The sequence below is a fragment of the Ruegeria sp. AE4 genome (genome assembly GCF_056542185.1).
The window spans coordinates 224,038-280,007 of record NZ_JBQFZK010000003.1 but is presented as its reverse complement, the minus strand read 5'-3'; the positions used below and the strand labels follow the sequence as shown (position 1 = coordinate 280,007).

Below are 55,970 nucleotides of genomic sequence, written 5' to 3'. Positions count from 1 at the left end.
ATGAAGTTGCCCCATGACAACCTGCGCAATCTGGTCCGGTATCAGCTGGGGGCCGCAATCGGCATGGCCACCGCAGTTGGTACCAAGGTACGGCACCTGAAACTGCACGGGGCGCTGGCCAATATGTGTTCAGCCGATATCTATATGGCGCGCGCCTGTTATCAGGGCGCATTGGATGTTAATCCCGATATCATCGTCATGGTGCTGGCCGCGACAAAACAGGAAGCAGCCGTGCGTGAACTCGGGTGCAATTGGGTGGGCGAGATTTTCGCCGACCGTGCATATAACGACGACGGAACACTGGTTGATCGCAGCCTGCCCGGCGCCGTCATCCACGACGCCGACGTCGCCGGACCTCGCATCCTGAACATGGTCCGCGAAGGTGCGATCATCACCGAAAGCGGCAAGCGGCTGGAAACGTCCATCGACACAATCTGCCTGCACGGCGACGGCCCGAGCGCGGTTCAAATCGCCCGCTCGGTTCGCGACAACCTGATCGGAGGCGGTGTCGAGGTCACAAAATTCACCCGCTGACCATCATGCGTTAACGTCGGCAACCCAATTTCACGACTGTTGCCCGTACAGGTCTCAGCGCCTAGCATGACGGGCAAGCACATGTTCTGAAACCTACAATTTCAAACGATAGCTCGCCCCGGTTGGGGTGTCGCGCAAGGAGGTAGTCGAATGTCCTTTGATCTGATGTCCTATCAACCCCGGGGCGACAAGAAGAACTCGGACTTCTTCGCGGAATACCTGCCGAAAATCTACGAGCGCCGGACAAGCTCGGGCATCGCCGGGCAGGTCGGGCCAATGCGCGCAATCTGTATGCAGGTCGAAACCGACGCGCTGTTCGATACGCTGGTCGAACTTTACGTGATGACACCCTATCGCCACACAGCCAGCTATCTGGGGCAGACCCACAAATTTTCGGTCCTGCATTCGCATCCCGACTATCCCGCGCTGATCGTGATGGCCCCGCTCTGCCCAGGTTTCGAAGACTTCATTCCCCGCATCAATCGCATGTACCCGCTGGCCCGCAACACGCCGCAAACGCGGTATGTTGGCGAGATTTTCGGCGCCTGTGATCTGAAGGCGCTGACCGGGACGCTTGAGGATCAGAATATCCGCTTCGAATATGCGGGAGACACAGAAAACCCGTTCTACACATTGGACGGCTTCCGCTTTACGACCCCGTCGGATTTCACCTGCAACCGGGTCGGGTATTCGACACATGATTTCAACGACACAGACAGCCTGGGCCTTGGTGATCGCGTGTTATTGAGCGACGCGGAACAAGCCCGGCTGGATCAGGCAGCCGCGTTCGGATCTGACAGCAAAATCGCTCCTTTGATGCTGGGCATCGATCATCTGGCGACGCGCGTGCTGGCGGGTGAGCGCGAGGATGCGATCCTCGAATTCCTGACCATGGTGCCCTATTATTTCTGGGGGGCTTACAACATCTTCGACATGAACTCGTCCACCAATGTGAACCGCAACGCCAATGTGGACGATGACAAGAAATCTCCGGCCAAGGTTTTCACCGCCAACAACACGCCGTCCTTCGTCAACTCATTCGCCAAGCTGCCGATGCCGACCGAGGATTTTGTGCGCAATTTTGGCCGTCGCCTGCATCACATGGCCGTCGAGATCAAGGATGGCGACCATGGTGCCGGGGAAAAGAATGTCGACTTTGTCGTGAACACGCTTAAGGACAAGGGCGTGCCGTTCCTGGCCCATGTGGTGGGCGAATGCAAAGACGACCCGAACCTGAAACAGATCTTCTCGAAACACTCGAAGAACACGCTGCTGATCACTGAATATATCGAACGGTGTCACAAGTATGACGGGTTCTTCACCAAGGACAATGTCGCCGCCCTGACCGCCGCCGCGGGACAGGACGAACAATATCAGCACGGTCACGTCTTCGATTAAAAAAGGGCCGCGGATGACCGCAGCCCAGACCCAACAGGAGAGAATATGCCGGACCTTATGATGGCCCGATCATGAAACAGGTGACATTGCGGGCTTGCAGACGGCGACACGCAAGATCGGCCTGTTCCCGCGTCATGCCCTGGAATGTCGCATCAAAGCCGCGCGAGCTCTGACTGACCTTGCGCAGACTGCCATCCAGCGTGGTCATCTCCGACAGCGCCGTTTTCAGCAGAATCTTCTCGGCCTCGTATCGTGTGGTGTAGCGGCCCACATTGACCCCCCACAGATGCCCACCGGACGAGGACAGGCGGGTAATCACTTCCTGCTCGGGCTCTGGTGGGCTGGCGGGCTCGGTCGAGGCCAGCACCAGATTGTCCGGGCGCAATGCCGGGCGGGTGTCCGACGTTTCAACCGGCGGGGCGGTTGGGGCAACATCCGCTTCGGCAATCGCTGCGGCAATGCCGCTGCTGATACGGTCGCTGTTCTGGTCTGCCGATGCAGCAACCGCACTTGCAACCTGTGTCCCGGCACTCGGGCGCCCAAGCGGGCGCAGGCTGGATTTCGGTGCTCCGCTCAGCGCTGCGACCTGGGTATCGCCCCCCAACCCGACATTGCCCGCATAGACCGGGCGCTCAGGTTTGCGGATAGGTGCACGAGACGGGGCACGGCGAAACCCCAGATCCAGCAATTCCGCAACCTTGGCGTTCCGCGACGCCCCGGATTTACCGCCAAAGACAGTTGCGATGATACGCTCATCCTTGCGTTTAGCCGACGCCACCAGGTTGAACCCCGCCGCACGTGTGTATCCGGTCTTTATTCCGTCCGCACCCTTATAGGCCGCCAGCAGGCGGCGGTTGGTGTTGGGAACAGTCTTGATACCGGCATCCGTCGATTGGCGCGAGAACAGGTTATAATACTGCGGGTAATCATACAGCAGATGCCGTCCCAGCGTGGTCATGTCGCGCGCGCTGGACAGGTGCCCTGCCTCGGTCAGACCATGCGCATTCTTGAAGGTCGTGCGGCTCATCCCCATCGCTTTGGCGGTTCGGGTCATACGGCGGGCAAAGGCCGCTTCCGAGCCACTGATGGCAATGCCGATCGCCGTGGCCGCGTCGTTGGCCGATTTTACCGCAGCGGCGCGGATCAGATAGCGGAACGCAATCGTCTGGCCCGCGCGCAGGCCCAGCTTCGACGGGGGCTCTGCGGCTGCCTTCTGGGTAATCCGAACGGGTGTATCCAGTGTGATCTCGCCGTTTCGCACCGCCTCAAACGCGATATAGAGCGTCATCATCTTGGTCAGCGAGGCCGGGTGCAGCCGCGCATCCGCATTTCGTGAATGCAGCACCTCGCCAGTTCGGGCGTCAATCACCATAGCTGCATAAGGCGCCGCTATGGACCTGAGCGGCGCAAACGCCAGCACACATAGCAACGCTATAAGGAAAAAGCCCATTCGGGCCGGAACTGTCCGCCGAATCTGCACGATCTTTGCCTCTGTCTGCCTCGCGCTGCCGGGTTTTCCCGGTCAGCAAAAATTATTTTATTGTCCCCAAGGCTATCACAGCGACCCAATGAAATAAACCGAAAGCTGAGGTTTTCGCAGTTTCGTTTTGCCTCTGGGCTGAGGCTATATTTTGCGAATTTCCCCCTCAGAACCACCAGATGTGCGATAAAGGCAAAACTGCGCCCGGTTGCGGCAGGGTTTATGTGAAACTGAGGCGAAAAGGCAACATCACTTCAGGTCGCGCAACAGATCGGCCAGATCACCCAAATCTCTCAACTCGCGGAATCGGGTGCTTTCGACCGGGGCTTCTGCATGTTCCACCTCCCAGACCAGACCGTGGGGCACGTAGACACCCCAGCACCCGGCCTGAATCGGGGCTACGACATCTGACCGCATCGAATTGCCGATCATCATTGCGGCAGTCGGGCCATCACCATGACGGTCGAACACGAACCGATAGGTTTCGGGGGTCTTTTCGGAAACGATTTCCACCCCATCGAACAGATCACCCAGCCCGGACTGGGCCAGTTTGCGTTCCTGATCGATCAAGTCGCCCTTGGTGATCAGGATAACCCGATACGCATCGGCAACACCTTCGACGGCCTCGCGGGCATGGGGCAACAGCTCGATCGGATGGGCCAGCATCTCTTGCCCCGCTTCGATCAGCTGCCGGATGACCCAGGCCGGAACGCGGCTTTCGGTAACTTCGATCGCCGTCTCGATCATCGACAGAACAAATCCTTTGATGCCGTACCCATAGCGCTGAATGTTTCGTTTTTCTGCCGCAAGAAGACGGTCCAACAGGTGATCACGATCGGCATGATCGGCCAAGAGTTCAGCAAAACGAGCCTGCGTCATCTGAAAAAACCGTTCGTTATGCCAAAGGGTGTCGTCTGCATCAAACCCGATTGTCGTCAGCTTGGTCGTCATCCCGTTTACGTCCGCTTGCTCTTTTCACTGGCCATGCACACGTTATATAAGCGCCAAGATAAACCCCAAGCCTGAATCGGACAGTTGCACACGATGCTTGAAATGATCTGGATGATGTCTGACAAGCCGGACGACGACAGTGACGCGTCCGTCCTGGTACAGACACGCCCAAAAACCAAGCGTCCGCCTTTATACAAGGTCCTGTTGCTGAACGACGATTATACACCGATGGAATTTGTGGTGCATGTGCTTGAACGCTTCTTCGGCATGACCCATGCGCAGGCGTTCGAGATCATGCTGACCGTTCACAAGAAAGGCGTGGCCGTAGTCGGTGTTTTCAGCCACGAAATTGCCGAGACCAAAGTTGGTCAGGTGATGGATTTTGCCCGCAGGCACCAGCACCCTTTGCAATGCACAATGGAACGCGAAGAGTAAGGCCTTTGGCCTGACGCGCGCGCCTCTCTCAGCCGGAATTGCCCATGTCCCCTCGTCTGGAACTTGCCTTGCAAAACGGCCTGACGCTGTCCCCCCCTCTTAGCGTGATTTGCCCCACACCCGACCATGATCTGTCTGCGCTGGCGGGCGGCGCACAAGTTGTGCAGCCTTTCAAACCATTTCACGACCATTTCGCCGCGCAGGGTTTTGAAACGGTGCCCGACGCAGATGGCCCCTGTCAGGACGCCATTGTCTTTCTGCCCCGCGCCAAGGCACTGGCCCGGTCGCTCATTCATCAGGCCTGTGCGCGGGCGAGCGGCCTGGTTGTCGTCGACGGTGCCAAGACGGACGGTGTGGACAGCATATTGAAGGATGTGCGCAAGCGGGTTCCGGTCGAGGGACCGCTTTCCAAAGCACATGGCAAGGTTTTCTGGTTTCAGGCCGATGATCAGGCCTTTGCGGACTGGGCCGCGCCGAAACATCAGATGGTTGACGGATACCACACAGCGCCGGGTGTGTTTTCAGCGGACGGGATTGATCCTGCCTCAGCCCTGTTGCTGAAGACTCTGCCTGACCGGCTTGGTCCCTGCGTGGCCGATCTGGGTGCGGGATGGGGGTATCTGTCTGCGGAAATCCTGAAGCGCTGCGGGATAACCTCGCTGCATCTGGTCGAAGCTGACCATGCGGCCCTGACCTGCTCGCGGCTTAATGTCACTCAATCCCAGGCGCATTTCCACTGGAGCGATGCCGTATCCTGGACCGCCCCGGAACCTATCGACACCGTTGTGATGAACCCGCCATTCCACACGTCTCGCAGCGCGGATCCCGCCTTGGGGCAAGGGTTTATAACCTCCGCCGCCCGCAATCTGACACGCAACGGAACCCTTTGGATGGTCGCCAACCGGCACCTTCCTTACGAAGCTACACTGAACGAACATTTCGCTCAGGTCGGTGAAATTGCCGGCGACAACCGGTTCAAGGTATTCCAGGCCTCTCGCCCTCGGCGTTAAGGCCCGTTAACCTGCGCCCCAATTCAGGAGGATTCGGATGTCCTTTTCCATCGCTGGCAAGACAGCAATCGTAACGGGCGGGGCCAGTGGCATCGGCCTGGCCATCGGGCGGCATTTCGCGGATGCGGGCGCAAATGTCATGTTTGCCGACATAGATGAAAAACGCCTGATCGACGAGCTTGGAGAACAGGCCGAAGGCAGCAATATCCGGTACTTTGCGGGCGATCTGCGCGAAAAGCTGACCATAGCCAACCTGTTATCTGCGACGCTGGATGCGTTCGACCAGGTGGATATTCTGGTCAACGGCGCACGGCAAGTGATCCCGTCTGATCCGCTGGATCCGGATGACGATTCGATGCGCACCCTGCTGAACCAGAACCTGATGCCCGCCTTGCGGCTCAGCCAGTTGGTCGCAAATCGCATGATCAAACAGGCCGACGGCGATGTCGAAAACCCGGCGGGGACGATCATCAACCTGTCCTCGATCGCGGCCCGGCGGACCCACCCCGATCTGATGGCCTATTCCGTTTCGACCGCTGCACTGGATCAGCTGACCCGGTCCCTTGCGGTTGCGCTGGCTCCGAAACGGATCCGCGTCAACTCGATCGCGCTGGGTTCGGTCATGAGCGCATCGCTGCAATCGACCCTCAAGGACAATCGCGACTACCGCGTCGATATCGAAAAGCACACGCCCCTGGCCCGCATCGCCTCGGCCACGGAACTGACGGAAACCGCGCAATATCTTGCGTCTGATGCAGCTGGTTTCGTCACCGGACAGATCCTGACAATCGATGGTGGCCGTACCTTGCTTGACCCGGTCGCAGCCCCTGCACATTAAGACCCATGTTCGAAACAGAAAAATCTACCGCCTCCGCCTGGTTTCGCCAATTGCGCGATGACATCGTTGCAGCGTTCGTAGCCCTTGAAGTCAGCCACACCGACGGGCCGTTTGCCGATGCCGCACCCGGACGGTTCGAGGTCAAGGAAACCAAACGCCAGTCGGACGATGGGTCAGACACGGGCGGCGGGCTGATGTCGGTCATGCGCGGCGGGCGTGTGTTTGAAAAGGTCGGTGTCAATGTCTCGACTGTCTACGGCACGCTGGGCGAACGTGCGCAACAAGCGATGGCGGCGCGCAAAGGCATCCCCGGAATGACCGAAGACCCGCGCTTCTGGGCGTCGGGTATCAGCCTTGTGGCCCATATGCAGAACCCCCATGCCCCGGCGGTCCACATGAATACACGCATGTTCTGGACACCCCATGCCTGGTGGTTCGGTGGCGGCTCGGACCTCAACCCCTGCATCGAGTATGACGAGGACACCGCGCATTTCCATGCCACGCAAAAGGCGCATCTGGACCCGCACGGACCCGCCCATTACCCGCGCCTCAAGGAATGGGCTGACGAGTATTTCTATATCCCTCACCGCAAACGCGCGCGTGGCGTCGGCGGGATCTTCATGGACGACTATTGCACCGGTGACTGGCAGGCGGATTTTGCCCTGACACAGGATATTGGCAGGGCCTTTCTGCCCGCCTTCCTTCCCTTGGTTGAAAAGCGCCGCGTTCAGAACTTCTCAGAAGCGGACAAGACCACCCAACTGGTGCATCGCGGCCTTTATGCGGAATACAACCTAGTCTATGACCGGGGCACAAAATTCGGTCTGGAAACCGGGCATGACCCGGATGCCGTTCTGATGAGCCTGCCTCCGATGGCAAAATGGGTCTGACGATCAGAACGGGTCCGTGATGAAATTGTCGTAGCAATAGTTCTGCGCCGACACCGCCGACATGTTTGCTCCGACTTTCTTGACCGTGATCGAATAGCCGGGTTTCGTATCGGCCCCCGGCGGCGGGGTCATGGAAAACTGCACCGTTCGCACGCCGGGCTCATACGCCCGCCAGATATAGATCCTCTGCGAGTTCGGAACACCCAGTGTGCGAATGGCATAATCTCCGATCCCGCACCAATAATTGACCGGCGCGGATGAACCGACAGCCTTTACCTCGTAAACGCCGTTCGGCAAGGGCGTGATCTCGGTACGGAACTGCGGCCGGACTGACAGGCCGAACCCCACCGCCCCAGCCACCGCTGGCGCTAAAACAAGTGTGGCAGTGATGAATGGCTTGAGAAAACGCATGATCCAGATATCCCAAAACAATGGCACCAATATCGATAGCATAACCACGACACCCTGCGAGTAAAGTGGGGCACACCAGCTGCGCGGGCACAGTTATTTGGGGAATTTCCACTATTCATATCGCCGGAAACGAGTACACTACCCGAAAGCATTTATAACGCATCAAACTATCGGCAATTCCGTTGACCAAGAGCTTTCCAAAAGACTGGTTCGATTTCCCGCCCGAGAAATATGCGGATCTGGGTGCGATGTTTTATCTCGCGGGTCTGACGAAAACGCACCAGAAACGTAATCTGGCACAAGTTCTTTATGCGTTCGAAACCCCGTTTCGGCTGGGCCAATACCAGATCTTCAGGCAGAATGGCTTTCCCCGCGGATTTGTCACTTTTGCCGGCCTCAGCCCCGAGGCCGAGTATCGCTATGCGGTGAAAGAAAATCCGCTGATGGAAAAGGATTTTACCAGCGGGTCTTCCTTCTGGATCATCGACCTTGTCGCGCCGTTTGGACAGACCAGCCAGATTGTTGATATCCTCAAGCAAGAGATCCCGCATCCGCGCGTGCGCACCAACCGAATGGACAGCGACATGACACGCAACCGGATTGTCGAATGGACGCGGGACGCAACAGGCGAGGTTCATTTGCGCCTGTACCGAAAGAAGGAATTTGAACGGGTGTTGCAACAAGGCGAGGTCTAGTTGGTTTCAGTTCCGATCACAGGTGAATTGACCGGCGACGTGACCGGGTCCCCACCCAATGTGGCGATGGGGCAACCCACGCTGAACAACGGAAACTTTACACCGCTCACCCAAACCTGGACAATTGCGACACCCCCTGCCAACGGTACAGCCACGATCGACCCAAATACCGGTGAGTGGACCTATACGGTCGATCCGACGTTTTTCGACAGCCTCGACAATGGTCAAGTTGTCTTTGATTCCTTCTTCATAAGCGTCTCGGGAACAACGCAAGCCGGTCCGATTACACTTCCGTTTACCGGCTCTCCGGACCCGGTAGAGGTGGTCATCCGGATCGAAGGCGTGTGTTTCGTAGCCGGAACCCTGATCGAGGCCGAAAACGGCCCGCGCGCCATCGAGACCCTGAAGGTCGGGGACAAGGTGGCGACAGCCGATCACGGGTTGCAACCTGTTCGCTGGATCGAAAGCAGCACGATCCCACCCGACCGATTACGCGACGAACCCGCAATGTGGCCCGTTCGCATCTCGGCAGGCAGTCTGGGACCCAACACACCCTCGCGGGATCTTCTGGTGTCTCAGCAGCACCGTATTCTGGTGAAGGGCCCCCGGGTTGAGCTGCTTTTCGGAACCACCGAAGCACTGGTTGCCGCCAAGCACCTGTGCCGATGGCCCGGAATAGGGCTCGATACCTCGGTTGAGACGGTCGAGTATCTTCACATCCTGCTGGATCGGCACGAGATCCTTTCGGCGGATGGGGCACAGGCGGAAAGCCTGTTTCTGGGGGAAGAGGCGCTACATACCCTTTCATCCGACGCGCTCCAGGAACTGGCCGCAATATTTCCCGACCGTCCCTCCTCCGGCCATCAGGGGTTTGGACGCGCCGCGCGCCTTATCCTGCTGGAACACGAAGCCCGCGCACTTGCCTGAGGTCAGGTGCCGGTCCCGATGCGGCCACCGACATTCTGCGGGGCCAGCGCAACCGTCTTGATCACGGCATGGCATGTACTGCCCGGCTGCAAGTTCAACGCCGCCACCGACCGGCGCGTGACCCGCGCCAGAACATTGCCTGCCGGGGTCCTGACCGACACGATCGCGCCAGGACCTTCGCCCGACCGGATCGAGTCGACCGTCCCGCTGAGCACGTTCAATGCCGACAGACCTTCGGGTTTTTGGACGGACAGGATCACCTCCTGCGCTGGAATGCGAATTCGCAGATGCGCGCCGACCTCCTGCCTGATACGTGGCAGAAACAGACGCGCGCCATTTGCGTTCAGCTCGGTCAACCCGTCGGCGTGGTGCTTCAGCACCTGCACCTCCAGCACGGCACCAACCGCACGCACACCTGCGGGCGCCACGGACGGATCGGACAGAACCTCGGACGCGGGGCCATGGCGGACGACCCTGCCATCCTGCAAAGCGACAACCGATGTGGCCAGACGGGCCACCTCGTCGGCTGAGTGGGTCACATACAGGATCGGGACAGACACCTCATCCCTGAGGCGCTCGAAATAGGGCAGAATCTCCGCCTTGCGGGCCTCGTCCAGCGCCGCAAGCGGTTCATCTGCAAGGATCAGTCGCGGGCTGGCCAGCAACGCCCTGCCTATCGACACGCGCTGTTTCTCGCCCCCTGACAACCCGGCTGGACGGCGATTCAGAAGGTGGCCGATCCCCAGCATCTCGATGACCTTTTCCGGGTCTTCACGCTGCGCGCTTTTGGGGGCGAACCAGCGGCCATAGGCAAGGTTCTGGCGCACGGTCAGATGCGGGAACAACCGCCCTTCCTGAAAGATATAGCCCAGCCGCCGCCGGTGCGGCGGCAGCCAGTGCCCGCGTTCGGTGTCAATCAACACCCAGTCATCCACGGCCACCCTGCCCGCGCGCGGCCGCAGCAATCCGGCCACCGCGTTGACAATCGTGGTCTTGCCCGACCCGGAACGCCCGAACAGCACGGTCACACCGGGTGGCGCGTCAAAACTGACCTCCAGATCGATCCCCGGCAGCTGATGATGCAAGCGAACAGACAGGCTCATGATCCGGCCACCCGCGCGGCGGCGCGCCGTCCCACATATTCCGACAGCAGTAACGCGCCCATGGCGATGACGATCGAGATCAGGACCAGCCGCGTTGCAGCAGCTTCGCCCCCCGGCACCTGCAAAAAGGCGTAAACAGCCGATGGCAATGTCTGCGTCTGGCCCGGAATATTCGACACGAATGTAATCGTCGCCCCAAACTCACCCATGGCCTTTGCAAAGGCCAGAATGGCCCCGGCGATGACACCCGGCAGGATCATCGGCAAGGTCACGGTCAGAAACACCATAAGCCGCGACGCCCCCAGCGTCGCCCCCGCTTGTTCCAGCTTCGGGTCCACCGCCTCGATCGACAGACGTATCGCCCGGACCATCAGCGGAAAGGCCATGATACCAGCGGCCAGCGCGGCTCCAGTCCAGCGAAAGGCAACCACAATGCCGAACTCGGCCAAAAACCGCCCCAACGGTCCCTGAACGCCGAAGGTCAGCAACAGCAGATACCCCGTCACAACCGGCGGCAGGATCAAAGGCAAATGCACCAGACCATTCAGAACCTGCCGCCCGGGGAACCGCCAGCGGGCCAGAATGTAGGCCACGAAAATCCCGACCGGCAAGGTCGCCAGCGTCGCCCAGAATGACACGCGCAGCGACAGCTTCAGCGCTTCGACTTCAGCGGGGCCCAACCACTCCAACGCGATCACCCGCCCGGCAAGGAAAATCCCTGCTCCTGAAAAATAGCCAAAGCCGCATCGCTGTGCAGATGATCCAGAAAAGCCCGCGCCGCACCCGTGGCATTACCTGTCATCGCCGCCGGATAGATGATCGGAGGGTGCAGGTCGTTGGGAATACTGGCCACAACACTGACCCGCTGTTCCGCCTGCGCATCCGATCGATAGACGATCCCCAGAGGCGCAGCACCCGTTGCCACAAGGGCCAGCGCAGCGCGCACATTGTCGGTTTGTGCCACTCGGTCCTGCACCGCCCCCCACAGGTTCAGCCCCTGCAAAGCCGCCTTGCCGTAGATACCGGCGGGCACCGCATCGACCAGCGCCATGGCCAGAAAGCCTTCGCCCAGCTCGGCCCTGAGGTCATGAACCACCCGAATGTCGCCCAGAACAGGACGCCCCGCAGCGCCGATCAGAACCAGACTGTTGCCCAGCAAATCCGACCGTGTCCCTGGCCGCAGCAAGCCCTGCTGTTCCAGAAAATCCATCCATTCGACATTGGCCGAGATGAAAATGTCCGCAGGCGCACCCTGCTGAATCTGCCGCGCCAGCACCGAAGACGCTGCGTAAGACACGGTGACATCCTGCCCCGTCCGCTCTGTGTATTCCGTTGCGATTTCGTCCAAAGCGGTCTTGAGGCTGGCTGCGGCGAAAACCAAAACCCCTTCTGCCCCGGCCCGGACCGGAGCCAGCACAAATGCGCCAAGGACCAGTGCCACCATCCAGATACGGCAGGCGAAAGGTAGGATCATGTGTGCTCCCAACCGGAAAGTTGCAGTCTCTTCGGGCATATCGGAGGCCATAGGGCGCTTGCAAGCGCCTTTGATCTTTTCCAGACCACACGCCTGAAACCCACGCAGACCTGCCTCATTAGCCCATTCTCACCGAGGCTGGCGTCATTGAGGGCGGCATTTCCTATCCGCAACCCATCGCGGAATAAAAATCTCACAGACCCTCTTGCGCCCGCTCGCTGGCTTGGCTACATGCAGCGTCACGGGTGATTAGCTCAGTTGGTAGAGCGCTTCGTTTACACCGAAGATGTCGGGAGTTCGAGTCTCTCATCACCCACCATCCTTTCCCCACAATGTATCAAGGTCTTACGTGACTGGCACATTTTGCTGTGCTGCGCGTGAAACTGCGTCCGCTGCGCATTGATCGCCCGGCTGAATAAATAGCGTTTTCTTGATTAGTGACGCGTATCTCAGCATGATCCGGATATGTCGGTTGAAATGGACACGTGGCTGAACGACCTCGGATTGGGTCAGTACGCAAGTGCCTTTGCGGAAAACGACATTGATGCGCGGGTTTTGCCATTGCTGACAGGCGACGACCTGAAAGAGCTTGGGGTAAGCCTTGGTCACCGAAAGATCATCCTTGCGGCGGTTCAGGATTTGGTTGGCTCTGGGCGCCTGTCTTCATCAGCGCCAGCCGCAGGGGAGCCAACCAGCGAGAAAACTCAGCCATCCTCCGTTGATGATGTGCATGGCGAAGCTGCACCAGCGAAGAAGCCCATCGCACCTGCGGCTGAGCGGCGTCATCTGACAGTCTTGTTCGCTGATCTGGTCGGCTCGACGGAGTTGACCAACCGATTTGATCCCGAGGACATGCGGGATCTGCTACAGAACTATCAGGATACCGTCGCCGGGGCAGTGAGCAGGTATGGTGGCTATGTCGCGAAATATCTTGGCGACGGTCTTCTTGTGTTTTTCGGCTGGCCAACAGCCTACGAAGATCACGCCATTCGCGCGATAAAGGCGGGGCTTGAGTGCGTCCGTCGGGTTGAAGAGCTCAACGCCCCTGACGGTGAGCGTTTGTCAGCCAGACTGGGTATTGCCAGCGGCGATGTCGTGGTCGGTGACACGATCGGCGAAAACTCGTACGAAGAAGGTGCCATGACCGGGCCGGCGGTCAATCTGGCGGCGCGGATACAGGAACACGCCCTGCCAAACTCGGTGGTTTTGTCTGCAGAAGAAACCGAAGCCGCCTTGCACCGGATATTCGAGTTCGAGACCCTTGGATCAACTCAGTTGAAGGGTTTCAAAGACCCTCGGACCTTGTTGAAGGTCGTATCGGAACGCAGCGCGGAAAGCCGGTTTCGCGCGTCATACAAGGATGACGCTGGCAGCACCATGATTGGCCGGGACTACGAAAAGGGTATCCTGTTGCAATCGTGGCAACGTGCCCAAAACGGTCATGGTGAGGTCGTTCTGCTGTCGGGGGAGGCGGGGATTGGAAAGTCGCGCCTGACTGAGGGGTTTCTTGCGGACGTTACAGCGACCGGACAGGCCGATGTGATAAGGCTGAACTGCTCGCCCTATCTGACCAGCAGCCCCTTTCATCCGGTCACCCAGCGAATTTCACAGGATGCGGGCGTTGAACCGGATTTTGACGACAATCAAATTCTGGAACATGTCAGGAAGCTGCTGGAAGGCCGGGAAGGTCTGGACTGGGAACAGGTTCTGCCTGTCTTTGCAGCGCTGGTTGCGCCGCGCAGCGCGCTGGCTCGTGAAGTTCTCGAGATGTCGCCGCAGGAGCAACGCGACATAACGATCCAAACCCTGATCCATGCGGTGCAGGTCCGGGCAAGTGTACGCCCGGTTATTCTGTGTGTTGAAGATGCACATTGGATCGATCCCTCGACGCAAGCCCTGCTGGAGCGGTTCAAGGCGATTTGTACCGATCTTCCCCTGATGGTCCTGATGACCCACAGACCCGGGTGGGACCTGGCCCGCGATGACGGGGACACGCATGTTCAAACACTCCTGCTGCGCCGGTTCGGTTCTGCTGATGTCTCGGATCTGGTCCGCAATATCACTGGCAAGGACCCGGACGATGCCTTGATCGCGACAATCATCGAAAAAACGGACGGTGTGCCCCTGTTTGTCGAAGAATTGACCCAGGCGATCGTGAATGCTGATGAGCAGGCACAAGTCCGCATACCATCCTCGCTGAAGGGTGCCTTGATGGCGCGGCTTGATGCAGTTTCGCCCGAGGCCAAACAGGTCGCGTTGACGGGGTCAGTCATTGGGCGGGAATTTGAACCAGATTTGTTGAGGGCCGCGATGGGGCTGGAACGCGCGGATATCAATCTTCGTCTCGAAGAACTGTCGCGAACGGGACTGATCTTTGAAAGCGGAAACAACCGCGGGCATTTTGTGTTCCGCCATGCCCTTATCCGCGATACGGCATATCAATCCATGCTGAGCTCTACCCGCAGGCAGCAACATTCAAACGTTGCCCGTGCACTGATCGCAATGCGATCAGCTGAAATCGAACGCCGCCCCGAACTGGTGGCCCGCCATCTGTCAGAAGCAGAAGATTGGCGCGCCGCATTCGACAAATGGGAAGCTGCGGCTGAAATGGCATTGGCCCGGTCAGCCAGCCAGGAAGCGATGACCAATGCCCAGGAGACGCTCAAAGCGGCTAAGCGGCTGAACTCGGAAACCAGCCCGGAAATGGTCAGGGGCATGATCCTGGTTGGCCGCAGCCATGACAGCCAGGGTCAGTTGTCCGAGGCGATGGCGGTTCTGAAAACTGCATCTAACGCTGCACGGAAACTCCACGATGTGCAGTTGTCAGCCGATGCAGCCAATCATTTTGCTGACTCGTGCATGATGACAAGCAAGCGACATCACGAAGCCATTGACCTTTGTGAAAAGGCGCTGAAAGACCTGTCTGACAGTGACGAAGTCAGGCGGTGCCGGTTGATGAGCCAACTAGCACGGGCGTATATGTTTGTCGGCCAGTTTTCCGAAGGCACCCGCTTTGGTCAGCAATCCATGGAACTGGCAGCAAAGCTTGGGGATCATAAATCCCAGTTTTCGGTAATGATGATGCATTTTGGGGCGCCATTCATCGCGCGCAACGGGCGAGAGGCGCGCCATTGGCGTGAAAACCTGGATGCCATGCATCGGGTCGCAGAAAAGCTTGGCACCATTGATCAGGGCCGCGACCGGACGCTCAGCCTGTTTGTCGGTGCTGAAATGGCCGACCGCGACCTGATGGACAACTCACTCGAATTGCTGACTGCGATTTCCGAAAAGGACAATCATCTGCAACTCTATTGGGTTCAGAAACACGCACGCGCCATGGTTGCAATCATGGACGGCGACTTTGTTCAGGCTGAAAAGCACGCCACCGAAGCGGTCAAGATCGGCCGAAAAACGCACGGCGAACATGTCGAGGGCGTTTTCGGCGTTCAGATGTTCACCATCCGCCGCGAGCAGAACCGCCTGCACGAGGTCGCGCCTGTGATCAAGAAACTGATGACCGACAGCCCCGAAGACATATCGTGGAAGCCGGGTTTTGGCCTTATCGCAGCCGAACTGGGGTACACGGAACCCGCCGAAAAAATACTGAATGAAATGGCGGAAAACGGCTTCGACCTGCCGCCAGATGCCATGTATTCAACAACACTGTCCTATCTTGCCGACATCTGTGTGGCAGTCGGGCATCCGGATCATGCCCAGACGCTTTACGGTATGCTGCAACCCTACGAGGACCTGACGATCACCGCAGGGGCAACCACAGTCTGCACAGGTGCCGCAGCCCGACGCTTGGGGAACCTGGCAACGGTGCTGAAAGACTGGGAAATTGCCGGGAAGATGTTCCGGAAAGCCATCGAGATTGACACGAGGATGAATTGCCCGCCATGGATTGCGCATTGCAAGGCAGCGTATGCATCCGCACTCAGACAACAGGGCCGCCCCAGCGATTTGGAACTGGCGTTTCAACTGGAAGGGGAAGCGTTGGCAATATCACAGAAATTGAGTATGGTTTCCCTTAAGTCAAAGCTCGAAGGGGTAGCCAGTTAAGGCCCGGAAAATGCTTGGGGGGCATAATGCCACGATACATCATTGAACGGAATTTTGCCGAGCAGCTGAATATCAGCGACAACGACAAAATTCACATCAAAGAAATCAACGACGAAGTCGGCATTGAATGGATCTTTTCCTTCCTCAGCGCAGATAAGCGCAAAACATACTGCCTTTACGAAGCCCCGGATGAAGAAAGCCTGCGAAAAGCAGCCGAGCGTCTGAACATTCCTGCCGATGTCATCACGCCGGTAGATCGGATCGATCCGGGACTATTTGCCTGACGACCAGCTTTCTCCCACAACCAAGTATCCCCTTCTCAGGGCAATAACAAATTCACGAGGCAGCCGTGCGCGAAACCTTTCCTGAAACAAGGGAGGCCTACGCATGTTTGACCTGAAAGCACTCGACGGACGTATCGCGACTGTGGATCAAGGCGATTTGGACGCGCTTGATGCCTCACTGCGCGGCGGGGTCTACCTGCCGGGGACCCCGGAATATGAAGAAGCCAGGATTACCTGGAACAGCATGTTCGAGCGTTTCCCCGCCTTCGTGATCCGTGCGATGGGGGCGAGCGACGTCCAGAAGGCAATTAACTTCGTCCGACAAGCAGGCCTCATGATGACCGTTCGATCAGGTGGGCACCAGATTGCAGGGCACGCCGTCGCGGACAAGGCCGTCATGCTGGACCTGTCCCAGATGCGTTCGGTTCACGTGGACCCTGCCCGCAAAACTGTCCGCGTTGCACCCGGTGCGTTGCTTGGAGACGTTGATCGCGAAACACAGGCCCATGGTCTTGTCGTCCCCACAGGCATCAATTCGACCACCGGCATCGCCGGGCTGACCCTGGGCGGCGGTTTCGGCTGGACGACCCGGAAATTCGGCATGACAATCGACAACCTTCTGTCGGCAGAAGTCGTCACAGCGGATGGCGCGATTGTCACCGCATCATCCACGAGCCACCCGGAACTTTTCTGGGCCATTCGTGGTGGTGGCGGAAACTTCGGTGTCGTTACCTCATTCGAATTCCAGTTGCATGATCTTGGGCCGGATGTCCTGTCCGGCCTGATCGTGCACCCGATCGAAAAGGCACCAGAATTGCTTTCCGAATTTGTGGCCATTGCGGACACGTCCCCCGATGAGCTCACCGTCTGGAGCGTGATGCGAAAAGCGCCGCCGCTCCCGTTCCTGCCGGAAGAGTGGCACGGGCGCGAAGTGCTGATTTTCGCAGCGTGTTATAGCGGCCCGATGGATGAAGGTGAAAAAGCGATGTCGGCCTTGCGCGCGCTGGGTGAGCCGATTGTGGATGTCATTTCACCGCACAGGTTCGTGGACTGGCAGGCGGCTTTTGATCCCCTGTTGTCGCCGGGCGTCCGCAACTATTGGAAAAGTCATGACTTCAACACGCTGCCCCCGGCCGCCATCACGGACCTGCTGGGCGCGATTTCCACTCTGCCTGATCCCGCCTGCGAGGTTTTCATTGCTCATGTCGGTGGCGCGATGGCCCGCGTTGAGCCCGCTTCTACCGCCTACCCACAAAGATCTGCGCATTTCATCATGAATGTCCACACGCGATGGGAAGACCCTGACAAGGACGACACCTGCATCGGGTGGGCACGCCAGCTGTACGAACAGATGAAACCATACTCAACAGGCAGTGCCTATGTGAACTTCATGCCTGAAGACCAGGCAGATCACGTGACCGGCGCCTATGGTGTGAACGGCGAAAAGCTGTCCAAGATCAAAGGAAAGTACGATCCCACCAACTTGTTCAGGATGAACCACAATATTCTACCAACGTAAGACAACCAGAGTGGCAATTCCCGAACTGCATTGATGTTGGGACCGCTGTCTTAGCACCACTCAATTTTTCTCGCTGTTCGGCTATCGCGCCAAGCGGTTCCTCTCACCTATGGCCGCGCTGGCACTCATGCCCTCTTGTCGTGCAGCTACCCTAGATGCTGTATCATTAGAGCGTTGAACTTGCGGGGCGCGACCGAACCGACTTTCCTGATCCCGTTTCAAACACCTGTTTTACGCTTAAGCCTGCAGTCTGGGTCGCTAGGAACAATTCATCGAATAACCGCCTCGGAATTCGCGGGGCAAGTTTCTTTCAACTACTGGCCGAAACTATCCGACAAGCCCATTGCGGCGTCCGGTTCCCAGAACCTTCACCTCGAGCCAGTGGAACACCAATGCAATTACGCCCGCTACGAGAATGTAGAATACAGCCAACAGGATAAGCGGTTCGTAGACGATAAACGTATCGGCACGCACACGGGACGACACGGCATAGATATCAACCACGGTTATTGTGGCGACCAGCGGTGTTGCCTTTAGTTGCAGTATAGTTTCACCGCCCAAAGTCGGCAGAACATTGCGGATTGCCTGCGGTAACCAGATGCGGCGAAACATCGTCAGCCTTGGCATACCAAATGCCTTGGCCGCCTCCAGCTGTCCTTTGGCAACACCCTTGAAGGCTCCGCGCATGACCTCGCCTTCATAACCCGCATAAGAAAGTGTCAACGCCAGCACCGCATAGGGCCAAGCCTGACGCAGGTACGGCCAAAGTTCAGATGATCGTATCCATGGAAACTGCGGAAACAGAGAGCCGAGGCCATAATACAGCAACCAAAGCTGCAAAAGCAGCGGTGTGCCGCGAATGATGGTACAGAACGCCTTGGCGGGTGCCGCAAGGTACCACGGCCCAACGGCCTGCGCTAATCCAAGCGGTACAGCCAGTAAAAATCCAAGAACGATCGTGACAACCAGCAACCAAAGCGTGGTCCAGATACCCTTCAATGCAAGCGGCGCATAATTGGGTATCCAATCCCACCGCAATGTCATCGCGCACCAAACCGCGATCCCGGCAAAGATCAGCATCATCACGATACGATGAGGTTGCATCAGAGATCTGAGGTCGATCATCTGCTGCCTCCGTTCAGAGCGGGTTGGCCGCGACGGGCCCATTTCTCAATCCGCGCAAAGATCCCACCCGAAAACATCGTAACCATCAGATAAAGGAAGCCCGCCGCTAGGAAAAAGGTGAAGTAGGCCCGCGTGCTGCTGGCCGCCTGGCGCGTTTCCAGCGTCAGCTCGTTAAAGCCGACAACGGCCAGCAATGCGGTGTCTTTGGTTGCAATCAGCCACAAGTTGGCCAGACCCGGTACCGCAAAGCTCATCATGGCGGGGATTGTGACGCGCCGCATGGTCATGAAGGCCGGCATCCCGTAGGATTTCGCCGCTTCGATCTGACCGGGCGGAACCGCCTGAATGGCACCGCGCAGAATCTCGGTCGCATACGCGCCCTGAACGACGCCCAGCACCCAAATGCCTGCGGCAACGCCGTTGATCTCGACGCGGCCACCACCCATGGCAGCAGATATTTTGTTGATAATATCGGATCCCACGTAATACAGGATCAGGATCAGGACCAGTTCCGGCACGGCCCGGATCACGGTCGTATAAATGGCAAGAAGGTCGCGCGTGACCTTCCCGCCGTAAAGTTTGCCATACGCTCCGAACAATCCGATCACGAGGCCCAGCGCATATGCGCCAAAAGCGATCTGCAATGAGTGGGACAATCCGCGTAGCAGATTGGCCCCCCACCCCGGCGGCGAGAGCGACAGAAGCTCTGCGCTCTGCGCCAAACCAAGTGATTCCAGAAATCCGGTCACGGCAACGGCTTAGTAGATGCTGGTCGAGAAATAGTTCGACGTGATCTTCTCATGCGTGCCATCGGCAAGAATTGCCGCGATGCCCTTGTTCAACGCCGCAAGCAGGTCATCCTGCCCTTTACGAACGCCCGCACCGACACCACGGCCCAAAATGGCGGGATCGTCCTTCACGGCACCTTTGATTTCGCAGCAAGCACCGGCATCCGAATTCACAAAATCAGCCATCGCAATGCTGTCAGCTTGTGTGGCGTCGATCCGACCGGCAAACAGGTCCTGATTGGCCTCATCCTGAGTTTGATAGACGCGCAGTTCGGAATCCTTGAAGTATTCCTGCGCATAGGCTTGGTGGATCGTCGAAGCCTGAATGCCAATGACTTTACCCGCCAGCGATTCCGGGGTTGCTTCGATACCCATTGATTTATCGGCAACGATAACCGCAGGTGTGTTGTAATAAGGATCGCTGAAATCAATGGTTTTCAACCGCTCCTCGGTGATCGACATCGAGGCCATGATGGCGTCGATCTGCTGTCCTGTCAGCGAGGGTATGATACCGTCCCAGGCCACCGGCGTGATAACACAATCAAGTTCCGCAGCAGCGCAAACTGCATTGATGACGTCGATCTCCCAACCGACCCAGTTGCCTGAACTGTCCAGCGACGCGAAGGGCGGATAAGGCTCGGCCGCGATGCCGATCTTGACCTCTTCTGCACTGGCAACACCAGCCGAAAGGACAGCGGCGGCAAGACCGGACGCGAGCAGTTTTTTGACGTTCATTTTGTTACTCCCTTTAGGTTTATTTTGTTGTTTTTTGTAGTGGATCAGGCGACCGAGCTGAGGAACTGCTTCAATCGTTCTGATTTTGGATTTCCGAAGACCTCGGCAGGTGGACCCTGCTCTTCAATGCGGCCCTCGAAAAGATAGACGACATGGTTCGCGACTTCGCGCGCAAATTTCATTTCATGGGTCACAAGCAGCATGGTGCGCCCTTCCGCTGCAAGATCCCGGATCACGGTCAGAACCTCGCCGACAAGCTCTGGGTCAAGCGCTGAAGTTGGCTCATCGAAAAGCATCACCGAAGGATCCACCGCAAGCGCGCGTGCGATGGCGGCGCGCTGTTGCTGACCGCCTGAAAGATAGGCCGGATAGGTGTCGGCCTTGTCACCAAGCCCCACCCTTTTCAGCAGGTCATGCGCCCGCGCGACAGCTTCGGCCCTTGGTACCTTAAGGACATGTACCGGTACCTCGATCACGTTTTCCAAAAGTGTGCGATGTGTCCACAGATTGAACTGCTGGAAAACCATCGCCAGCCGTGTACGGATACGTTCGATCTGGCGGCGGTTCGAGGGGCTGCCGTCGGCATGCATTTCAACCAGCTCACCGCCGATCGTGATCTTTCCCGAGCTTGGTGTTTCCAGAAAGTTGATACAGCGCAGCATCGTGGATTTGCCCGAGCCTGAGCCCCCGATGATGGCAACGACATCGCCCTTGTTCGCTGTCAGCGAGACACCTTTCAAAACCTCCAGCGTGCCGAAAGACTTGTGCAGGTCCTCAACCCTTATCGCCTCTTCAGACGTGGTTGCTTCGCGTGCGGGTGTTGCTGCTTTGGCTGTGTCCATATCCAAGAATCTTCTGATTTCAGCTTGCAGTAAGCCTTGAATCTCGCAATTATGCAAGTGTATAATAATTCCGTACCATGGATGACCCGGACGTGCAGGACGACAGCCGTAAATTTACACGTGAATCTGCCGAGTTTCGGCGCGAGGCGCTGATCCTGGCGACTTTGAACCTGATTGCCGAGATGGGCGTTCGGGGTGCCACTGTGCGTCAGATCGCGGCCCGCGCGAACGTGACCCAAGGGCTGATCCGGCACTATTTCTCATCCAAGGAGGAACTGGTTCAGGCTGCGTACGAACATCACATGAATACGCTGACCGATCAGACAGCTGCGTCGTCAGGGAAAGGCAGCGCAGTATCTCAGTTGACCAACTTCGTTGATGCGTCGCTGCGACCGCCAATCGTTGATCCAAGCGCTGTGGCCTTGTGGGCCGGCTTCCTGAACAAGGTGCAGCGTGATCCGAAAATGCAACGCATCCACCAGCAAACCTATAACTATTTCCGGGATCAGCTTGAAAAGCTGATCGTCGCCGCATTGCAAGAAACCGGACGTCCAGTTACCACGTCGCAAGCCGTGCAACTGGCCATTGCCTGCAACGCGGTTATCGATGGTCTTTGGCTGGAAGGCGGTGCGCTTCCAGATGAATTTTCCGAAGGTCAATTGGCGCAGATCGGATTGGATTCCGTCAGTGCTATCGTCGGTATCCCATTGATCAAAGAGGTGGAACAACCATGAAGACCACATCGGTGACAGAACGGTTGGCGGGCTTGGGTGGCGCCAAATGGGGCGTACATCTGAAAGCGCGCGACCTTATCAAGGCCGGAGCGGACATCGTCGAAATGACGATAGGTGAACCGGACGTGCCGGTGCCGGACGCGCTGGTCGAAGCCACCGTAACCTCACTACGGGCCCAGCGAACGGGCTACTCCAATGGCCGTGGCGAAGCTGGCTTGCTTGACGCGCTTTCCGCCCGTTACTCGGCTTCCCGCGGACGCGTTTTCGGGCCCGAGAACTTTCTGTGCTTTCCCGGAACGCAGACCGCACTGTTCGCTGCCATGGCCGGCGTTGCTGAGGCCGGTGACGAAGTTCTGGTCGGTGATCCGATGTATGCAACCTACGAAGGGGTCGTGCGTGCGTCCGGGGCGGAAATGGTGCCTGTACCGCTGCGCCCGGATCACGGGTTTCGCATACAGGCCAAAGATATCGCCGCACGCATAACGCCGCGCAGCCGCGCCATTCTTCTGACAACGCCACACAACCCAACGGGCGCGATCCTGACGGCCAAAGAGCTATCCGAGATCGGACAGCTCGCGATTGCACATGATTTGTGGATTATCTCGGACGAGGTCTATGAAGAACTGATCTTTGACGGGGCCAGATTTGTGTCGCCACTGGCAGACCCGGAACTGGCGGATCGTGTAATAGGCGTATCATCCATCTCGAAATCACATGCCGCGCCGGGGTTCCGCAGTGGCTGGTGTGTCGGGCCAGCCGCGTTTTGCGAAGCGCTGCTGCCCTATTCCGAGACCATGCTCTTTGGCAATCAGCCCTTCATCGCGGATATGACTGAAAAGGCGATCCGTGACGGGTCCGAGGTTGCCTCCGGCATGGCCGCCCGTTTTTCGGCACGCGCCACGCTTTTGGCTGATCGTCTCGAAGCAGAAACGGATCTGACCGTTCACCGGCCTCAGGCGGGAATGTTCGCCATGATCAACGTCTCCGCCACCGGGTTGGACGGCGAAGCCTATGCCTGGGACCTGTTGCAGACCGGGGTGGCTGTCATGCCGGGTTCCGCCTTTGGGGACAGCTTGAAAGACTGGGTGCGGGTCGCCCTGACGATCCGCGATACCGACTTTGCCACTGCGGTGTCCCGCATCATCGATGACGCCAACAGAAAATCACGCGAGGTTGCATGAGTGAAATGACCGTGGGCGAAGCATTGGTTGCCAGGCTTCGCCAAAGGGATGTGACCTGCGTCTTCGGAATTCCGGGCGTTCATACGGTCGAGCTTTACCGCGGGCTTGCAGGCTCGGGCATTCGTCACGTTACACCCAGACACGAACAGGGCGCAGGATTTATGGCCGATGGCTATGCGCGCGTGTCAGGCAAACCGGGTGTGGCCTTTGTGATCACCGGGCCCGGATTAACCAATACATTGACGCCGATGGCGCAGGCCCGCGCGGATTCAATACCAATGCTGGTGGTGTCTGGTGTCAACAAAACCGCATCGCTTGGCAGGGGTTTAGGGCATCTGCATGAGTTGCCAGACCAGTTGAGACTGGCCAGAACCGTTGCGTTGTTGTCCGAACAGGTTTCCGCCACCAACGCTCTGGACCCGGCCTTGGACTGCGTGTTCCACACCCTCGCCAACGGTCGACCCGGACCGGTGCATATCGAAGTTCCGTTGGATATCGCAGCGGCTGATTATCAGGAAACACAGGTCGAACCGCTTGTCTCAGCCTCTCCGATTGACCCGGCTTTGATTACACAAGCCGCACAGCAACTGGCCAAAGCGAAGAACGTTGTCATTCTGGCGGGCGGCGGCGCAAAACGTTCCGAGGCTGGATTGCAGGCTCTGGCCGAAGCTCTGGATGCGCCCGTGGTGCAAACGGTCAACGCGCGCGGCCTGATGCACAGGCATCCACTGACCGTTCCGGCCAGCCCCAGCCTGAACGCCGTACGCGGCTTGATAGAAAGCGCCGATTGCGTCCTTGCACTGGGAACCGAGCTGGGCCCAACCGACTATGATATGTATGCCACCGGCCAAATTGCCAAAATGTCAGGGTTGATACGGATTGATCAGTGCGGCGAGCAACTGACGCGACATGTGGCAACGCTCATCATTCAAGGTGACGTCAACTTGGCTGTATCAGCGCTGGTTGACGCCTTGCCGCACAAGCCAAAGCAAAGCGATGGCGCGGAACGTGCAAGCAAAACACGTGACGCCGCCTGGGCGGAAATTGGTCCGGACTATCGCAAACAGGTGGAAATCCTCAACGCAATGCGTTCTGCGGTCCCCAACACCCTGATGGTCGGAGACTCCACCCAACCGATCTATGCCGGCAATCTTTTCTACGATCACGACCGGGCCGGAGGCTGGTTTAACGCGGCAACCGGGTACGGCGCGCTGGGCTATGGAATCCCCGCTGCCATCGGCGCTTCGGTCGCCGATCCCACGGCACGTGTGATATGCATCGCGGGCGATGGGGGCGCGCAGTTTTCTCTGCCTGAAATTATGGCCGCGGTCGACGAAGACCTGCCGATCACCTTCGTGATCTGGAACAACCACGGATACCAGGAAATTGCCACGTCAATGCAGGATGCGGGCGTGACAGTCATAGGATGTGATCCCTCGCCTCCTGATTTTTCGGCGACGGCCAAGTCATACGGTATTCCATTCGCTTCGGTTCCAGCTGAACCGCAGGCTGTCGCGCAGGCATTGCGCCAAACTGCCGCCCAGAACGGGCCGGTAATGATCGAAGTCACCGCTCCGAAATTCGCAGCTCAGAAAGATTGAAACATGTCAGACCCAACCTTTGAGTTTTCCCGCGCCATCACCCGCCGTCCGGCTCCGACTATTGCAGGCGGGTTGCGTGCAGAAGATATCGGAAACCCGGATTTCGACGGGATGACAACGGCGCATAAGGCATATGTGGCAGCACTGAAAAGCACCGGAGCAGAGGTGATCGAACTGGATCCCCTGAACGCGTTTCCCGACGCGCAATTTGTCGAGGATACAGCCCTTTGCCTGCCGCAAGGTGCGATATTGATGCGGCCCGGCGCACCTTCGCGGATGGGTGAAGTGGCTGAAATGGCGCCGACCCTTCGCGACTGCTACGACACGGTTCTGGAAATTCAGGGACCCGGCCATGTCGAGGGTGGAGATATCCTTGTTACCGGTCGCGAAATTCTGGTAGGCCGGTCAGACCGGACTGACGCGGAAGGTGTCGCCGAGCTGGCGAAAATCACCTCGGAGTGGGGGCACAAACTGCGCGAAGTTTTCACGCCCGAGGGCGTCCTACACTTCAAGACAGATTGTTCGCTGATGGACGCCGAGACAATACTGTCGACCCGACGGCTGGATGCATCGGGCTGTTTTGAGGGCTACCGGGTGCTGCATGTTGAGGACGGAGAGGAAGCTGCCGCCAATGCGATCCGCTTCAACAATCTGGTGTTGATGGCCGCTGGCTTCCCACGCACCGCTGAGATGTTGGATCGCGAAGGGTATGAGGTCGTAGAGATCGACAACACCGACTGCGCAAAGCTGGATGGTGGAATGTCCTGCCTTTCGTTAAGGTTCTAAGGGCGTCACCGGTAGCGTTCGATCCTTGGTGTTTCCTGCGAAAACTGTCGCCCGTACCGGTCTTTCCTTTCCCGCCATTCGCTCATAAACATAGGTGGCCGCCGATGATCTCGTCCGCCTAGTGCGACCTGCAACCGGTTGCAAGACTTTTGCGATGGTGCATAATGAATCTCTGATGCAAAACACCTTGATATCTCTGACCATCAACGACCGGAGCCGCACTGCGTGAGCGTGACCCTGAAAGACGTCGCAGCCTTGGCTGGTGTATCGCGATCCGCGGTGTCGCGCACCTTTACCGAAGGCGCCTCGGTCTCTGCAAAAACACGCAGCAAAGTTGAAAAGGCCGCCCGAGAGCTTGGCTACAGTCCCAACGCCCTCGCCTCGTCCCTGACCACCGGGCGCACCAAGTTGATCGGGTTGATTTCGAACAACTTTCACAACCCGATTTTCCTTGAGGTGTTCGATCAGTTCACCCGCGCCTTGCAGGAACGCGGGCTGCGCCCTTTGATCGTGAACCTGACGGACGAGACCGAGCCCGCAAACTCGGTCCGCATGCTGCGCCAGTATTCGGTTGACGCGGCCATCGTTGCCTCTTCGACGCTGCCGCCCAGCTTTGCCAAGGCGTTCCACGATGCGGGCGTACCGGTGGTGCACACGTTCGGTCGCTCGGCCACCTCGCCCGAAGTGCATGTGGTGGGAATCGACAACGTCGAATGCGGGCGCATGGCCGCGCGCGAGCTTTTGGCGCGCGGATACAGGCGTGTCGGCTATCTGGGCGGGCCCAAAGATGCAACCTCGGCACTCGACCGGTATCGCGGGTTCATGGAAGAATTGGCAGATCATCCCGATATCGAATTAAGTCATTGTTTCGCAGGGGCTTATTCCTTCGAGGCCGGCCGCGCCGAAATGTTGCGCCTGTTGGCCAACACCCCGTCCGAAGCGTATTTCTGCGGCGATGACATCCTGTCTGTAGGCGCATTGTCCGCACTGGCTGATCATGGGCTGAAACCCGGTCAGGACATTGGAATTATCGGACTGAACGACATGGAAATGTCGCGCTGGGAAAGCGTTAACCTGACAACGATCCACCAGCCGATCAAGCAGATCATCACCTCATCCGTCGATCTGGTTGTCGAGATGCTGAAAGAGCCTCAGCGCTATCCCGAGGCCCGCATTTTCCCCTGCCGCGTGATCGAACGGGGCACATTGCGGCCCCGCCCCTGATCAGCGAAACATCGGCGGGCGCGCGTCCTTCCACACGCCATCGGCCTTGCCCGATGCAACAGCCGCGTGGACGGCCGCAATGGACCGCAGCCCATCTGCCGCACCGGGCAGACCGCCGCGTCTTTCACCGCGGATCGCGTCCGCCAGATCACAATAGATGTTGGCGACCGCCAGCGGGAACCCCTCGGGGTGCGCTATGGCGACACGCGACAGGCGTTGCACCTCGTCGTGCAAACCGCCCTCACCCTTTTCGATGATCTGAGTACGCCCCCCGACCGGAGTATAGATCAACTGGTTGGGCTGTTCGGACGCCCAGCGCAGCCCACCGGTTTCGCCAAAAACCTGAATGTCAAAGCCATGCTGCCGTCCGATCGCCACCGATGATGTCCAAAGGCGTCCAACCGTGCCGCCCTCCATCCGGAAATTGATCATTGCATCATCTTCCAACTCACGGCTGGCGATGGTCGAGGCCATGTCAGCAGACAGGGTTTTCACCTGATCGCCACAGATGAAACTGGCCATGTGCAACGCATGGATGCCGCAATCGGCAAACTGCCCCGAAACACCGGCCATCGCAGGGTCATAGCGCCAGCGTACGCGCGGGTTATCCGCATCTGTGGCGTCGCCATGATGGCCGTGGCTGAAATTGGTCACCACCAGACGCACCTTGCCGATATCGCCTGCACGCACCATCGCACGGGCCTGACGCACCATCGGATAGGCAGAGTAACAGTAGTTCACCGCACAGATCCTGCCCGAGGCTTCGGCCACGCGCACAATCTCTTCGCCCTCTTCCACCGTCATGGTCATCGGCTTTTCACACAACACGTTAAAACCTGCCTCAAGATAGGCCTTGGTAATCTCAAAATGGGTCGAGTTGGGCGTCGCGATGGTTACCAGATCAACCCGATCCTCGCGGTCTTTTTCGCCAGCCAGCATCTCTTGCCAGTCACCATAGGCACGATCGGCAGCAACACCCAATCGCTGCGCGTATTCGCGGCCCACGTCGGGCCGGTGATCCAGCGCGCCAGCGGCAAACTCAAACAGCCCGTCAGCCTGTGCCCCCAAGCGGTGCGCGGGGCCAATCTGGCTGCCTTCACCACCCCCGATCATGCCCCATCTCAACTTAGCCATGGTCATTGTCTCTCATTGGAATTGTCTCGTAGAGCGATCAGAAATCGCTGATGTCCTGCCACTGCCGCTGATCGGACGAGGCCAGCGCAGCGGCCAGCACGCGGTTGACCTCATGCCCGTCGCGGAACGTGGGCCAGATCGCCTCGCCGGTGTGGATGGCCTGTAGAAAATCCTTAGCCTCGATGATGATCTGATCCTGATAGCCGGTTCCATGACCCGGACCCTGACAGAAGGGCTCATAATCCGGGTGTGCTGGGCCGGTCAGGATCTTGGTGAACCCGCGCGCGGCTTCGGGCCCTTCGCGCTTGTACAGCCACAGCGCGTTCTGGTCCTCCTGATCGAACCGGATGGCACCTTTTGTGCCTGATATTTCATAGGCATATCCCATTTTCCGACCCGTCGCGACGCGGCTGAAATACAGGTTTCCCATCACCCCGTTTTCAAACCGACACATCATCTGGGCATGGTCGTCATTTGTTACCTCACCACCGGGACGGGTTTTGTGAACGGTCTCAACATCGGCCATCACCTGCGCAATGGGCCCGATCAGGGCCAATGCGCCGTTGACCATATGCGGGGCAAGATCGCCGATTGTGCCATTGGCCCTACCGGTTGTGCGCCAGGTGGCCGGGGCCTGCGGATCGGCATAGAAATCTTCGGTATGTTCGCCCCGGAACCACGTGATGTCACCAATCGCGCCATCGGCAATCAACTGGCGGGCATATTGGCTGGCGGGTGTGCGGATATAGTTGAACCCCACCATGTTCACCGCTCCCGAAGCCTCTGCCGCGGCAACCATCGCCCGACTGTCTTCAAGCGATGCACCCAATGGTTTCTCGCACAAAACCGGTTTGCCCAAGGCAAAAGCCGCTTCGGCGATCTGACGATGTGTTGACTGAGGCGAGGCGATCACGATTGACTCGACCCTGGGGTCTTCAACCAAGATGCGCCAGTCATCGGTCGCTCTCTGAAATCCATAGGCCGCCCGGTAGCGTTCGGCACTGTCCGGGCTCGACGCGCAGATGACCTCAAGCCGGGGGCGCAACGCCGTGTTGAACACCGCACCGACGGCCGACATGGCAACGGAATGGGCCTTGCCCATATAACCGCCACCCACGATTCCCACTCCGATTTCAGGCATCTGCCATGGCCTCGCACATTGTGTTTGCAACCGGTTGCAAAATCAGTATCGTGTGAATCGATTCAACGCAAGGTCCAAACTTTGCCCACCCCACTTTGCCGGAGGATATGACGTGAGCGCTTTGATGGAGGGTATCAAAGGAAACCGCTTTGCCGTTCTGGGGCGTGCGGGTATGGACCTTTACGCAGACCCGGTCGGTGTCAAAAGCGAAGAGGCCGATACGTTCCATGCAGATCTTGGCGGCTCGTCCGCGAATATCTGTGCCGGTCTGGTCAAGCTGGGCAGTCAGGCATCCTTGATCACCTCCATCTCGGACGATGCAATTGGTCGGTTCTGCCTCAACCGGTTGCAACATTACGGGGTGGATACCTCTTATATCCGCGTGTTGGGGGGTGAGTATCGCACGTCTCTGGCCCTGTATGAAAGCCGGACCGAGAACTTTCAGAATGTCATCTACCGCAACGGTGCGGTCGATTTTCAGGTTACTGACGCGGATGTCGACAGGGTTGACTATTCATCCTTCTCGGCCCTGATCTCGGCTGGTACCGTCTTTGCGTCGGAACCCTCGCGCAGCGCCACGTTCCAAGGGTTTGAAAACGCGCGCAAAGCTGGCCTTCCGATCATTTTCGATGTTGATTACCGCCCCTACAGCTGGCCGTCGCCAGAAATTGCCGCTGACGTTCTGTCCCGTGCGGGCGAAGCCTGTGACCTGATTGTCGGCAATGATGAAGAGTTCGGGTTCATGGCCGGCGGCATGGAAAAGGGCTTTGCCAAGGCACAGGACCTTGCCAGGAAACCGGGCCGGGTTGTCATTTACAAGATGGGCGAAAAAGGCGCCGTGACGCTGGCGGATGGGCAGGAAATCAAAACCGGGATCTACCCAGTCGACGCCATCAAGCCCGTCGGGGCTGGTGACAGTTTCATGGCGGGGCTTCTGGCTTCGATCGCGGCGGGGCACGCGCTGAAAGACTCGGTGATGCGCGGATCCGCCTGCGCATCCATTGTCGTTTCCAAACCCGGCTGCGCCCCCGCCATGCCCACGACCCCCGAACTGAACGCGTTCCTCGCCTCTCACCCCGGTCCGACCACATAGGAGTATCCCATGCATATCGCGCCCTATGACAATCAGAACAAGCCCATCGTTGACGCCGGTGATCCGACCGTTCCGCTGAACTATTTCAACATCGTCAAACTGAAAAAAGGCGAGGCGTTCGAATACCAGGTGCCGGGCTACGAGACCTGCATCGTCCCTGCAACCGGCAGCGTCGATGTGGATGTCGAAGGCGTTTCCTTCCCCAGTCTGGGCAACCGGGGCGAAGATGTCTGGGATGGCGAGCCCGAGGGCATCTATGTGCCCGTCGGCGCAAAGGTACAGGTGGTCTGCGTTTCTGACGCGACCGAGGTGTTCATTGCCGGTGCGAAATACGACAAGGTGCTGGACCCGTTCGATGTGCGCGAACACGACCTTGTGCAATATGGCAGCGACGACACCAAAACCCACCGCAAGATCAAACACATCCTTGGCCAAAAGCAACACGACAAGGTCGGCCGCCTGCTGGTGAGTGAGCTGTTCACCGTCGGTCAGGGCGGCTGGTCGGGCTTCCCCAGCCACAAGCATGACACCAACCGCCTGCCGGACGAGACCCGCCACGATGAGACCTATAATTTCCGGTTCAAGCCCAACTGGGGCTCGGGCCTTCAGATGTTGCAGCGCGAAGATAACCAGCCGGGCGACGCCTATCACATCGTGGATGGATCGACCGTTTGCATCGACAAGGGCTATCACCCCTGCTGCGTTTTGCCGGGGTACGAGATGTATTATTTCACCATCCTCGGCGGCCTGACCCAGCGTTCTCTGGTGCAGTATTTCCAGCCCACACATGCCTATCAGATCGAGACCATTCCTGGCATCAAAGACATGATTGCGAAATTCAAATGACCCTCGTCACACTGAAAGACGTCCTGCAACCCGCTTATGAACAGGGCTATGCCGTAGGCGGGCTGGTCACACTCGGCTGGGAAGACATGCGCGCCTATGTAGCCGCGGCCGAGGCCGAGAATGCGCCCGTGATCCTGCAAGCCGGACCCAGCTGCCGCGAGCACACGCCACTGCCGATCCTGGGCAAGATGTTCCGGTATCTGGCCGAAAACGCCTCGGTGCCCGTCGTGGCGCATCTGGACCACGGCTATACCTTCGAGGACTGCAAGATCGCGCTGGACAGCGGGTTCACCTCGCTGATGTTCGACGGATCGCGCAAACCCCTGCGGCAAAACATCGATGAAACCGCCGCAATTGCCGAGATGGCCCATGCGGCAGGGATTTCCTGCGAGGGCGAGATTGGTTTTGTCGGGTACTCGGGCGGTGAAGGATCGAACGGCACCGACCCGGCAGAAGCGGCCCAGTTCGCACGTGAAAGCGGTGTGGATGCGATGGCGATATCGGTCGGCAACGTCCATCTGCAACAAAACAAGGAAGGCGGTCTGGACGAAGCCCGTATTGCCGAGATCGACGCCATGACCACAGTACCTCTGGTCATTCATGGCGGGTCGGGCGTGCCGATAGATCAGCGCGTGAAGCTGTCCCGCGAAACCTCGATCTGCAAGTTCAACATCGGGACCGAGCTGCGTATGGCGTTCGGAAATGCCATGCGTGAGGCCGTCAATCGTGACCCGGATCGGTTTGATCGCGTCACGATCCTGAAAGAAACCCACGATCCGGTCGAAGCCGCCGCGCGCATGGTCATCCGTGCCTTTGGCGCACCACCGCAACGTTAACGCGCGCTTTCGCCTTCAGATCGAGCCGCCCTCGACCATGAAGTTGCCCGCGCTGCACATGGCGGCGTCGTCCGAGGCCAGAAACAGAACCATGCGCGCGACATAGACAGGCTCTATCGGATCGGGCAGGCATTGACGGTCCACCTGTTTGGCCAGCGCCTCGGGCGTGACCCACAGGTCTTTCTGGCGCTCGGTCATGATCCAGCCCGGCACCACCGTGTTCACACGAATGCGGTGATCGCCCAATTCGCGCGCCATGGTGCGGGTCAGGCCATGCACCGCCGATTTGGCGGTGGCATAGGCCGGAAAACCTGCCCCGGCCTCCCACCAGGAATTCGATCCTATGTTGACGATCGAACCTGCGCCCTTGGCGATCATACCCGGGGCCACAGCCTGAATGGCAAAGAACATATGGCGGATATTGGTCGCCATCCGCTCATCCCAATAGTCCGGCGTCACCTCGCGCCAGTCGTGGCGGTCATCCTGGGCGGCGTTGTTGACCAGCACATCCGCCTCGCCCAGCTCCTCGACCAGTTGCTCCAGCGCAGCCCGCGTCCCTTCGATATCGCGCAGGTCACATTGCGCAAAGGCGTGTTCACCGTCCAAGTCCGCCAGCAGAGCATGGCCCGCATCCGCATTGATATCCAGAAACCCGACCTTCGCCCCTTGCGCGGCAAAGGCGCGAACGGTTTCCGCACCAATTCCCCCGGCCCCGCCGGTGATGATAACCGTTTTGCCCGCAAGGCTAGGGTAATTGGCGAAGTCTTGGCTCATCCGTCACGCTCCATGATCCATTCGACCTCGGGGGCCAGGGCAAACCGCCATTTGCGCAACGGGCCCGCCATGACGTTCAGATAATACATCTCAAACCCATAGGGCGCGCCGCAAGGGTGATGGCCACGCGGAACGATCACAACATCGCCATCGGAGACAGCCATCGTCTCATCCAACTGGCCATCATCGGTATAAACCCGCTGAATTCCGAACCCGTTGGCCGGGTTGAGGCGGTGGTAATACGTCTCTTCCAGATAGGTGATGCGGGGAAAATCGTCCTCATCATGTCGATGACTGGGGTAAGAGGACCAGTGCCCATTGGGCGTAAAGACCTCAGTCACCAGCAGACTGTCGGCATAATCCTCGTTCTCCATCGCGATATTGTTGATATACCGCGTATTCACACCCTTGCCGCGTTCGGTCAGCGTGATGCCATCCGGCCCGATCCGGCGCGCTTTGTGGCCGCCCTTACCCGGGGCCGAGCACACCGCCACAATGCAGTCGGTTTCCGCCACAGCCTCCCACGCGGTTCCGTTGGGCAGATACAGGCTATGCGGCGGTGTCTTTTCGAACACGTTCATCCGGTCGCCCAATACACCCCAGTCCTGACCGGCCCCGGTGATCCGTGCCTTGCCTTCGACCATCACCAGAATGATCTCGCGGTCTCCTGTCGCCTCGGCCGCCCTGTCACCCGCTTGCAGATGATACAGCCCAAAACCCACATATCGCCATCCGGCACTGTCCGGAGTGATGTCATGTACCTTGCCACGGGTTCCCTTAGGCTTCTTCAGCAGGTCTGCCATTCTTGTTCTCCTTATTGGGCGGGCCTAAACGGCCCGCCTGTTTCGCCCTCAGGCCGCTTGTCGTGCTTGCAGGGCCGAAAGCGCCTCGGACAGTCGGGCCTCGGCCCACCCTTCCGATACGGCCCGGTGCAATATGTCGGCCTGGCTTTCAGGCGCATTGCCACCAATCGGCGGGTCGGTGTCCAGATTGGTCGGGAACGGATAGCCCTCAGCCGTTGCGGCAATCGCCGCATTCAGCTCTGCCGCACTCAGCGCCCCGCGTTGTTTCAGGGCGACCAGCGACGGAAACACCGCCTGCGACATGGACTGCCGGTCAACCATCTCCATCGCACGTCCGAAGGCAGACGAGACCTGCAACAGGTTCGCCATCCGCTGAATATCCGCACTGCTGTTTTCCCCGGCAGCGTGGAACAGCGCCGGGTTGAAGAAAACGGCATCCCCCTTTTCAAGGGGCAACTGAATGTAGTTCTCTTCGAAAAACGCCCGGTGTACCGCATCGTGAAAGGCCAGATATCCCGGCGCATAAAGCTGCGAAAAGGGCAGCAGTTTGGTTGGGCCGCTTTCCACGGGCATGTCACAATGCGCAACCGCCCCCTGCAAGGTCAGCGAAGCCGTCACCAGATGGGCATGGGCCGGATACCGGGCGGCGCTGTCGGCGGATTGAAAGCCCAGATGGTAATCCCGATGCGCCTGCTGTGCCTTGCCGCCGGGGCGCACCTGATTGATCTGCGCGGTCATTTGATAGTTCGGCCCCAGCCACGCTTCGCAAGCCGTTGCAATGGCCACATTCCCGAAATAGAGTGCAAAGCCTTCGGGGTCGCGCAAGCACTGTTTCTGCAATGCGTTCCATATCCGGTCATTCGCGCCCGAGGCCGCGAAGTGGTCGCCTTCTCCGGCCCCGCCCTGACGTTCTTCCTCGATGATCTGCTGGAACACAGCCGTCGCCCGGTCGATCACGGACGTATCCGCAAATGCGCCTTTTAGAACGATCACACCCGCAGATCTGTCCAACACGCCTGCCCATTCCGCCAGCAGCGCTTTTCTTTGATCTGCCTTCTCCAGCGCCGGGCGCAGGGCGTGCATATCATAGATCGGAACGTTCTTTTGTACCGATGCGGCATGAGGCACCGCACCGGTTGTCAGGTTTTGCGAGGTCAACACCTTGAATTCATCCAGATCACAGGATTCCCGGTCAAAATAACCGACATATCCAAGTTCTTGATGTACCATGACAAACTCCTCTTTCATGGCTTCGGTGTTGCCCCGAGGGGCGGTGATTAAACGGTGATCTCCAACCCTGCCTTGCCGCAAACCTCGACGATGTGGTCATAGCCCAATTTGGAGTACTCATAGGGCGGCGCCTTGGCGGGGTCCTGCTCGGCCTCGACCACGATCCAGCCGCTGTAATCCATTGCTTTCAACGCGTTGGCTACGGCCTGAAAGTCGATGCACCCATCACCCGGCACGGTGAATGCCCCGGCAATTACGGCATCCAGAAAGCTGCGATTGTTCTCGCGCGTGTCCTGCACGATGTCTGGACGGATGTCCTTGAAATGCACGTGATGCACCCGGTCGCCCCAACGGTTCAGCGTGGCCATCACGTCGCCACCGCCAAACAGCAAGTGACCCGTATCGAAACACAGCTTCAGCTCGGGGCCTGAACCCTGCATCAGCCAGTTCACATCCTCTTCGCTTTCGATGATCGTGCCCATATGATGGTGATAGGCCATCGGCATACCCTGATCTGCCATCCATTTGGCAAGCTCGGTCAGCTTGCCCGCATAGGCCAGAACCTCGTCTTTGGACAGCTTCGGGCGGTCATTGACCGGCGTTCCGATCTGCCCCTGAACGGTATTTGAACACTCGGCGTAAACGATGCAGGGGCTGTTCAGCGCAACAAATTGTTCCACCTGCTCGCGCACGATGGCGACCTCGGCCTCAAGGTCATTGACCAGAGTACTGCCCGAACACCAACCGCCACACAGCGCGATGTCGTTTGCGTCCAGATAGGCGCGCAACCCTTCGGTGTCGCCGGGCATCCGCTGGCCCCGTTCAACACCGGTATAGCCGATCTCGCGCGCTTCTTTCAGCGCCTGCTCCATCGTGTAGGCTGCGGTCAGGTCCGGCAGATCGTCATTCTGCCAGGCAATCGGAGAGATACCGATCTTCACGCTCATTTCGTGTTTCTTTCCTTGATGGCGACCTCATAGGCCGCACGTTTTTCGTTTACTTCCGGGCGGATGCTGACCTCGGGCACCGCCACTTCCCACCACGTTCCGCCATATTCGGTCGAAGGATAAGGATCGGTGTCGATCACCACCACATAGGGGCCTCTGACCTCGGCACGTTTAGCCAGTGCCTCCTCAAGCTCGGCGATCGAGCTGACCTTGACCGCGGTCGCTCCCATTGCTTCGGCATGTTTGGCAAAGTCGATCGCCGAATTTTCGCCGCCGACCGCGTGATCCAGCAGGTTGTTAAACTCGGCCCCGCCGGTTCCCATCTGCAAACGGTTGATGCAGCCAAAGCCGCGATTGTCGGTGACCACAACGGTGAACGAAATCCCCATCATCGCCGCCGTCGCCATTTCGGAATTCGCCATCATGTAAGTGCCGTCGCCGGTAAAGCAGATCACGTCGCGGTCGGGCTGGGCCATCTTGATGCCCATGGCACCGGCGATCTCATACCCCATGCAGCTGAAGCCATATTCCATGTGATAGGCACCGGGGCGCGGTGCCTTCCACAGCTTGTGCAGCTCACCCGGCATCGTGCCTGCGGCACACATGGCAACGGTGTTTTCATTGGCCGCCCGCTGCACGGCACCAATCACCTGCATGTCCGTGGGCAGCGCATTGCTGTCCACCGGCGCGTCGGTCAATGCGTCGACCTTGGCAAACCACTCGGGTTTCAGCGTTGCAGGCATATCAGGCGCGCGATAACCGCCCAACGCACCGCTCAGTTCACCAAGCCCTACGCGGGCGTCAGCCTGCAGCGGCATCGCGCCGTGCTTTGCCGCGTCATAGGCGGCGGTGTTCAGGCTGATCAACTCCCGCTCGGGGTTTGCGAACAATCCCCAAGACCCTGTGGTGAAGTCCTGAAACCGGGTGCCGACGCCCAGCACCAGATCAGCCTCGGCGCAGATATCATTGGCAGGCTCACCGCCGGTGACGCCAATCGGACCAAGGTTCAGGGGGTGATCCCAGGCCAGCGCGGACTTACCGGCCTGCGTCTCGGCCACCGGCACGTTGTGTGCCTCGGCAAAGCGCTGCAACGCGGCGGTCGCGTCCGAATAATGCACACCGCCCCCGGCCACGATCACAGGGCGCTTGGCTGCCTTAATCGCGGCCACGGCACGCGCCAGCTCACCTTCATCCGGACGAATGCGGCGCTGATACCAGACGCGCGGCTCAAAAAAGCTTTCGGGATAGTCATAAGCCTCGGCCTGCACATCCTGACAAAAGGCCAGCGTCACCGGACCGCAATCCGCCGGGTCCGTCATGGTGCGGAAGGCACGCGGCAGCGCCGTCAACAGGTGCTCCGGCCGGGTGATGCGGTCGAAATAGCGGCTGACCGGTCTGAAGCAGTCATTCGCACTGATGGTTCCGTCCGAGAACACTTCGGGTTGCTGCAAAACCGGGTCGGGACCACGCGTGGCAAACACGTCGCCGGGCAGCAACAAAACCGGCAGGCGGTTCACATGGGCCAGTGCCGCAGAGGTGACCATGTTGGTGGCCCCCGGCCCGATGGACGAAGTGACCGCCATCGCCCGCCTGCGCCCCAACTGCTTGGCATAGGCAATCGCGCAATGCGCCATGGTTTGTTCATTGTGACCGCGATAGGTGGGCAGGCTGTCTTTCACACCGTGCAGCGCCTCGCCCAGACCGGCCACGTTGCCATGGCCGAAAATCGCCCAGACACCTGCGATAAAGGGCTCTCCGGTCTCGTTCATCTGCGCGCCCAGATAGCGCACCAGAGCCTGCGCCGCGGTCAGTCGGACTGTCTTGCTCATCATGATCCCTTTCAACTCAGCTCCGCCTTTGGCGGCCTGCGGGTTTTCTCATTTGCGAAGATGCCAGCTTTTGTATCAAAGCCTGAATACAGAGTGGCGTCACGTGCCACCGCCCGATGGATGCCCCATTGGGGCATCCAAGTTCTGAACTTTAAACCGTACCGCCCAGCGATCCTTCAAGCTCGGCCATTTCCTGACCGCCTGCCATCAGGTCCTGCAACTGCTCTGGCGTGATCTCGCCACGCGTTGCTGTGCCCAGCGTTTTGCCCCGGTTCAAAACGGTGAACCTGTCACCCACTGCCAGCGCATGACGCACGTTGTGGCTGATGAACACCACGCCGACGCCCTGACTGCGCACCTTGTCGATGGTGGCCAGCACGTTCGAGGTCTGGCGCACACCCAGGGCCGAGGTCGGTTCGTCCAGGATCAGGATCTTGGCCCCGAAGTACACGGCGCGGGCAATGGCGACGGTCTGCCGTTCCCCCCCAGACAGGGTGCCAACGGCCTGATCCGGCCCACGCAGGTTGATGCCCATCTTGCGCATCTCTTCCATGCAGACCTCATTCGCGTGTTCGACATCGAACCGCTTCAGCAAACCCTTACCCTTGGTCGGCTCGCGCCCCATGAAAAAGTTGCGCGTGACGCTCATCAGCGGGATCATCGCCAGATCCTGGAACACGGTCGCGATGCCTGCCTCCATCGCATCCCGAGGGGTGTCGAAATGCAGTGGCCTGCCCTCGAAAAAGATCTCGCCCTTGGTGGGTTTATGTACCCCGGACATGGTCTTGATGAAGGTCGACTTACCCGCGCCGTTATCGCCCAGCAAACAGTGGCATTCACCCGGTTTGACGTCAAAACTGACGCCCGCCAATGCGATGATGTTGCCAAAGTGCTTCTCGATATCCTTCATTTCCACGATGGGGGCCTGATCGCCCGCCGCATCGCCGTGGTGGAACTTGGTATCTTCGGTCATATCAGCGCTCCCCGGTTACGCGTTTGCGGATCGCGTTGTTGAACAGAACGGCAATCAGCAGCATCGCGCCCAGGAACACCTGGAACCAGTCCTGATCGAAATCCGTATAGGTCAGTCCGATGACAACCATGCCAAAGATGATCGACCCAAAGAACGCCCCGATGGCCGAGCCATATCCGCCCGTCAGCAGGCAACCTCCGATCACGGCGGCGATGATCGCCTCGAATTCTTTCTGGAAACCGCGCCGCGCGTCGGTCGAGCCCGCGTCGATCACCGTAATGATGGCAACAAGTGCAGCACAGCAGGCGGTCAGCATGAACAGGGACACCTTGATCTTGCTCACGGGAACACCGGAATTCGATGCCGCAGTGCTGTCACCGCCCGCCGCGAATATCCAGTTTCCGGCCGGGGTCCGCAGCAACACGTAGGTGGCTGCCAATGCCAGCACGATGAACCACAGGATTTCCACCGGTACGCCGGGCACCTTGGGTGCTCCGCTTTTGAAGGTGTCAATCATGCCGTTGGCCGCCAGCCAGGCAAACAGGCTGCCAAAGGCTTCGCCCGAAAAGAACGGCGCCAGCCAGTCGTTTTCAACTACGTCACGTACACCGCGCAACTGGGTCGATCCTCCGGTCGCCGCCTTGAGGCCAACCAACGACAGACCGCGCAGAATGAACAGGAAAGCCAGCGTCACGATAAAGGACGGCAGGCCGGATCTTATGACGATATTTCCGTTTACTGCCCCGACGAATGCCGCGAATACAAATGTCATGGGGATCGCAATGATCAGTGGCAACTGCCATGTCACCACACAGACGCCGAAAAACAGGCCCGCAAACGCCACCATTGAACCGATGGACAAATCAAACTCGCCACCGATCATCAAAAGGGCCGCACCGATTGCCAGAATGCCCAGCTGTGCCGCAGGTGTCATGAAGTTCATGACCCCGGCCAGGGTAAACATCGAATCGTCTGCTGTGATGGCAAAGAAGATGACCACCAGAACGACGCCCGCCATCGCACCGAGTTCGGGCCGTTTCATGAGCTTGGTCATGAAAGGTTCTTTCTTGACCCTTTCGTCCCCGGCGATTTGCGCTGAGTCACTCATCGTTTCCTCCCACTTGGGTGGGAACGGCGCCACCGCGCCGCCCCGTTTTGTTCAGGTTGCGGTATGGATCAGCGGATGCCCTGCGCGGACAGCTCGATCACCTGCGCGGCCTTGTCCTGAGTGATCAGGTTCGGACCCGAAGGAACGTTACCACCGGGCATCAGGCCGTATTTGGCGTGCAGGCCCATGAAGTTCACCGACAGATACCCTTGCAGATACTGCTGCTGGTCAATGGCAAAGGCCGCGTCGCCATCTGCAATCGATTGCAGGAAGTTGGCCGACAGGTCGAAGGACGCAACATTCACGTCACGACCCGATGCTTTGACAGCGGCAACAGTCGGCTCACCGGCCGAGCTTGCACCCAGCGCCATGACCGTATCGACGGCTTCGTTAGCAGCCAGTGCAGCCGAGACCTTCGACTCGATTTCCGACGGATCGTTCGAGGTCGGCAGAACTTCGACATTACCGCCAAAGCCTTCCGCGAAACCTGCGCAGCGCAGGTCCAGCGCAACGTTGCCCACTTCGTGGTTCACACAGATCGCGGTTTTGCCCCCCATCGAAGCCAGTTGTTCGCCCGCAGCTTTCCCGGCGTCAAACTCGTCCTGACCCACGTGCAGCAACGCACCCAGCTGTTTCGACACATCCGACCCCGAGTTGATCGAGATCACCGGGATGCCTGCGGCAACGGCGCGTTCGATCGACGGGCCAAGCGCATCCGCATCCGGGATCGAAACGATCAGGCCATCGGGCTCCTGGTTCACGGCAGCGTCGATCAGCTGCGACATGGCCACCATGTCGAAAGTTTCCGGAGCGCGGTATTCCACATTCACTCCGACATCCTTGCCAGCCTGTTCAACACCGTTCTTCACGACGTTCCAGAATGCGTCATTGGCCTGGCCATGCGATACGACCACGATGTCCTGCGCAAGAGCGGGCGTCGCCAGGGCCAGTGCCCCTGCGGCAAGTGCACCTTTAACGAATTTCTTCATTTCAGTTTCCTCCCATTGGTTCAGTCTGATCTTCTGTTGGGGTACCGGCCCCAATCATCCGGCTGTGCCGAATCTCAGTGGCTGCGGCTCAGGGCCGAGCTGTCGTTAGTTTGAAGAATTTTGGTCATTTTGCAACCGGTTTCAAAATTTCCTCCATCCGGACGGGCATTCCCGTCTGCGCTGACAGGGTCGCGGCCTCGGCCATCGCCAGCGCCGCCACACCATCCTGCAACGTGACGGGAACGTTGGAACCGCCGCTGACGGCATCAACAAATGCGGCCCATTCCACGCGATAGGCCGGCATGTAGCGTTCCAGAAAGAAATAAGTCGGCTTTGCGCCCACAACGCCATCTGCCGTCGATTTCACGACGGTGTTTTCCAGCATGTTATGCGCCTGCAACAACCCTTCCGAACCCAGCACCTCGACCCGCTGATCATAGCCATAGGCCGCCCGGCGCGAGTTCTTGATGACCGCAATCCGGCCGTCTGCGTAAGTCATTGTGACCACAGCCGTATCCACATCGCCTGCCGCGCCGATCTCCGCATCCACAAGCGACGATCCCACCGCCGTGACGGTCTGAGGCACATCCCCCATCAGAAAGTTCGCCATGTCAAAATCGTGGATCATCATGTCCCGAAACAGTCCACCGGACACTTTTACATAGGCGACCGGTGGCGGGGCCGGGTCAAATGACGTGATCGACAACAGTTCGGCCTTGCCGATTTCACCCGCGTCCAAACCGGCCTTCAAAGCCGCAAAATTAGGATCGAACCGCCGGTTAAACCCAATCATGACAGGTTTGCCGCGCCCCGCTACGGCGCTCAGACAGTCCTGTGCCCTCTGAAGGCTCAGATCGACGGGCTTTTCGCACAGAACGGCTTTGCCAGCGCCCGTGGCCGCCTCAATCAGGTCGGAATGCGTATCCGTCGGTGTTGCAATCAGAACCGCGTCAATCTCGGGATCAGCGATAATTTCTTCTGAACTGCGTGCCTCGGCCCCATATTCATCCGCGAGGCTGTTCGCCGCCTCGGGCAGCGCATCGGATACCGCACACAACCTGCTCCCCGGATGGGAAGATATGGCCTGCGCATGAACGCGCCCAATACGCCCGGCACCCAGCAATCCGACCCTCAACATGCAGCTCTCCCGAATCTTGTTGTTGTGCGTAACAATGATTTTCTTTGCAACCGGTTGCAATATATTTTTTGCATCACCCCCGGATTTGCCAGCGGCTTCTACAGCCTCAACACGAATACCGCGCAAAAACCCGGTCTGATCTCAACAGGATTGCACTGCCTGACACGCATATTTCCGCGCAAATGCCAACCTACGGGAATCCCCCAATATCGCCGCACGGTGAATCACGTTAGATTGTACGTAAGGAACACATACTACCACTCTGTGACCCCCTTAGAGGGGCTGGCATGACCCCCTCGTCCAGCCCCTCATACCACACCAAACAGCCACAAAATCACGACGCGCCGACCAAAGCAGGCGCATGTCCGGTATTGATCTGGTTTGACAATGGCGATCCCTGAAGGACTCGAACCCTCAACCTGCTGATTAGAAGTCAGCTGCTCTATCCAGTTGAGCTAAGGGACCGCTGCGCCCTTCTTGCGGTTTTTACCCGCGGGGTTCAAGAGGCAAGCGCATGAATGCGCTGTTGGGATCGTCAACATACCCAAAGATAGGCCCGCAATAGGAATATCCCAGCGACTCATACAGCTTACGGGCGGCATCATATTCGCGAAGATGGCTCGCCCCGGTCTCAAGAACCAAAGCCTCGCACCCCTCTGCGCCAGCCTGTTCAGCCAGATGCACCATCAGCACGCGCGCCAGCCCGCGCCCTCTTGCCTGCGCCAGAATATGCACTGATTTTACTTCGGCGGTTCCATCGGGCAGCGCTTTCAGCGCACCGCATCCCAATGGCTCCTGTCCGTCAAAAATGGCCCAGAACCGCACCCCCGGCCCAGCCAAGGCTTCAGCGTCCATCGTGTGGTTGCTTTCCGCAGGTCCCGCAGTTTCACCATGGGCAAAATGCGCATCGACAATCGGGCGCAATACGTCCGATGTCGGGTCAGCCTCTCGGATTTCGATCATTCAGTGCGTCCAGGGGCCGCGCCGGTCGGTTGCGAAATTCTCGCCATAGCCCCGCGCGCGCAGATTGGGTTTGCGCTTGTGCGGCTCGCTGACCTCGGCATCGATACCGTGGGCCTTGGCATAATCCAGCGCCTCTTCCCGCGTGTCGAACTTCAGGCGCACCTGAGCCTGCGTGTCGCTGGACGACGTCCAGCCCATCAGCGGATCAACCTCGCGCGCCGAGGCCGGGGCGTATTCCAGAACCCATTTGCGGGTCTTGGCCATCCCCGAGGTCATCGCATTTCTTGCGGGCTGGTAGATCCGTGCGCGCATGTCGCCTCTCCGTACTCACTTGGCTGAGCCCGTTTATGCGTCAGAGCGCGCCCGGGGGCAAGATTGCAATTGTCGCGGCCCTCGCCTGCGAACTCATGCCAGAAACTGTCATCAGGTCGGAATAGGGTCTCGCCAAACAAACGCAAGAACATCACACCGTCTCACCCGTCGCACGGCCTCAGACCGCATAGCGGGCAATGAATCCGGATCGGCCCTTGCAGTTGGACAAAATAAGAACAAATGTAAGGGCCTGACGCCTGGAGCCTACCAATGCCTTACGCCCATTCCGACAAGACCCAACTGACCACCGAAGACGTGCGCGCGCGTCTGAAACTGGAAGGCGGCAAGCAATTCGTGATGCATACCGAATTCAATCCGGCGGGCGATCAGCCCACGGCGATCAAGGAACTGGCGGGCGGCGTGCTGGACGGGGAACGCGATCAGGTGCTGCTGGGCGCGACCGGGACGGGCAAGACCTTCACCATGGCCAAGGTGATTGAAGAAACCCAGCGTCCGGCCATCATCCTCGCCCCCAACAAGACATTGGCGGCGCAGCTATATGGTGAGTTCAAGGGCTTCTTCCCCGAAAACTCGGTGGAATATTTCGTGTCCTATTACGACTATTACCAACCCGAAGCCTATGTGCCGCGCTCTGACACCTACATAGAAAAAGAATCCCAGATCAACGAACAGATCGACCGGATGCGCCACTCGGCCACGCGGGCGTTGCTGGAACGCGATGACGTGATCATCGTCGCCTCGGTCAGCTGCATCTACGGTATCGGCTCGGTCGAAACCTACGGGGCGATGACACAGGATCTGAAGGTCGGTCACGAATACGACCAGCGGCAGGTGATGGCCGATCTGGTGGCCCAGCAATACCGCCGTAACGATCAGGGGTTTCAGCGCGGCTCGTTCCGGGTGCGGGGCGACAGTTTGGAAATCTGGCCCGCCCACCTCGAAGACCGCGCCTGGAAACTGTCCTTCTTCGGCGAGGAACTGGAACAGGTCACCGAATTCGACCCGTTGACCGGCGAAAAAACCGACACGATGGACCATATCCGGGTCTATGCGAACTCCCACTACGTGACGCCGAAACCGACGATGCAGCAGGCCATCATCGGGATCAAAAAAGAACTGCGGACGCGCCTCGACCAGCTGGTCGGCGAAGGCAAACTGCTCGAGGCGCAGCGGCTGGAACAGCGCACCAATTTCGATCTGGAAATGCTCGAGGCCACCGGCGTCTGCAACGGGATCGAGAACTATTCGCGCTATCTGACCGGCCGCGCGCCGGGCGAGCCGCCCCCGACCCTGTTCGAATTCATCCCCGACAACGCCATTGTCTTTGCCGACGAATCCCATGTCAGCGTGCCGCAGATCGGCGGCATGTACCGGGGCGACTACCGGCGCAAGTTCACGCTGGCCGAACACGGGTTCCGCCTGCCGTCCTGCATGGACAACCGGCCCCTGAAGTTCGAGGAATGGGATGCCATGCGCCCGCAATCCGTCTTCGTCTCGGCCACCCCCGCCGCGTGGGAGCTGGACCAGACCGGCGGCGTCTTCACCGAACAGGTGATCCGCCCCACCGGCCTGCTGGACCCGCAGGTCGAAATCCGCCCCGTGTCGATGCAGGTCGACGACCTGCTGGACGAGGTGCGCAAGGTCGCCGCCGATGGCTATCGCACATTGGTCACGACGCTGACCAAACGCATGGCCGAGGATCTGACCGAATACCTGCACGAACAGGGTATCAAGGTGCGCTACATGCATTCCGATATCGACACGCTGGAACGGATCGAGATTTTGCGCGACCTGCGTCTGGGCGCGTTCGACGTGCTGGTCGGCATCAACCTGCTGCGTGAAGGGCTCGACATTCCCGAATGTGGGCTGGTCGCCATTCTGGACGCCGACAAGGAAGGCTTTCTGCGGTCCGAGACCTCGCTGGTCCAGACCATCGGCCGCGCCGCGCGCAACGCCGATGGCCGGGTGATCATGTATGCCGACAAGATCACCGGTTCGATGGAACGCGCGCTGGCCGAAACCGACCGCCGCCGCGCCAAGCAGATGGCCTATAACGAGGAACACGGCATCACGCCCGCGACCGTGAAAAAGAATGTCGAGGATGTTCTGGCCGGGCTTTATGAGGGCGACGTGGACATGAACCGCGTCACCGCCACCATCGACAAACCGATGCACGGTGCCAATCTCGAGGCGCACCTGAACGGGCTGCGCGACCAGATGCGCAAAGCCGCCGAGAACCTGGAATTCGAAGAGGCCGCTAACATCCGCGATGAAATCAAACGCCTGGAAGCGGTCGATCTGGCCATCGCCGACGACCCCATGGCCCGCCAATGGGCGGTCGAGAAAGCCTCGGAAGATGCCGTGAAATCGCGTGGGCGGTCTACGGCTGGACGGCCGGGGCAAAGGGGTGGGAATGTTAAGCGGCGGAAGAGGTAGGTTAAAACGCAACTGACGGTTGCAATTTGCCTCAAAGCAGGAAATCTATCTTCTTAGACAATCGGTTTAGGAAAGTTTTTTGATCACGCTTCTTATTGTAGTTGGACTGCTCGGAACAATTTCACTCCTAGCAATGGTTTGGGTATGGGTAAGTGTGCTCGCAGGATGGCGCGAAGCGTCGCCCGGCAGAAGTATATCAATGCTATGGTTCGTGCTCCTTTTGATGATCATCTGGGGACTTGGAGTAGATTCGAGCTTTAGCGGCTTACGAATGCTGGCGCTCGCTGTATGGCCCGCCTCAATCCTATTTTTACTGGGAGATGCTTTAACCGCGAGACTTTTTGTTTTTTTCTTTGCGGCGTTGATTTTACTGTTTTTGGTGGCCGCAGCCGCTGCGATCATGCCGGGCAAGGCAAAAATACCGACTATTATTGTTGGCGCAATGCTTACAGTGATAGGTCCGGTCGCGTTGCAAAGCCTGCAAGTGCAATGGCAAATGAAAAGATACGCGAAAGCATCCGAGTTACGCATCATAGAACGTTCGTCTTTGTTCAAGTCCATTCGAGAACGCTCCGACGGTTACCAGTCCCCACATGGCGTCGCGTGTAACAGCGAGAATTGGCCGTTTCTTTGGAGTTATCGGCACAGAGACTGGATCGCACTGCCGTCCAACACCCGTTACGGCGGTGATACTAAGGAAAGAGTTATGAGCGTTTGCCTGAGTAGGTAAGTCACATCCCACACTCCACCCTTGCAGCCCAGCGCGCACTGCTCCACGTTTGAATTCACAAATTGTGTTTCCAAGCGGTTGCCATGACGAACCCGAACACCCTGGCCAGACCACATGAGGTCCAAATCGCTGTTCTCTCCAAATAAAAGAAAGGGCGGGTCTATCCCCGCCCTAACCGCTACCCCTTATCCCAATGGGCAATCACGTCGTACCCAACCGGCGTCGGTGGGCCTTCCATGAATTCGGCGAAATGGCCCCACAACTCGGCCACTTTGGGTGCGTTTGCGTTCGAGGTCGCCTCGCTTTCGACCACCGAGATCACATAGCCTGAACCATCCTCGTTCATCACGTTGGTAAAGCTGTGCATGCCGGGCATACCCATGATGTCGGATTTCAATTCATTCATCTTCGCCGTCGCCGCCTCGCGCGTACCGGGCTTCATTTTGTATTGGGTAATTCGTGCAAACATCACTTTCCTCCGTCGTCTGGCGAAATTGCCATGTAACACGGCCGGAACGGCCCCGCCGCGCGCACCCTAGCACGACAACCCGAAATCTCGCATTGATACCGGCGATTTGCGCCGATTTTCAACCATACACCGCACTGCATCCGGGCGGTTGTCCCTTCAGGGTTGCAGCCTCGCCCCCAGTGCGGTTGTTTTTGCACCGATGGATGCTTTGATCCCAATCAATGCCGCACCACGAATGCCTCGGCAAAGTGGGTCCCATGCAAACACAGAACCCAACCGGAATTGACGCCTACAAACCCGCCCAGATCGCCGAGCTGGTTGAAACCGCTGGCGTTGCCAAGGCACATCTCACGGTCGGCCAGACGCTGACTCTGGCGATACTTGCGGGTGTGTTCATCGGCTTCGGCGGGGCCGCCTTCACCATGGTCATGACCGGCGTTGACCCGGGGTTTGGACCGGCCCGGTTCCTGGGTGGCGTCGTGTTTTCTCTGGGCCTGATCCTTGTGATCGTCGGCGGGGCCGAGCTGTTCACCGGAAACGCCCTGATGACCGTCGCGGCGGTGGATCGGAAAATCTCGCCGCGCGCCCTGCTGCGCAACTGGAGCCTCGTGTACCTTGGGAACTTGGTCGGGTCTATCGCGCTGGCTCTGGCCTTCGCTGCAACCGGTTTGCTGGACGGGCCCATGGGGGCCACCGCATCAGCAATCGCAAATGGCAAGGCCGACCTCTCTGCCACCCAGGCGTTTGCGCGCGGCGTTCTGTGCAACGCGTTGGTCTGCCTTGCCGTCTGGCTGAGCTTCGCGGCCAGAACAGCGGCGGGCAAGATCATGGCGGTACTCTGGCCCATAGCGGCGTTTGTCCTCTTGGGGCTCGAACATTCGGTCGCCAACATGTACCTGCTGCCGCAGGGCGCGCTTGCCGGTGCCGATTTCGGTTTGGGCGCGGCCATGGGCAACCTGTTCTGGGTCACGATCGGCAATATTGTCGGCGGCGCAGGCGGCGTCGCGCTTGCCTATCGCTTTGCCTATCTGCGCAATACGCCCGGCTGAGCACGCGGTTTATCAGGTTTTGGGCAAGGAGATCCCCACACTCCACCCTTGCACCCCGCCCCACCCTCCTCCACGTTTGAAATCACAAATTGTGATTCCAAACGGCTGCCATGACGAACCCGAAAAACCTGCCCAGCGCGCATGAGGTGCAAAGCGCCATTCACAGGGTGCGCGGCACCCGTGTGGTGCTGGCCGAGGATCTGGCGCAGTTCTACGGAAAATCCGTCAGTGCCTTCAATCAGGCGGTGTCGCGCAACACCGACCTGTTCGAGGGCTACCGCTTTCAGCTGACCGATGCCGAGGTCGCTGATTTGCAATCACAGAATGTGATCTCAAAACCCAAAGGCCGTGGGGGGCGGCGGGTCAATCCGTGGGTCTATACCGATTACGGCGTGGCCATCGCCTCGGCTCTGTTCAAGGACCCGCGCGCGATCAAGATCACGCGGATGATCACCGAAGCCTTTGTCGATGGCGCGAACGCTCTGGCCGAGGTTCCACGCAACCTGCCGGAAATCCTGCCGCCCGAGGATGCACCCACCCCGCTGCTGCCCAATGGCGACCAACTGCGCGAACTGGCCGAAAACATCCTCGATTCCGGCCAGCAGAGCCTTGTCGATTATATCGCCAACCCCACCACCAAGCGCCAACAGGCCGTGGCGGTGATCATGAAGACGCTGGCCGAAACCGCCGGGGAAGAGGTCCGCACTCAACAGGAACGCCTGCGCCTGCGTATCGCCGAACGGCTGGCCACCGGCGATTATGCCAGTGACGACGACCGCAAAGGGTTGTTGGAACTGCTACAGGCGATGAAAGGTTAGCCCTTTCCCGCCCCTAGAATTCAGGGGCGCACGAACTTGGCGCTTCCCACTGACCGTTCGCGCGGCTTCGGCTGGTCCTGTGCCTGCACGGTGGTCGCGCGTGGCAGCTCCAGCTCGGCATACCCGCAGGCCACCCCGTCACCATCCGGGTCGTTGCGCTCATGATAGCCCGGCTGCCCTGCGCGGAATGGCCCGATCCCCATGGCCTGTGTCGCATCACATCCCGCCAGCGCGATCAGGTGGATCACCGCCTCGTCCCGCTCATAGCCCGAGGTGCGCAGAAAGACGCCCGTGGCAATCAGCGCGGTCGTCAGCGGCAGCAGCAGAACCATGATCAGTATCCGCAGCGGGGACAGCGCCTGCCGCCGCGCCGCCTCGGCGCGCAGATGCCGTTTGGCCGAGCGCGGGTTCAGATCAGGTGCTTCCTGCGTTGGTTTCTTGAACAACATGCCCCGACCCATAAGGGCAATATGTGGCAAAGCCGAGGCAACACAGTTCCACCGGGTTCAAAAAATCTGGCCCGGCCCGAAACCACCGCCCGCACAGGCACAATTTTGCTTACTGCCAGTGATGCCCGGCCGTCACCGTACCACATGCACCGCACAAGGGGCGTGGCGCACAATATGGGACGCGGTTGATCCCAACAGCAGATCCTGCATCCCCGGCCGGTGCGAGGCCACGATGATCAGGTCCGGGTGATGTGCCTCGGCCCAGTCCAGAATGGTCCGGCCGGAATGCCCTTCGACCACCACGCCCGTGGCATTCGGCAATTGCGACGCCAGCGTATCAAGCTCTGACTGAATCGCCTTTCGGGCCTCGGACAGATATTCCGCCGGCATGTACGAGATTGCATAATTCGGAATATGCTCAACCACATGCAGCAATGTGACCTGCGCGTCCGGTGTGGCCAGAACCCGGGCCAGTTTCAACGGCCCGGACGTGTCTCTTTCAGCATCGAAAGAAATCGGAACGAGAATGTTGTGATACATAGCATGCGCCTCCGTTTTGCAGACTTACTTTGAAACAGACATGCACCGCAGGCTTTGATTCAGGTCAGGTAGAGCCAAATGTCTCTGCAACGTCATACATGACCGGCTCAAAGCTCTTGCACAGCTCGTTGATCTTGCGGTTGCGGTCGCGCATCTCGGGGGTCCGCAGCATGGCCAGGAAATCCTCGCGACGTTGCCATTGCGAATAGTTGGCAATCCGGGTTTGCGCATCATTCACATGAAGCCCCGCAGAAACAAAGCCGGGCTGCTTCGAAATGAACTCGGAATAGGCGTCGGTCAGCGCTTCCAAAAGGTCCTGACAGGTGCCGGGCGTCATTTCAAACGTGGTGATAACTGTCTGAACACTGGCGTTTTTGGCGATTTTCGGCATCGGGATTCTCCATTTCTTTCCCCAAGCCTAGCACATCAGATTGAAACGTCGCCTATTTCCTTACCGCTGCGCCAATCCGCGCTTTTCTGCGCCCGTTTATCAGGCGGCTGGCAACCCGGTATGGGCGGCCAGCCGCTGTTTCAACGCTCCATGCGCATCGTGACCGAGACTTCGCCTTTCAGGTGATCCGGCCAGCGCAGAATAAGACTGTCGCCACTGACCCCCTGTTCCGTCAGAACATGAGGGGCCGAATAGACAAGGTTGTTGAACACCCCGGTCAGCGACCCGATGGCAGTGACCCCGTCGCAACCGCGCGCCTTGCCGCCAAACGGCAATTCGCCGTTTGCCGAAACAGTCCAGACATTCGCGACCGAGTTCTGCTGGCTGCGGATGCGCAGCGGGTTCGAGGATCTCTTGCCAATCCCGTGATAGGTATTGTTCTCGTAGGTCACGTTCGAATGCCTGTTATTGTCCAGATCGGCAAAAGACGTATCGACCCGTTCCGCCCGGTCGATCGAACCGCTGGTGGCGCGGAACTTGTTCCCGGTCACCGTCACACCATTCAGGTAATGGCCAGCGCCATAGGGGCGGATGATGATATAGCTGAACCAGGCCGGCGCATCGCTCGAGAAAAAGATATTGTCCGTGATGCTCATCGAACTGAACGAGAACCCGCTGGTATAGGTGGGTGCCGCATCGCGTTCATTGGTCCATTCGATAAAGCAGTTGTCGACATAGTTCTCGGCAATGGTCGAGGTGTTGTAGGTGCCGATCATGATCAGCCCCGCGGTACGGACCCCTTGCGGGATGCCGTCGCCCTGAAAGAAATGGTTGCCCAGAACCAAATTAGTACCGCCGCCCAGAACGGCAAAATGCTTGAACCGTACCGCCCGATTGTGACGCAGCTTCACATCGTTCGAGTTGGTGTTCAGCCCGATGGAATTCCGGTCCGTCACGTCAAGCGCTTCTTCTGAGGACAAGAACTGGCAATTGTCGATCAGCAGCCCCTTGCACCCCGTCGCGGTCGAGGTCAGTCCCCGATCCTTCGGGCGACTGATAAAACAGTCCTTCAACGAAAATGTGCTGCCCGAGGCCGCCAGACGAATGCCGCTGCACCGGCTGTTGCACTGAAACTCGATCTGTTCCATGCCGAATTTCCGCAACGTATCGAAACCGCTGAAATCCAGCAGGTATTTGAACGACTGAAAGGTAAAGGTCTGGGTACCGGCGGCGTCATAGATGGGTGCACTCAGGGTTATCTCACCGGCACCTATGTTTTTCGAGCGCACGTAAACCTCACGCCCGACACCACTGCCTTCAACCAGCGATCCTACCGGAATATTGGCCACATTGGCGACATTGGTCAGGCGTGTCTTGTCCAAGGGGTCATAAGTAGCGACAGAGGTGAAGGTTTCGGTGTCCCAGGCGGTACCGCTTTTGACATCGAACTGCCCGTTGCGGATCACGCGGCGCGTGGAAAAGCCGCTTTGCTTGTTGGGAACCGCAGCGGCCATGTCGATTGGCGCGGAAACGGAAATCTTGCGCCCGCCAAGATCCAGCGAGTCGTGGTCCGAGTTGTTCAGCAGCGCCTGAAACGCCTTCTTGAAGGCCAGCTCCTCATCTCCGAACGCCTCAATATATGCGGGCAGATGGAAATCCTTGGTCAGCAACAGCATCTTGTCATCCGGCATGGTGACGGTGCCTTCGAATTCAATCTCCGCATCGATGCTGGTGTTTTCCGCAAGGTGATAGATGCCTTGCGGAACAAAGACCCGGCGGCCACCGGCCGCCTGATCCGCCGCCTCAAACGCAACCGAGTCATCCGTCACACCATCACCAACGGCACCAAAGTCGCGCACATCGACCAGGCTGATCATCTCGCGCAGAAAGAACCCGGTGACATCGGTGATCTCAAGATCATCGACACGCACCAGCGCGCCGTTGGCCCCTTCGATATCCAGGCCGAAATGCCCGTAAAGGGCGGCAAGCCCCCAGGGCATGTCCACGCCCGGGCGCTGACCGGTGCCGACAATCGCGGTGATCTCGTGAACCGTGCCATAGCCCGACAGCTGGGTGGCCGGCCCCTGTTCCACAACACCGGCCACATGCACATCACCCGCGCCACCGGCCCAGGCTGCAATGCGCACCGACGGCAACGGGCCGCTGATCGCCTTGACCCGGGCTTTGATCTGCAAATAGCAACCGGGCAGGATCGGCGTCTGCCCCATGTAACGCAATTGCTGGGTTGTGTTGACCTTCAGAATCTCAAGACAACCGGCAAAATCCGCATCCGCCGGAACAAACACGCCCGTGCCGGACCCGCCATATGTGGGCGACCCGGGCGTTCCGTCCCCCGCAGACCAGACGGTCAGACCATTCGCGAATTGAGGCGGCATGAACACGATGCCGTCGGTGATTGCCTTGTTCATTGAAAACCCTTTCCCAATCGCGCCGCGCAAATCCGGCGACGCGTTCAAACCCCGTGTTCAGGTCCGCCCCGAACGCGACAGTCTGGATATCGAAAAGGAATTAACCACGGTTCATCTCACCGTGACGGTGGTGTTGCCTCAGGCCGCAGGGTCAGCGGCACCCAACAGTTGCACCCCGTTGATCTTCCAGCCTTCCGTCAGCGGGATCATCTGATAGTCCAGAAGATGCACCCGCCCGTTACCGTCCGTAATCATCACCTTCTGCCACAGCGCGCCATCGACCTCGCGCAGTTCCAGAAAACGCACATCGGCGGGGCGCCAGACCATGGGATAGCCATTGCGCACCATCGCGCCGAAATTGTCGGGGTTTCGGAACAGACGCTGGATGCTGGGGCTGGCAAAGGTGAAGGCGGTCGCAAAGTCATCCGCCCGGAAGGCCTGTATCTGTGCCGCGATATTGGCCTCGATCTCGGCACTCTGCGCAAATGCGCCCGACGCCAGCCCGGCGCTCAGGGATAATGCAAGCAGTAGTCGACGCATGGGGCCACCTCCTGTTCCAAGGATAGCCCCATGCCGGTTCAGGTCAAATCAGACCAGCTCTCCGGCCAGTGCCTTGTCGATCAGCGCGATGGTCTCGGGCACGCCGTAAAGCGCGATAAAGCCCCCGAAACGCGGCCCTTGCGAGGCCCCCAGCAGCACCTCATAAAGCGCCGAGAACCACCCTTTCATCGGATCAAACCGCTCGCGTCCGATGGCATAGACCACCGATTGCAACGCCTCATCCTCGGTCGGGCCATCATATGCCTCAAGCGCCGCCTTCAGCGCTTCCAGCGCCTCGCGCTCCTGATCCGTCGGCGCGCGATGCTTGCGCGTCGGCTTGACGAAATCGTTGAAGTACCGCACGGCGAAACCGGCCGCCTTGTCCAGATCGGGGTGGCTCTCTGCCGTTGCCTCGGGCGCATAGCGGCGGATAAAGCCCCACAGCGCCTCCTTGTCTTCGGCACCGGAAACCGATGCCAAATTCAGCAGCATTGCAAAGGGTACGATCAGGGTCGATTCCGGCACGTCGCCGCCGTGGATATGCCAGACCGGGTTGTTCAACTGCGCCTTCAGGTCCTGCCCCGGATAGGCGCGCAGCTGCTGATGATACTCATCATAGGCTTTCGGGATCACGTCGAAATGCATCCGCTTGGCCGTCTTGGGCTTTTGGTACATGAAGTAAGCCAGCGACTCGGTCGGCGCATAGGTCAGCCATTCGTCAATCGAGACACCATTGCCCGACGATTTCGAAATTTTCTGTCCGTTCTCGTCCAGAAACAGCTCATAGCTGAAATGCTCGGGCGCGCGGCCACCCAAGGCCCGGCAGATCCCGTCATATATCTTTTCGTTGGTCGCGTGTTCCTTGCCGTACATCTCGAAATCAACGCCCAGTGCCGCCCAGCGCGCCCCGAAATCCGGCTTCCATTGCAGCTTCACGTTGCCGCCGGTGACGGGAACGGTCCATTCCTTGCCGTCTTCATCATCGAAGGTGACGGTATAGGTCTCGGCGCAGACCTTTTTCATCGGCACATACAGAACCCGCCCGGTTTCCGGGTGGATCGGCAGGAAGATCGAATAGGTCTGCTGGCGTTCTTCCCGTAGGCTTTTCAACATGATGGCCATCACGTCGTCATAGCGTTCAACCGCACGCTTCAGGATCTCGTCGAACTGGCCCGAGCGATAAAAGTCGCGCGCCGAATAGAACTCGTATTCGAACCCGAAGGTATCAAGGAACCGGCGCAACATCGCGTTGTTGTGTTCGCCAAAGCTGTCAAATTCGCCAAACGGATCAGGAACCGAGGTCAGCGGGCGCTGCAAATGCTCTTCCAGCGCCTCGGGGTTCGGCACGTTGCTGGGAACCTTGCGCATCCCGTCCAGATCGTCCGAAAAACAGATCAGCTTGGTCGGGATATCCGACAGCGCTTCAAAGGCGCGCTTGACCATCGTGGTCCGCGCCACCTCGCCGAACGTGCCGATATGCGGCAGGCCCGACGGGCCGTATCCGGTTTCAAACAGCACATACCCCTTTTCCGGAGCACCTTTCTGATAGCGTTTGAGCAACCGGCGCGCCTCTTCAAAGGGCCAGGCCTTGGACGACATCGCGGTTTCGCGCAGTTCAGACATTTCAATGTGCTCCATTGGGGAAACGGTCGCGGCTGCACCACGCAACCCGACCGGCCCCTCCTATTGTGCCAGTGCAGCATGAGTCAATGACAGGCAACACTTTTCGCGATCCTGCGGCACCAGATCACTGGCGCCACCCCGCAAGGACTGTCAGTTTTCCCAATAGGCACACGACCCTTCTTCCTCCACGTCCAGGCGCGAAAGCAACTCATGTACAGAATGAAACCCGGTGTTAAGAAAGACCCCGAGCGCAGGTGGGCGCTTCCGGACCGTATATTCTTCGGCAATGGCGCCTGCCACATACTCGCTGGCGTCTATCTGAAGATGTCGCCCCTGCCCGGTTTTTATGCAGAAAGAATTGTCCCTGCCGAAGGGTTTGCCGGAAGCCACATCTACGTCACCAATGGCTTGCTCGCGTTCGATTGCCACGGGTATACGATCCGGAACCGGCTTGTCAGGTATTACACGAACAATTGGGCCGGCGAATATGATGAAGGGTGGAATTGCTGGCTGGAACTGGTGAATTTCGACCTTCTGAGTACCGCAGATCTGAATGCACGCAAGTTTCTTGGCCCCGACCAGTACAGATATGACCCGGTTGAGCGGGCACAGAACTATCTCGCACGGATTGACCACAAAAATGCTTCAGAGAAAACCATGCTCCGGCACCTCCGGGTTATGCCCGACCGGGGTTAAACAGAATTCCTAACCCCCAGAACCTGCTTTTCCGCCTCAAATCACGAGCTAGGTGTTGAACCTCACCGCCCCCCCTCATATCGTGCGCGATCAGAAACACCCAAGCAGGATGCCCCGAATGACCGAGCAAGTTCCCCACCCGATGTCCCCACAGGATTGCCTTGTGGCGATCATGGTTGCGATCTCGGCCTCCGACGAAACCATCCGAACCGCCGAGCTGGTCAAGATCGAGGTCGCCGTGAACATGTTGCCGGTTTTCGCCGGGTACGACATCGACCGGATGCGCCACGTGTCGCAGGTCGTGTTTGACCTGTTCGAACAGGAAGACGGGCTGGATGCGCTGTTCGGCCTGATCCGGGACAACCTGCCCGAACGCCTGAACGAAACCGCCTATGCCCTGGCCTGTGACGTCGCTGCCGCTGACGGAACGCTGGCCGAATCCGAACTGCGCCTGCTGGAAGAAATCCGGTACGAGCTGGACATCGACCGCCTGCACGCGGCCGCGATCGAGCGCGGGGCCCGGGCGCGCCATACTGTCTGACGCCTGCTTCAGGCCGGTTTCAGGTTTCAGCTTCCGTAAAGTGCCCCCCAGCGCTCCAGCAAGGCGCGCTGCAATTTCCGTGATCTGCTGTTCCA

Annotated in this window: 56 protein-coding genes and 2 tRNA genes (2 of these 58 only partly in view); 26 read left to right on the top strand and 32 right to left on the bottom strand. The window is 58.9% G+C overall.

What is annotated here, in order from left to right; translation table 11 throughout:
* Window positions 1-534, top strand: partial view of a LamB/YcsF family protein gene (locus tag ACR0EK_RS07985; RefSeq protein ID WP_480899367.1) — the 3' portion only. 228 nt of this gene lie to the left of the window's left edge; 534 of the gene's 762 nt are visible here — the last part of the coding sequence; its start codon lies off the left edge, out of view; it ends in the stop codon at window positions 532-534.
* A gap of 150 nt (window positions 535-684) precedes the next feature.
* Window positions 685-1,932, top strand: a complete 1,248-nt coding sequence (locus ACR0EK_RS07980) for a hypothetical protein (protein WP_480899365.1) — start codon at window positions 685-687, stop codon at window positions 1,930-1,932.
* Window positions 1,933-1,987: 55 nt separating this feature from the next.
* Here the strand turns inward: ACR0EK_RS07980 and ACR0EK_RS07975 are convergent, their stop codons facing one another.
* Window positions 1,988-3,382, bottom strand: coding sequence for a D-alanyl-D-alanine carboxypeptidase family protein (locus ACR0EK_RS07975; protein WP_480483349.1), 1,395 nt, complete (start codon window positions 3,380-3,382; stop codon window positions 1,988-1,990).
* Between the two features lie 279 nt (window positions 3,383-3,661).
* Window positions 3,662-4,363 carry an HAD family hydrolase gene (locus tag ACR0EK_RS07970; protein WP_480483347.1) on the bottom strand — a complete coding sequence of 234 codons (702 nt, stop codon included), beginning with the start codon at window positions 4,361-4,363 and terminating at the stop codon, window positions 3,662-3,664.
* A 93-nt stretch (window positions 4,364-4,456) separates the two neighbouring features.
* On the opposite strand from ACR0EK_RS07970, the gene clpS reads away from it, so the two are divergent.
* Genes clpS through hemF form a run of 4 tightly spaced genes read left to right on the top strand, consistent with a single transcriptional unit; the run spans window position 4,457 to window position 7,536 of the window.
* Window positions 4,457-4,798 carry an ATP-dependent Clp protease adapter ClpS gene (clpS, locus tag ACR0EK_RS07965; RefSeq protein ID WP_209598551.1) on the top strand — a complete coding sequence of 114 codons (342 nt, stop codon included), beginning with the start codon at window positions 4,457-4,459 and terminating at the stop codon, window positions 4,796-4,798.
* Window positions 4,799-4,842: 44 nt separating this feature from the next.
* The gene (locus ACR0EK_RS07960) at window positions 4,843-5,808 is read left to right on the top strand and encodes a class I SAM-dependent methyltransferase (RefSeq protein ID WP_480899363.1); all 966 of its coding nucleotides are present in this window, start codon (window positions 4,843-4,845) and stop codon (window positions 5,806-5,808) included.
* A gap of 37 nt (window positions 5,809-5,845) precedes the next feature.
* Entirely contained in the window at window positions 5,846-6,646 is an 801-nt protein-coding gene (locus tag ACR0EK_RS07955) for an SDR family NAD(P)-dependent oxidoreductase (RefSeq protein WP_480483341.1), read from the top strand.
* 5 nt (window positions 6,647-6,651) lie between these two features.
* The gene (gene hemF / locus ACR0EK_RS07950; protein WP_480899362.1) at window positions 6,652-7,536 is read left to right on the top strand and encodes an oxygen-dependent coproporphyrinogen oxidase; all 885 of its coding nucleotides are present in this window, start codon (window positions 6,652-6,654) and stop codon (window positions 7,534-7,536) included.
* A 3-nt stretch (window positions 7,537-7,539) separates the two neighbouring features.
* On the opposite strand, the gene ACR0EK_RS07945 is transcribed toward hemF, so the two are convergent.
* Window positions 7,540-7,947, bottom strand: coding sequence for a hypothetical protein (locus tag ACR0EK_RS07945; RefSeq protein ID WP_480899360.1), 408 nt, complete (start codon window positions 7,945-7,947; stop codon window positions 7,540-7,542).
* A gap of 182 nt (window positions 7,948-8,129) precedes the next feature.
* Here ACR0EK_RS07945 and ACR0EK_RS07940 point away from each other — a divergent pair, with 182 nt between their 5' ends.
* Both ACR0EK_RS07940 and ACR0EK_RS07935 read left to right on the top strand, forming a co-directional pair.
* Window positions 8,130-8,642: a toxin-activating lysine-acyltransferase gene (locus tag ACR0EK_RS07940; RefSeq protein WP_480899358.1), complete on the top strand. Its 513-nt coding sequence runs from the start codon at window positions 8,130-8,132 to the stop codon at window positions 8,640-8,642.
* On the top strand, window positions 8,643-9,569 hold the full coding sequence (locus ACR0EK_RS07935; RefSeq protein ID WP_480967728.1) for a Hint domain-containing protein: 927 nt from the start codon (window positions 8,643-8,645) through the stop codon (window positions 9,567-9,569). It begins immediately after the preceding gene.
* Between the two features lie 2 nt (window positions 9,570-9,571).
* Here ACR0EK_RS07935 and modC read toward each other — a convergent pair whose 3' ends face one another.
* Genes modC through modA form a run of 3 tightly spaced genes read right to left on the bottom strand, consistent with a single transcriptional unit; the run spans window position 9,572 to window position 12,146 of the window.
* Window positions 9,572-10,672, bottom strand: a complete 1,101-nt coding sequence (modC, locus tag ACR0EK_RS07930) for a molybdenum ABC transporter ATP-binding protein (RefSeq protein WP_480899354.1) — start codon at window positions 10,670-10,672, stop codon at window positions 9,572-9,574.
* Window positions 10,669-11,361, bottom strand: a complete 693-nt coding sequence (gene modB / locus ACR0EK_RS07925; RefSeq protein WP_480506804.1) for a molybdate ABC transporter permease subunit — start codon at window positions 11,359-11,361, stop codon at window positions 10,669-10,671. Before modB ends, modC begins: the two co-directional genes overlap by 4 nt.
* 5 nt (window positions 11,362-11,366) lie before the next feature.
* Window positions 11,367-12,146 (bottom strand): molybdate ABC transporter substrate-binding protein, encoded by a 780-nt coding sequence (modA, locus tag ACR0EK_RS07920; protein WP_480899352.1) that lies wholly within the window; start codon window positions 12,144-12,146, stop codon window positions 11,367-11,369.
* Window positions 12,147-12,389: 243 nt separating this feature from the next.
* Between modA and ACR0EK_RS07915 the strand changes: the two genes are divergently transcribed.
* The 4 genes from ACR0EK_RS07915 (at window position 12,390) to ACR0EK_RS07900 (ending at window position 18,011) form a co-directional block, all read left to right on the top strand.
* A tRNA-Val gene (locus ACR0EK_RS07915) sits at window positions 12,390-12,465 on the top strand.
* A 146-nt stretch (window positions 12,466-12,611) separates the two neighbouring features.
* Window positions 12,612-16,208, top strand: a complete 3,597-nt coding sequence (locus ACR0EK_RS07910; RefSeq protein WP_480967727.1) for an adenylate/guanylate cyclase domain-containing protein — start codon at window positions 12,612-12,614, stop codon at window positions 16,206-16,208.
* A gap of 26 nt (window positions 16,209-16,234) precedes the next feature.
* Complete coding sequence (locus tag ACR0EK_RS07905) at window positions 16,235-16,492, top strand: DUF4242 domain-containing protein (RefSeq protein WP_267366859.1); 258 nt, start codon at window positions 16,235-16,237, stop codon at window positions 16,490-16,492.
* Window positions 16,493-16,595: 103 nt separating this feature from the next.
* Window positions 16,596-18,011 (top strand): FAD-binding oxidoreductase, encoded by a 1,416-nt coding sequence (locus ACR0EK_RS07900; RefSeq protein WP_480899349.1) that lies wholly within the window; start codon window positions 16,596-16,598, stop codon window positions 18,009-18,011.
* A 327-nt stretch (window positions 18,012-18,338) separates the two neighbouring features.
* Here the strand turns inward: ACR0EK_RS07900 and ACR0EK_RS07895 are convergent, their stop codons facing one another.
* From ACR0EK_RS07895 to ACR0EK_RS07880, 4 genes are read right to left on the bottom strand one after another with little or no spacing between them, the layout of a single operon-like run.
* On the bottom strand, window positions 18,339-19,136 hold the full coding sequence (locus ACR0EK_RS07895; protein ID WP_480538898.1) for an ABC transporter permease: 798 nt from the start codon (window positions 19,134-19,136) through the stop codon (window positions 18,339-18,341).
* Complete coding sequence (locus ACR0EK_RS07890) at window positions 19,133-19,885, bottom strand: ABC transporter permease (protein WP_480899347.1); 753 nt, start codon at window positions 19,883-19,885, stop codon at window positions 19,133-19,135. Before ACR0EK_RS07890 ends, ACR0EK_RS07895 begins: the two co-directional genes overlap by 4 nt.
* A 9-nt stretch (window positions 19,886-19,894) precedes the next feature.
* Complete coding sequence (locus ACR0EK_RS07885) at window positions 19,895-20,659, bottom strand: transporter substrate-binding domain-containing protein (RefSeq protein WP_480899345.1); 765 nt, start codon at window positions 20,657-20,659, stop codon at window positions 19,895-19,897.
* Window positions 20,660-20,703: 44 nt separating this feature from the next.
* Window positions 20,704-21,501: an ABC transporter ATP-binding protein gene (locus ACR0EK_RS07880; protein WP_480899343.1), complete on the bottom strand. Its 798-nt coding sequence runs from the start codon at window positions 21,499-21,501 to the stop codon at window positions 20,704-20,706.
* Window positions 21,502-21,578: 77 nt separating this feature from the next.
* Here ACR0EK_RS07880 and ACR0EK_RS07875 point away from each other — a divergent pair, with 77 nt between their 5' ends.
* The 5 genes from ACR0EK_RS07875 to ACR0EK_RS07855 all read left to right on the top strand — a co-directional run bounded on the left by ACR0EK_RS07875 (window position 21,579) and on the right by ACR0EK_RS07855 (window position 27,027).
* Window positions 21,579-22,235, top strand: a complete 657-nt coding sequence (locus tag ACR0EK_RS07875; protein ID WP_480899341.1) for a TetR/AcrR family transcriptional regulator — start codon at window positions 21,579-21,581, stop codon at window positions 22,233-22,235.
* Window positions 22,232-23,416: a pyridoxal phosphate-dependent aminotransferase gene (locus ACR0EK_RS07870; protein WP_480967726.1), complete on the top strand. Its 1,185-nt coding sequence runs from the start codon at window positions 22,232-22,234 to the stop codon at window positions 23,414-23,416. The genes ACR0EK_RS07875 and ACR0EK_RS07870 overlap by 4 nt, the downstream gene beginning before the upstream one ends.
* Window positions 23,413-25,017, top strand: coding sequence for a 5-guanidino-2-oxopentanoate decarboxylase (locus ACR0EK_RS07865; protein ID WP_480967725.1), 1,605 nt, complete (start codon window positions 23,413-23,415; stop codon window positions 25,015-25,017). The genes ACR0EK_RS07870 and ACR0EK_RS07865 overlap by 4 nt, the downstream gene beginning before the upstream one ends.
* Window positions 25,018-25,020: 3 nt before the next feature.
* Complete coding sequence (locus tag ACR0EK_RS07860) at window positions 25,021-25,803, top strand: dimethylarginine dimethylaminohydrolase family protein (RefSeq protein WP_480538906.1); 783 nt, start codon at window positions 25,021-25,023, stop codon at window positions 25,801-25,803.
* Window positions 25,804-26,028: 225 nt separating this feature from the next.
* Window positions 26,029-27,027: a LacI family DNA-binding transcriptional regulator gene (locus ACR0EK_RS07855; RefSeq protein ID WP_480506802.1), complete on the top strand. Its 999-nt coding sequence runs from the start codon at window positions 26,029-26,031 to the stop codon at window positions 27,025-27,027.
* Here the strand turns inward: ACR0EK_RS07855 and ACR0EK_RS07850 are convergent, their stop codons facing one another.
* Both ACR0EK_RS07850 and ACR0EK_RS07845 read right to left on the bottom strand, forming a co-directional pair.
* Window positions 27,028-28,161: a Gfo/Idh/MocA family protein gene (locus tag ACR0EK_RS07850; protein WP_480967724.1), complete on the bottom strand. Its 1,134-nt coding sequence runs from the start codon at window positions 28,159-28,161 to the stop codon at window positions 27,028-27,030.
* 37 nt (window positions 28,162-28,198) lie between these two features.
* Entirely contained in the window at window positions 28,199-29,302 is a 1,104-nt protein-coding gene (locus ACR0EK_RS07845) for a Gfo/Idh/MocA family protein (protein WP_480506800.1), read from the bottom strand.
* Between the two features lie 124 nt (window positions 29,303-29,426).
* Between ACR0EK_RS07845 and iolC the strand changes: the two genes are divergently transcribed.
* Genes iolC through ACR0EK_RS07830 form a run of 3 tightly spaced genes read left to right on the top strand, consistent with a single transcriptional unit; the run spans window position 29,427 to window position 32,077 of the window.
* The gene (gene iolC, locus ACR0EK_RS07840) at window positions 29,427-30,395 is read left to right on the top strand and encodes a 5-dehydro-2-deoxygluconokinase (RefSeq protein ID WP_480899383.1); all 969 of its coding nucleotides are present in this window, start codon (window positions 29,427-29,429) and stop codon (window positions 30,393-30,395) included.
* A 9-nt stretch (window positions 30,396-30,404) separates the two neighbouring features.
* Window positions 30,405-31,241 carry a 5-deoxy-glucuronate isomerase gene (locus ACR0EK_RS07835; protein WP_480899333.1) on the top strand — a complete coding sequence of 279 codons (837 nt, stop codon included), beginning with the start codon at window positions 30,405-30,407 and terminating at the stop codon, window positions 31,239-31,241.
* Entirely contained in the window at window positions 31,238-32,077 is an 840-nt protein-coding gene (locus ACR0EK_RS07830; protein ID WP_480483305.1) for a class II fructose-bisphosphate aldolase, read from the top strand. The genes ACR0EK_RS07835 and ACR0EK_RS07830 overlap by 4 nt, the downstream gene beginning before the upstream one ends.
* A 15-nt stretch (window positions 32,078-32,092) precedes the next feature.
* On the opposite strand, the gene ACR0EK_RS07825 is transcribed toward ACR0EK_RS07830, so the two are convergent.
* From ACR0EK_RS07825 to ACR0EK_RS07770, 12 genes are all read right to left on the bottom strand, one after another.
* Window positions 32,093-32,851: an SDR family NAD(P)-dependent oxidoreductase gene (locus ACR0EK_RS07825; RefSeq protein WP_480483303.1), complete on the bottom strand. Its 759-nt coding sequence runs from the start codon at window positions 32,849-32,851 to the stop codon at window positions 32,093-32,095.
* Window positions 32,848-33,654 carry a 5-deoxy-glucuronate isomerase gene (gene iolB / locus ACR0EK_RS07820; RefSeq protein WP_480545953.1) on the bottom strand — a complete coding sequence of 269 codons (807 nt, stop codon included), beginning with the start codon at window positions 33,652-33,654 and terminating at the stop codon, window positions 32,848-32,850. The genes ACR0EK_RS07825 and iolB overlap by 4 nt, the downstream gene beginning before the upstream one ends.
* Before the next feature lie 48 nt (window positions 33,655-33,702).
* Window positions 33,703-34,884, bottom strand: coding sequence for a phytanoyl-CoA dioxygenase family protein (locus ACR0EK_RS07815; protein WP_480899331.1), 1,182 nt, complete (start codon window positions 34,882-34,884; stop codon window positions 33,703-33,705).
* Between the two features lie 47 nt (window positions 34,885-34,931).
* On the bottom strand, window positions 34,932-35,831 hold the full coding sequence (iolE, locus tag ACR0EK_RS07810; protein WP_480604840.1) for a myo-inosose-2 dehydratase: 900 nt from the start codon (window positions 35,829-35,831) through the stop codon (window positions 34,932-34,934).
* A complete protein-coding gene (gene iolD / locus ACR0EK_RS07805) occupies window positions 35,828-37,660 on the bottom strand; it encodes a 3D-(3,5/4)-trihydroxycyclohexane-1,2-dione acylhydrolase (decyclizing) (protein ID WP_480899327.1) in 1,833 nt (610 codons plus the stop codon). Before iolD ends, iolE begins: the two co-directional genes overlap by 4 nt.
* A 151-nt stretch (window positions 37,661-37,811) precedes the next feature.
* A complete protein-coding gene (locus ACR0EK_RS07800) occupies window positions 37,812-38,633 on the bottom strand; it encodes an ATP-binding cassette domain-containing protein (protein ID WP_267364097.1) in 822 nt (273 codons plus the stop codon).
* A gap of 1 nt (window position 38,634) precedes the next feature.
* A complete protein-coding gene (locus tag ACR0EK_RS07795) occupies window positions 38,635-39,741 on the bottom strand; it encodes an ABC transporter permease (protein WP_267364099.1) in 1,107 nt (368 codons plus the stop codon).
* 68 nt (window positions 39,742-39,809) lie between these two features.
* Complete coding sequence (locus ACR0EK_RS07790) at window positions 39,810-40,730, bottom strand: sugar ABC transporter substrate-binding protein (protein WP_267364100.1); 921 nt, start codon at window positions 40,728-40,730, stop codon at window positions 39,810-39,812.
* 124 nt (window positions 40,731-40,854) lie between these two features.
* A complete protein-coding gene (iolG, locus tag ACR0EK_RS07785; protein ID WP_480913571.1) occupies window positions 40,855-41,868 on the bottom strand; it encodes an inositol 2-dehydrogenase in 1,014 nt (337 codons plus the stop codon).
* A 388-nt stretch (window positions 41,869-42,256) separates the two neighbouring features.
* A tRNA-Arg gene (locus ACR0EK_RS07780) sits at window positions 42,257-42,333 on the bottom strand.
* Window positions 42,334-42,354: 21 nt separating this feature from the next.
* Window positions 42,355-42,831 (bottom strand): GNAT family N-acetyltransferase, encoded by a 477-nt coding sequence (locus ACR0EK_RS07775; RefSeq protein ID WP_480899323.1) that lies wholly within the window; start codon window positions 42,829-42,831, stop codon window positions 42,355-42,357.
* Entirely contained in the window at window positions 42,832-43,143 is a 312-nt protein-coding gene (locus ACR0EK_RS07770) for an ETC complex I subunit (protein WP_267366439.1), read from the bottom strand.
* 270 nt (window positions 43,144-43,413) lie between these two features.
* Here ACR0EK_RS07770 and uvrB point away from each other — a divergent pair, with 270 nt between their 5' ends.
* Both uvrB and ACR0EK_RS07760 read left to right on the top strand, forming a co-directional pair.
* Window positions 43,414-45,600, top strand: a complete 2,187-nt coding sequence (uvrB, locus tag ACR0EK_RS07765) for an excinuclease ABC subunit UvrB (RefSeq protein WP_480899321.1) — start codon at window positions 43,414-43,416, stop codon at window positions 45,598-45,600.
* A 79-nt stretch (window positions 45,601-45,679) separates the two neighbouring features.
* Window positions 45,680-46,330, top strand: coding sequence for a hypothetical protein (locus tag ACR0EK_RS07760; RefSeq protein WP_480910158.1), 651 nt, complete (start codon window positions 45,680-45,682; stop codon window positions 46,328-46,330).
* 178 nt (window positions 46,331-46,508) lie between these two features.
* Here the strand turns inward: ACR0EK_RS07760 and ACR0EK_RS07755 are convergent, their stop codons facing one another.
* Window positions 46,509-46,799, bottom strand: a complete 291-nt coding sequence (locus ACR0EK_RS07755; RefSeq protein WP_209507883.1) for an antibiotic biosynthesis monooxygenase family protein — start codon at window positions 46,797-46,799, stop codon at window positions 46,509-46,511.
* Window positions 46,800-47,056: 257 nt separating this feature from the next.
* Here ACR0EK_RS07755 and ACR0EK_RS07750 point away from each other — a divergent pair, with 257 nt between their 5' ends.
* Complete coding sequence (locus tag ACR0EK_RS07750) at window positions 47,057-47,848, top strand: formate/nitrite transporter family protein (protein ID WP_480967723.1); 792 nt, start codon at window positions 47,057-47,059, stop codon at window positions 47,846-47,848.
* A gap of 110 nt (window positions 47,849-47,958) precedes the next feature.
* Window positions 47,959-48,666, top strand: a complete 708-nt coding sequence (locus ACR0EK_RS07745; RefSeq protein WP_209507887.1) for an ORF6N domain-containing protein — start codon at window positions 47,959-47,961, stop codon at window positions 48,664-48,666.
* 20 nt (window positions 48,667-48,686) lie between these two features.
* On the opposite strand, the gene ACR0EK_RS07740 is transcribed toward ACR0EK_RS07745, so the two are convergent.
* The 6 genes from ACR0EK_RS07740 to ACR0EK_RS07715 form a co-directional block, all read right to left on the bottom strand.
* Window positions 48,687-49,115 (bottom strand): excalibur calcium-binding domain-containing protein, encoded by a 429-nt coding sequence (locus ACR0EK_RS07740; protein ID WP_480558898.1) that lies wholly within the window; start codon window positions 49,113-49,115, stop codon window positions 48,687-48,689.
* Between the two features lie 132 nt (window positions 49,116-49,247).
* Entirely contained in the window at window positions 49,248-49,655 is a 408-nt protein-coding gene (locus tag ACR0EK_RS07735; protein ID WP_209507891.1) for a universal stress protein, read from the bottom strand.
* A gap of 64 nt (window positions 49,656-49,719) precedes the next feature.
* Window positions 49,720-50,046, bottom strand: a complete 327-nt coding sequence (locus ACR0EK_RS07730) for an antibiotic biosynthesis monooxygenase family protein (RefSeq protein WP_209507893.1) — start codon at window positions 50,044-50,046, stop codon at window positions 49,720-49,722.
* A 140-nt stretch (window positions 50,047-50,186) separates the two neighbouring features.
* Window positions 50,187-52,475: a glycosyl hydrolase family 28-related protein gene (locus tag ACR0EK_RS07725; RefSeq protein WP_480899315.1), complete on the bottom strand. Its 2,289-nt coding sequence runs from the start codon at window positions 52,473-52,475 to the stop codon at window positions 50,187-50,189.
* A gap of 138 nt (window positions 52,476-52,613) precedes the next feature.
* Window positions 52,614-53,015, bottom strand: a complete 402-nt coding sequence (locus ACR0EK_RS07720; protein WP_480475250.1) for a DUF4864 domain-containing protein — start codon at window positions 53,013-53,015, stop codon at window positions 52,614-52,616.
* Between the two features lie 48 nt (window positions 53,016-53,063).
* Window positions 53,064-54,638, bottom strand: a complete 1,575-nt coding sequence (locus tag ACR0EK_RS07715; protein WP_480475248.1) for a lysine--tRNA ligase — start codon at window positions 54,636-54,638, stop codon at window positions 53,064-53,066.
* 210 nt (window positions 54,639-54,848) lie between these two features.
* Here ACR0EK_RS07715 and ACR0EK_RS07710 point away from each other — a divergent pair, with 210 nt between their 5' ends.
* Entirely contained in the window at window positions 54,849-55,334 is a 486-nt protein-coding gene (locus ACR0EK_RS07710) for a hypothetical protein (RefSeq protein WP_480483275.1), read from the top strand.
* A gap of 118 nt (window positions 55,335-55,452) precedes the next feature.
* Entirely contained in the window at window positions 55,453-55,875 is a 423-nt protein-coding gene (locus tag ACR0EK_RS07705) for a tellurite resistance TerB family protein (protein WP_209598583.1), read from the top strand.
* Window positions 55,876-55,901: 26 nt separating this feature from the next.
* Here the strand turns inward: ACR0EK_RS07705 and dacB are convergent, their stop codons facing one another.
* On the bottom strand, window positions 55,902-55,970 hold the end of the coding sequence (gene dacB, locus ACR0EK_RS07700) for a D-alanyl-D-alanine carboxypeptidase/D-alanyl-D-alanine endopeptidase (RefSeq protein ID WP_480967722.1). The gene runs 1,410 nt beyond the window's last position; only the last 69 of its 1,479 coding nucleotides appear in the window; the start codon falls outside the window, past its right edge — the gene reads right to left on this strand; the stop codon is at window positions 55,902-55,904.

What these genes read in the sequence shown, in the direction of transcription:
- ACR0EK_RS07980 (WP_480899365.1), top strand. Translation starts at nt 685, where the DNA reads ATGTCCTTTGATCTGATGTCCTATCAACCCCGGGGCGACAAGAAGAAC.
- ACR0EK_RS07975 (WP_480483349.1), bottom strand. Translation starts at nt 3,382, where the DNA reads ATGGGCTTTTTCCTTATAGCGTTGCTATGTGTGCTGGCGTTTGCGCCG.
- ACR0EK_RS07970 (WP_480483347.1), bottom strand. Translation starts at nt 4,363, where the DNA reads ATGACGACCAAGCTGACGACAATCGGGTTTGATGCAGACGACACCCTT.
- clpS (WP_209598551.1), top strand. Translation starts at nt 4,457, where the DNA reads ATGCTTGAAATGATCTGGATGATGTCTGACAAGCCGGACGACGACAGT.
- ACR0EK_RS07960 (WP_480899363.1), top strand. Translation starts at nt 4,843, where the DNA reads ATGTCCCCTCGTCTGGAACTTGCCTTGCAAAACGGCCTGACGCTGTCC.
- ACR0EK_RS07955 (WP_480483341.1), top strand. Translation starts at nt 5,846, where the DNA reads ATGTCCTTTTCCATCGCTGGCAAGACAGCAATCGTAACGGGCGGGGCC.
- hemF (WP_480899362.1), top strand. Translation starts at nt 6,652, where the DNA reads ATGTTCGAAACAGAAAAATCTACCGCCTCCGCCTGGTTTCGCCAATTG.
- ACR0EK_RS07945 (WP_480899360.1), bottom strand. Translation starts at nt 7,947, where the DNA reads ATGCGTTTTCTCAAGCCATTCATCACTGCCACACTTGTTTTAGCGCCA.
- modC (WP_480899354.1), bottom strand. Translation starts at nt 10,672, where the DNA reads ATGAGCCTGTCTGTTCGCTTGCATCATCAGCTGCCGGGGATCGATCTG.
- modA (WP_480899352.1), bottom strand. Translation starts at nt 12,146, where the DNA reads ATGATCCTACCTTTCGCCTGCCGTATCTGGATGGTGGCACTGGTCCTT.
- ACR0EK_RS07910 (WP_480967727.1), top strand. Translation starts at nt 12,612, where the DNA reads ATGTCGGTTGAAATGGACACGTGGCTGAACGACCTCGGATTGGGTCAG.
- ACR0EK_RS07905 (WP_267366859.1), top strand. Translation starts at nt 16,235, where the DNA reads ATGCCACGATACATCATTGAACGGAATTTTGCCGAGCAGCTGAATATC.
- ACR0EK_RS07900 (WP_480899349.1), top strand. Translation starts at nt 16,596, where the DNA reads ATGTTTGACCTGAAAGCACTCGACGGACGTATCGCGACTGTGGATCAA.
- ACR0EK_RS07895 (WP_480538898.1), bottom strand. Translation starts at nt 19,136, where the DNA reads ATGATCGACCTCAGATCTCTGATGCAACCTCATCGTATCGTGATGATG.
- ACR0EK_RS07885 (WP_480899345.1), bottom strand. Translation starts at nt 20,659, where the DNA reads ATGAACGTCAAAAAACTGCTCGCGTCCGGTCTTGCCGCCGCTGTCCTT.
- ACR0EK_RS07880 (WP_480899343.1), bottom strand. Translation starts at nt 21,501, where the DNA reads ATGGACACAGCCAAAGCAGCAACACCCGCACGCGAAGCAACCACGTCT.
- ACR0EK_RS07875 (WP_480899341.1), top strand. Translation starts at nt 21,579, where the DNA reads ATGGATGACCCGGACGTGCAGGACGACAGCCGTAAATTTACACGTGAA.
- ACR0EK_RS07870 (WP_480967726.1), top strand. Translation starts at nt 22,232, where the DNA reads ATGAAGACCACATCGGTGACAGAACGGTTGGCGGGCTTGGGTGGCGCC.
- ACR0EK_RS07865 (WP_480967725.1), top strand. Translation starts at nt 23,413, where the DNA reads ATGAGTGAAATGACCGTGGGCGAAGCATTGGTTGCCAGGCTTCGCCAA.
- ACR0EK_RS07860 (WP_480538906.1), top strand. Translation starts at nt 25,021, where the DNA reads ATGTCAGACCCAACCTTTGAGTTTTCCCGCGCCATCACCCGCCGTCCG.
- ACR0EK_RS07850 (WP_480967724.1), bottom strand. Translation starts at nt 28,161, where the DNA reads ATGGCTAAGTTGAGATGGGGCATGATCGGGGGTGGTGAAGGCAGCCAG.
- ACR0EK_RS07845 (WP_480506800.1), bottom strand. Translation starts at nt 29,302, where the DNA reads ATGCCTGAAATCGGAGTGGGAATCGTGGGTGGCGGTTATATGGGCAAG.
- iolC (WP_480899383.1), top strand. Translation starts at nt 29,427, where the DNA reads ATGGAGGGTATCAAAGGAAACCGCTTTGCCGTTCTGGGGCGTGCGGGT.
- ACR0EK_RS07835 (WP_480899333.1), top strand. Translation starts at nt 30,405, where the DNA reads ATGCATATCGCGCCCTATGACAATCAGAACAAGCCCATCGTTGACGCC.
- ACR0EK_RS07830 (WP_480483305.1), top strand. Translation starts at nt 31,238, where the DNA reads ATGACCCTCGTCACACTGAAAGACGTCCTGCAACCCGCTTATGAACAG.
- ACR0EK_RS07825 (WP_480483303.1), bottom strand. Translation starts at nt 32,851, where the DNA reads ATGAGCCAAGACTTCGCCAATTACCCTAGCCTTGCGGGCAAAACGGTT.
- iolB (WP_480545953.1), bottom strand. Translation starts at nt 33,654, where the DNA reads ATGGCAGACCTGCTGAAGAAGCCTAAGGGAACCCGTGGCAAGGTACAT.
- ACR0EK_RS07815 (WP_480899331.1), bottom strand. Translation starts at nt 34,884, where the DNA reads ATGGTACATCAAGAACTTGGATATGTCGGTTATTTTGACCGGGAATCC.
- iolE (WP_480604840.1), bottom strand. Translation starts at nt 35,831, where the DNA reads ATGAGCGTGAAGATCGGTATCTCTCCGATTGCCTGGCAGAATGACGAT.
- iolD (WP_480899327.1), bottom strand. Translation starts at nt 37,660, where the DNA reads ATGAGCAAGACAGTCCGACTGACCGCGGCGCAGGCTCTGGTGCGCTAT.
- ACR0EK_RS07800 (WP_267364097.1), bottom strand. Translation starts at nt 38,633, where the DNA reads ATGACCGAAGATACCAAGTTCCACCACGGCGATGCGGCGGGCGATCAG.
- ACR0EK_RS07795 (WP_267364099.1), bottom strand. Translation starts at nt 39,741, where the DNA reads ATGAGTGACTCAGCGCAAATCGCCGGGGACGAAAGGGTCAAGAAAGAA.
- ACR0EK_RS07790 (WP_267364100.1), bottom strand. Translation starts at nt 40,730, where the DNA reads ATGAAGAAATTCGTTAAAGGTGCACTTGCCGCAGGGGCACTGGCCCTG.
- iolG (WP_480913571.1), bottom strand. Translation starts at nt 41,868, where the DNA reads ATGTTGAGGGTCGGATTGCTGGGTGCCGGGCGTATTGGGCGCGTTCAT.
- ACR0EK_RS07775 (WP_480899323.1), bottom strand. Translation starts at nt 42,831, where the DNA reads ATGATCGAAATCCGAGAGGCTGACCCGACATCGGACGTATTGCGCCCG.
- ACR0EK_RS07770 (WP_267366439.1), bottom strand. Translation starts at nt 43,143, where the DNA reads ATGCGCGCACGGATCTACCAGCCCGCAAGAAATGCGATGACCTCGGGG.
- uvrB (WP_480899321.1), top strand. Translation starts at nt 43,414, where the DNA reads ATGCCTTACGCCCATTCCGACAAGACCCAACTGACCACCGAAGACGTG.
- ACR0EK_RS07755 (WP_209507883.1), bottom strand. Translation starts at nt 46,799, where the DNA reads ATGTTTGCACGAATTACCCAATACAAAATGAAGCCCGGTACGCGCGAG.
- ACR0EK_RS07750 (WP_480967723.1), top strand. Translation starts at nt 47,057, where the DNA reads ATGCAAACACAGAACCCAACCGGAATTGACGCCTACAAACCCGCCCAG.
- ACR0EK_RS07745 (WP_209507887.1), top strand. Translation starts at nt 47,959, where the DNA reads ATGACGAACCCGAAAAACCTGCCCAGCGCGCATGAGGTGCAAAGCGCC.
- ACR0EK_RS07740 (WP_480558898.1), bottom strand. Translation starts at nt 49,115, where the DNA reads ATGTTGTTCAAGAAACCAACGCAGGAAGCACCTGATCTGAACCCGCGC.
- ACR0EK_RS07735 (WP_209507891.1), bottom strand. Translation starts at nt 49,655, where the DNA reads ATGTATCACAACATTCTCGTTCCGATTTCTTTCGATGCTGAAAGAGAC.
- ACR0EK_RS07730 (WP_209507893.1), bottom strand. Translation starts at nt 50,046, where the DNA reads ATGCCGAAAATCGCCAAAAACGCCAGTGTTCAGACAGTTATCACCACG.
- ACR0EK_RS07725 (WP_480899315.1), bottom strand. Translation starts at nt 52,475, where the DNA reads ATGAACAAGGCAATCACCGACGGCATCGTGTTCATGCCGCCTCAATTC.
- ACR0EK_RS07720 (WP_480475250.1), bottom strand. Translation starts at nt 53,015, where the DNA reads ATGCGTCGACTACTGCTTGCATTATCCCTGAGCGCCGGGCTGGCGTCG.
- ACR0EK_RS07715 (WP_480475248.1), bottom strand. Translation starts at nt 54,638, where the DNA reads ATGTCTGAACTGCGCGAAACCGCGATGTCGTCCAAGGCCTGGCCCTTT.
- ACR0EK_RS07710 (WP_480483275.1), top strand. Translation starts at nt 54,849, where the DNA reads ATGTACAGAATGAAACCCGGTGTTAAGAAAGACCCCGAGCGCAGGTGG.
- ACR0EK_RS07705 (WP_209598583.1), top strand. Translation starts at nt 55,453, where the DNA reads ATGACCGAGCAAGTTCCCCACCCGATGTCCCCACAGGATTGCCTTGTG.